53 protein-coding genes and 2 tRNA genes (1 of these 55 running past the window's edge) are annotated in these 57,671 nt (G+C 63.9%); 22 read left to right on the top strand and 33 right to left on the bottom strand.

Annotated features, from left to right (window positions below; translation table 11 throughout):
- The 8 genes from KVY23_RS05190 to KVY23_RS05155 all read right to left on the bottom strand — a co-directional run.
- On the bottom strand, nucleotides 1–384 hold the 5' end (the start) of the coding sequence (locus KVY23_RS05190; RefSeq protein ID WP_230555581.1) for a translation initiation factor IF-2 N-terminal domain-containing protein. Its footprint begins 3,222 nt before the window's first position; the window shows 384 of its 3,606 coding nt (coding positions 1–384); the start codon lies at nucleotides 382–384; its stop codon lies beyond the left edge, outside the window.
- 515 nt (nucleotides 385–899) lie between these two features.
- Complete coding sequence (gene ndk, locus KVY23_RS05185; protein ID WP_230555580.1) at nucleotides 900–1,313, bottom strand: nucleoside-diphosphate kinase; 414 nt, start codon at nucleotides 1,311–1,313, stop codon at nucleotides 900–902.
- A gap of 55 nt (nucleotides 1,314–1,368) precedes the next feature.
- Nucleotides 1,369–1,788, bottom strand: coding sequence for a DUF4233 domain-containing protein (locus KVY23_RS05180; RefSeq protein ID WP_230555579.1), 420 nt, complete (start codon nucleotides 1,786–1,788; stop codon nucleotides 1,369–1,371).
- The gene (locus tag KVY23_RS05175; protein WP_230555578.1) at nucleotides 1,785–3,182 is read right to left on the bottom strand and encodes a folylpolyglutamate synthase/dihydrofolate synthase family protein; all 1,398 of its coding nucleotides are present in this window, start codon (nucleotides 3,180–3,182) and stop codon (nucleotides 1,785–1,787) included. The genes KVY23_RS05180 and KVY23_RS05175 overlap by 4 nt, the downstream gene beginning before the upstream one ends.
- Nucleotides 3,179–5,851, bottom strand: a complete 2,673-nt coding sequence (locus KVY23_RS05170) for a valine--tRNA ligase (protein ID WP_230555577.1) — start codon at nucleotides 5,849–5,851, stop codon at nucleotides 3,179–3,181. The genes KVY23_RS05175 and KVY23_RS05170 overlap by 4 nt, the downstream gene beginning before the upstream one ends.
- 56 nt (nucleotides 5,852–5,907) lie before the next feature.
- Nucleotides 5,908–7,917, bottom strand: coding sequence for a prolyl oligopeptidase family serine peptidase (locus KVY23_RS05165; RefSeq protein ID WP_230555710.1), 2,010 nt, complete (start codon nucleotides 7,915–7,917; stop codon nucleotides 5,908–5,910).
- Between the two features lie 79 nt (nucleotides 7,918–7,996).
- On the bottom strand, nucleotides 7,997–8,707 hold the full coding sequence (locus KVY23_RS05160) for a SigB/SigF/SigG family RNA polymerase sigma factor (protein ID WP_230555576.1): 711 nt from the start codon (nucleotides 8,705–8,707) through the stop codon (nucleotides 7,997–7,999).
- Between the two features lie 74 nt (nucleotides 8,708–8,781).
- Nucleotides 8,782–9,204, bottom strand: coding sequence for an anti-sigma factor (locus KVY23_RS05155; protein ID WP_075839364.1), 423 nt, complete (start codon nucleotides 9,202–9,204; stop codon nucleotides 8,782–8,784).
- Nucleotides 9,205–9,466: 262 nt separating this feature from the next.
- On the opposite strand from KVY23_RS05155, the gene malQ reads away from it, so the two are divergent.
- Both malQ and fdhD read left to right on the top strand, forming a co-directional pair.
- Entirely contained in the window at nucleotides 9,467–11,596 is a 2,130-nt protein-coding gene (gene malQ, locus KVY23_RS05150; protein WP_230555575.1) for a 4-alpha-glucanotransferase, read from the top strand.
- A gap of 23 nt (nucleotides 11,597–11,619) precedes the next feature.
- Nucleotides 11,620–12,447 carry a formate dehydrogenase accessory sulfurtransferase FdhD gene (gene fdhD / locus KVY23_RS05145; protein ID WP_230555574.1) on the top strand — a complete coding sequence of 276 codons (828 nt, stop codon included), beginning with the start codon at nucleotides 11,620–11,622 and terminating at the stop codon, nucleotides 12,445–12,447.
- Here fdhD and KVY23_RS05140 read toward each other — a convergent pair.
- Nucleotides 12,441–13,121, bottom strand: a complete 681-nt coding sequence (locus tag KVY23_RS05140) for a CoA transferase subunit B (RefSeq protein ID WP_230555573.1) — start codon at nucleotides 13,119–13,121, stop codon at nucleotides 12,441–12,443. The genes fdhD and KVY23_RS05140 overlap by 7 nt on opposite strands.
- Nucleotides 13,118–13,864, bottom strand: a complete 747-nt coding sequence (locus KVY23_RS05135) for a CoA transferase subunit A (protein WP_230555709.1) — start codon at nucleotides 13,862–13,864, stop codon at nucleotides 13,118–13,120. The genes KVY23_RS05140 and KVY23_RS05135 overlap by 4 nt, the downstream gene beginning before the upstream one ends.
- Nucleotides 13,865–13,957: 93 nt before the next feature.
- Between KVY23_RS05135 and pcaH the strand changes: the two genes are divergently transcribed.
- From pcaH to KVY23_RS05105, 6 genes are read left to right on the top strand one after another with little or no spacing between them, the layout of a single operon-like run.
- Entirely contained in the window at nucleotides 13,958–14,707 is a 750-nt protein-coding gene (pcaH, locus tag KVY23_RS05130; RefSeq protein WP_230555572.1) for a protocatechuate 3,4-dioxygenase subunit beta, read from the top strand.
- A complete protein-coding gene (gene pcaG, locus KVY23_RS05125; RefSeq protein ID WP_075839406.1) occupies nucleotides 14,700–15,338 on the top strand; it encodes a protocatechuate 3,4-dioxygenase subunit alpha in 639 nt (212 codons plus the stop codon). The genes pcaH and pcaG overlap by 8 nt, the downstream gene beginning before the upstream one ends.
- A 16-nt stretch (nucleotides 15,339–15,354) precedes the next feature.
- Nucleotides 15,355–16,701 carry a lyase family protein gene (locus KVY23_RS05120; RefSeq protein ID WP_230555571.1) on the top strand — a complete coding sequence of 449 codons (1,347 nt, stop codon included), beginning with the start codon at nucleotides 15,355–15,357 and terminating at the stop codon, nucleotides 16,699–16,701.
- A complete protein-coding gene (gene pcaD, locus KVY23_RS05115; RefSeq protein ID WP_230555570.1) occupies nucleotides 16,701–17,885 on the top strand; it encodes a 3-oxoadipate enol-lactonase in 1,185 nt (394 codons plus the stop codon). Before KVY23_RS05120 ends, pcaD begins: the two co-directional genes overlap by 1 nt.
- Nucleotides 17,882–18,727 carry an IclR family transcriptional regulator gene (locus tag KVY23_RS05110; RefSeq protein WP_230555569.1) on the top strand — a complete coding sequence of 282 codons (846 nt, stop codon included), beginning with the start codon at nucleotides 17,882–17,884 and terminating at the stop codon, nucleotides 18,725–18,727. The genes pcaD and KVY23_RS05110 overlap by 4 nt, the downstream gene beginning before the upstream one ends.
- Nucleotides 18,720–19,937, top strand: a complete 1,218-nt coding sequence (locus KVY23_RS05105; protein ID WP_230555568.1) for an acetyl-CoA C-acetyltransferase — start codon at nucleotides 18,720–18,722, stop codon at nucleotides 19,935–19,937. Before KVY23_RS05110 ends, KVY23_RS05105 begins: the two co-directional genes overlap by 8 nt.
- Here KVY23_RS05105 and KVY23_RS05100 read toward each other — a convergent pair.
- The 6 genes from KVY23_RS05100 to KVY23_RS05075 all read right to left on the bottom strand — a co-directional run bounded on the left by KVY23_RS05100 (nucleotide 19,934) and on the right by KVY23_RS05075 (nucleotide 24,961).
- Entirely contained in the window at nucleotides 19,934–20,215 is a 282-nt protein-coding gene (locus KVY23_RS05100; RefSeq protein WP_075839407.1) for a SelT/SelW/SelH family protein, read from the bottom strand. The two genes, KVY23_RS05105 and KVY23_RS05100, sit on opposite strands and share 4 nt — an antisense overlap.
- A 109-nt stretch (nucleotides 20,216–20,324) precedes the next feature.
- Nucleotides 20,325–21,605, bottom strand: coding sequence for an ATP-dependent Clp protease ATP-binding subunit ClpX (clpX, locus tag KVY23_RS05095; RefSeq protein WP_075839371.1), 1,281 nt, complete (start codon nucleotides 21,603–21,605; stop codon nucleotides 20,325–20,327).
- A gap of 334 nt (nucleotides 21,606–21,939) precedes the next feature.
- Nucleotides 21,940–22,581, bottom strand: a complete 642-nt coding sequence (locus KVY23_RS05090) for an ATP-dependent Clp protease proteolytic subunit (protein WP_075839372.1) — start codon at nucleotides 22,579–22,581, stop codon at nucleotides 21,940–21,942.
- Nucleotides 22,582–22,627: 46 nt separating this feature from the next.
- A complete protein-coding gene (locus KVY23_RS05085) occupies nucleotides 22,628–23,278 on the bottom strand; it encodes an ATP-dependent Clp protease proteolytic subunit (RefSeq protein WP_075839373.1) in 651 nt (216 codons plus the stop codon).
- A gap of 81 nt (nucleotides 23,279–23,359) precedes the next feature.
- Nucleotides 23,360–24,736, bottom strand: a complete 1,377-nt coding sequence (gene tig / locus KVY23_RS05080) for a trigger factor (RefSeq protein WP_075839374.1) — start codon at nucleotides 24,734–24,736, stop codon at nucleotides 23,360–23,362.
- A 151-nt stretch (nucleotides 24,737–24,887) separates the two neighbouring features.
- Nucleotides 24,888–24,961 (bottom strand) — tRNA-Pro (locus KVY23_RS05075).
- Between the two features lie 231 nt (nucleotides 24,962–25,192).
- On the opposite strand from KVY23_RS05075, the gene KVY23_RS05070 reads away from it, so the two are divergent.
- Together KVY23_RS05070 and KVY23_RS05065 are read left to right on the top strand one after the other, a co-directional pair.
- A tRNA-Gly gene (locus tag KVY23_RS05070) sits at nucleotides 25,193–25,266 on the top strand.
- A 210-nt stretch (nucleotides 25,267–25,476) separates the two neighbouring features.
- Entirely contained in the window at nucleotides 25,477–26,214 is a 738-nt protein-coding gene (locus KVY23_RS05065; protein ID WP_230555708.1) for a DUF1542 domain-containing protein, read from the top strand.
- A gap of 13 nt (nucleotides 26,215–26,227) precedes the next feature.
- Here KVY23_RS05065 and KVY23_RS05060 read toward each other — a convergent pair whose 3' ends face one another.
- Entirely contained in the window at nucleotides 26,228–27,025 is a 798-nt protein-coding gene (locus KVY23_RS05060) for an Fpg/Nei family DNA glycosylase (protein ID WP_230555566.1), read from the bottom strand.
- Between the two features lie 2 nt (nucleotides 27,026–27,027).
- Nucleotides 27,028–27,522 (bottom strand): ribose-5-phosphate isomerase, encoded by a 495-nt coding sequence (locus tag KVY23_RS05055; RefSeq protein ID WP_075839409.1) that lies wholly within the window; start codon nucleotides 27,520–27,522, stop codon nucleotides 27,028–27,030.
- 16 nt (nucleotides 27,523–27,538) lie between these two features.
- Here KVY23_RS05055 and KVY23_RS05050 point away from each other — a divergent pair, with 16 nt between their 5' ends.
- Nucleotides 27,539–28,216, top strand: coding sequence for a DUF429 domain-containing protein (locus KVY23_RS05050; RefSeq protein ID WP_230555565.1), 678 nt, complete (start codon nucleotides 27,539–27,541; stop codon nucleotides 28,214–28,216).
- 58 nt (nucleotides 28,217–28,274) lie between these two features.
- Here the strand turns inward: KVY23_RS05050 and KVY23_RS05045 are convergent, their stop codons facing one another.
- The gene (locus tag KVY23_RS05045; RefSeq protein ID WP_230555564.1) at nucleotides 28,275–28,892 is read right to left on the bottom strand and encodes a DsbA family protein; all 618 of its coding nucleotides are present in this window, start codon (nucleotides 28,890–28,892) and stop codon (nucleotides 28,275–28,277) included.
- Nucleotides 28,893–29,050: 158 nt separating this feature from the next.
- Here KVY23_RS05045 and pepN point away from each other — a divergent pair, with 158 nt between their 5' ends.
- Nucleotides 29,051–31,624 (top strand): aminopeptidase N, encoded by a 2,574-nt coding sequence (gene pepN, locus KVY23_RS05040; protein ID WP_230555563.1) that lies wholly within the window; start codon nucleotides 29,051–29,053, stop codon nucleotides 31,622–31,624.
- 84 nt (nucleotides 31,625–31,708) lie between these two features.
- Here pepN and KVY23_RS05035 read toward each other — a convergent pair whose 3' ends face one another.
- From KVY23_RS05035 to KVY23_RS05025, 3 genes are read right to left on the bottom strand one after another with little or no spacing between them, the layout of a single operon-like run.
- Nucleotides 31,709–32,185 carry a DUF5130 family protein gene (locus KVY23_RS05035; protein WP_206508546.1) on the bottom strand — a complete coding sequence of 159 codons (477 nt, stop codon included), beginning with the start codon at nucleotides 32,183–32,185 and terminating at the stop codon, nucleotides 31,709–31,711.
- A complete protein-coding gene (locus KVY23_RS05030) occupies nucleotides 32,172–32,423 on the bottom strand; it encodes a hypothetical protein (protein WP_075839376.1) in 252 nt (83 codons plus the stop codon). The genes KVY23_RS05035 and KVY23_RS05030 overlap by 14 nt, the downstream gene beginning before the upstream one ends.
- Before the next feature lie 44 nt (nucleotides 32,424–32,467).
- A complete protein-coding gene (locus KVY23_RS05025; protein WP_187346754.1) occupies nucleotides 32,468–33,115 on the bottom strand; it encodes an HNH endonuclease in 648 nt (215 codons plus the stop codon).
- Nucleotides 33,116–33,307: 192 nt separating this feature from the next.
- On the opposite strand from KVY23_RS05025, the gene KVY23_RS05020 reads away from it, so the two are divergent.
- Both KVY23_RS05020 and KVY23_RS05015 read left to right on the top strand, forming a co-directional pair.
- Nucleotides 33,308–34,282 carry a mechanosensitive ion channel family protein gene (locus KVY23_RS05020; RefSeq protein ID WP_139318135.1) on the top strand — a complete coding sequence of 325 codons (975 nt, stop codon included), beginning with the start codon at nucleotides 33,308–33,310 and terminating at the stop codon, nucleotides 34,280–34,282.
- Between the two features lie 113 nt (nucleotides 34,283–34,395).
- The gene (locus KVY23_RS05015) at nucleotides 34,396–34,791 is read left to right on the top strand and encodes a globin (RefSeq protein WP_206508656.1); all 396 of its coding nucleotides are present in this window, start codon (nucleotides 34,396–34,398) and stop codon (nucleotides 34,789–34,791) included.
- Here KVY23_RS05015 and KVY23_RS05010 read toward each other — a convergent pair.
- Nucleotides 34,780–35,268: a cupin domain-containing protein gene (locus KVY23_RS05010; RefSeq protein ID WP_075839411.1), complete on the bottom strand. Its 489-nt coding sequence runs from the start codon at nucleotides 35,266–35,268 to the stop codon at nucleotides 34,780–34,782. The two genes, KVY23_RS05015 and KVY23_RS05010, sit on opposite strands and share 12 nt — an antisense overlap.
- 176 nt (nucleotides 35,269–35,444) lie before the next feature.
- Between KVY23_RS05010 and KVY23_RS05005 the strand changes: the two genes are divergently transcribed.
- A complete protein-coding gene (locus KVY23_RS05005) occupies nucleotides 35,445–37,016 on the top strand; it encodes a glycoside hydrolase family 13 protein (RefSeq protein WP_206508655.1) in 1,572 nt (523 codons plus the stop codon).
- A 10-nt stretch (nucleotides 37,017–37,026) separates the two neighbouring features.
- Here KVY23_RS05005 and KVY23_RS05000 read toward each other — a convergent pair whose 3' ends face one another.
- From KVY23_RS05000 to KVY23_RS04965, 8 genes are all read right to left on the bottom strand, one after another.
- Complete coding sequence (locus KVY23_RS05000) at nucleotides 37,027–37,713, bottom strand: hypothetical protein (RefSeq protein WP_075839380.1); 687 nt, start codon at nucleotides 37,711–37,713, stop codon at nucleotides 37,027–37,029.
- Entirely contained in the window at nucleotides 37,706–38,170 is a 465-nt protein-coding gene (locus tag KVY23_RS04995) for a thioesterase family protein (protein WP_269417562.1), read from the bottom strand. The genes KVY23_RS05000 and KVY23_RS04995 overlap by 8 nt, the downstream gene beginning before the upstream one ends.
- Nucleotides 38,171–38,200: 30 nt before the next feature.
- Entirely contained in the window at nucleotides 38,201–43,108 is a 4,908-nt protein-coding gene (locus tag KVY23_RS04990; RefSeq protein ID WP_230555562.1) for an NAD-glutamate dehydrogenase, read from the bottom strand.
- A gap of 113 nt (nucleotides 43,109–43,221) precedes the next feature.
- Entirely contained in the window at nucleotides 43,222–43,635 is a 414-nt protein-coding gene (locus KVY23_RS04985) for a thioesterase family protein (protein ID WP_075839381.1), read from the bottom strand.
- 5 nt (nucleotides 43,636–43,640) lie between these two features.
- Nucleotides 43,641–45,320, bottom strand: a complete 1,680-nt coding sequence (gene ettA, locus KVY23_RS04980; RefSeq protein WP_075839412.1) for an energy-dependent translational throttle protein EttA — start codon at nucleotides 45,318–45,320, stop codon at nucleotides 43,641–43,643.
- A gap of 128 nt (nucleotides 45,321–45,448) precedes the next feature.
- The gene (ssb, locus tag KVY23_RS04975) at nucleotides 45,449–45,973 is read right to left on the bottom strand and encodes a single-stranded DNA-binding protein (RefSeq protein ID WP_230555560.1); all 525 of its coding nucleotides are present in this window, start codon (nucleotides 45,971–45,973) and stop codon (nucleotides 45,449–45,451) included.
- Between the two features lie 183 nt (nucleotides 45,974–46,156).
- Complete coding sequence (locus KVY23_RS04970; RefSeq protein ID WP_230555559.1) at nucleotides 46,157–46,780, bottom strand: YigZ family protein; 624 nt, start codon at nucleotides 46,778–46,780, stop codon at nucleotides 46,157–46,159.
- A 35-nt stretch (nucleotides 46,781–46,815) separates the two neighbouring features.
- Nucleotides 46,816–48,630, bottom strand: coding sequence for an ABC transporter ATP-binding protein (locus tag KVY23_RS04965; protein WP_230555558.1), 1,815 nt, complete (start codon nucleotides 48,628–48,630; stop codon nucleotides 46,816–46,818).
- Between the two features lie 82 nt (nucleotides 48,631–48,712).
- On the opposite strand from KVY23_RS04965, the gene KVY23_RS04960 reads away from it, so the two are divergent.
- The gene (locus KVY23_RS04960; protein WP_075839413.1) at nucleotides 48,713–49,138 is read left to right on the top strand and encodes a MarR family winged helix-turn-helix transcriptional regulator; all 426 of its coding nucleotides are present in this window, start codon (nucleotides 48,713–48,715) and stop codon (nucleotides 49,136–49,138) included.
- Between the two features lie 15 nt (nucleotides 49,139–49,153).
- Here KVY23_RS04960 and KVY23_RS04955 read toward each other — a convergent pair whose 3' ends face one another.
- A complete protein-coding gene (locus KVY23_RS04955) occupies nucleotides 49,154–51,187 on the bottom strand; it encodes a cytochrome c oxidase assembly protein (protein WP_206508538.1) in 2,034 nt (677 codons plus the stop codon).
- A 64-nt stretch (nucleotides 51,188–51,251) separates the two neighbouring features.
- A complete protein-coding gene (locus tag KVY23_RS04950) occupies nucleotides 51,252–52,382 on the bottom strand; it encodes an XdhC/CoxI family protein (protein WP_075839383.1) in 1,131 nt (376 codons plus the stop codon).
- A gap of 197 nt (nucleotides 52,383–52,579) precedes the next feature.
- Here KVY23_RS04950 and KVY23_RS04945 point away from each other — a divergent pair, with 197 nt between their 5' ends.
- The 6 genes from KVY23_RS04945 (at nucleotide 52,580) to KVY23_RS04920 (ending at nucleotide 57,401) form a co-directional block, all read left to right on the top strand.
- Complete coding sequence (locus KVY23_RS04945; RefSeq protein ID WP_230555557.1) at nucleotides 52,580–53,674, top strand: site-specific integrase; 1,095 nt, start codon at nucleotides 52,580–52,582, stop codon at nucleotides 53,672–53,674.
- 185 nt (nucleotides 53,675–53,859) lie between these two features.
- Complete coding sequence (locus tag KVY23_RS04940; RefSeq protein ID WP_230555556.1) at nucleotides 53,860–54,027, top strand: helix-turn-helix domain-containing protein; 168 nt, start codon at nucleotides 53,860–53,862, stop codon at nucleotides 54,025–54,027.
- Between the two features lie 264 nt (nucleotides 54,028–54,291).
- Nucleotides 54,292–54,471: a helix-turn-helix domain-containing protein gene (locus KVY23_RS04935; RefSeq protein ID WP_230555555.1), complete on the top strand. Its 180-nt coding sequence runs from the start codon at nucleotides 54,292–54,294 to the stop codon at nucleotides 54,469–54,471.
- 70 nt (nucleotides 54,472–54,541) lie between these two features.
- A complete protein-coding gene (locus KVY23_RS04930) occupies nucleotides 54,542–56,524 on the top strand; it encodes an AAA family ATPase (protein WP_230555554.1) in 1,983 nt (660 codons plus the stop codon).
- A 199-nt stretch (nucleotides 56,525–56,723) separates the two neighbouring features.
- The gene (locus KVY23_RS04925) at nucleotides 56,724–56,987 is read left to right on the top strand and encodes a hypothetical protein (RefSeq protein WP_230555553.1); all 264 of its coding nucleotides are present in this window, start codon (nucleotides 56,724–56,726) and stop codon (nucleotides 56,985–56,987) included.
- Nucleotides 56,988–57,110: 123 nt separating this feature from the next.
- Nucleotides 57,111–57,401, top strand: coding sequence for a hypothetical protein (locus KVY23_RS04920; protein ID WP_230555552.1), 291 nt, complete (start codon nucleotides 57,111–57,113; stop codon nucleotides 57,399–57,401).
- The last annotated feature ends 270 nt before the right edge of the window (nucleotides 57,402–57,671 follow it).

The following is a 57,671-nucleotide window of genomic DNA, read 5'->3' as shown; positions in this document are numbered from 1 at the left end:
CCTGGAGAACAGTGTCTCCGCACGCTGGTCGGCAGTCTGATCGGGAACGGGAGCCTGCTCGGGAACGGGAGCCTGCTCGCCCGCCACGTCCGGGGTGACCGCAACAGGGACGTCGGGAACGGATGTGCCCGGTGCGGTGAAGGACGAGTGCACTGTCTCCGCGTCGTCACGGCCGAGGCTGGACTGCGCGCTGCGCGCCTCGATGCCGAGCTCGCTCAGCTTCGCGAGAACCTGCTTGCTGGTGACACCGATGATCTTTGCCAGCGCGTGCACACGCAGACGGTTGGGGAACGTGGGTGTTTCACCGGCAGACGCGGTGTCGCCGCCTGCTGGACTTCCCGTGTTCGAATTCTGTACATCTTCTGGCGGGGCTTGATCGGCCACGTATGTCTCCTCGGGCCCCCGGGCGCGTCCACCCGTCGAACTGGTGTGACGCGGCCACGCGAGGGCAATCCTTGTGTGCTGACGCCGGTGTGACGTCAGTTGATCGGGTCTTGCTCTGCATTCGGTGCACTGCCCACTATGTGGTCGGCGCTCCGAGCGCAAAGCCTGGCTGGATGGCTTTGGTGTTGCCGAGTCCGAGCGCCTGATCATCAAGCAAGCCGTCGGTGTGAAAGTGGATCCCACACCGTCGGGAGCGATGACGGGCATCGAACCGCGGTTGTCATCCGGTCGCCTTCACGAAAGACACTTCACGAAGAACATCACGGTGACGTTCTTCGCGTGCTGCGGGTCGTGAGGTACTGCAAACTTGTCGTCGGTGGAACTCGAACTGTGAAAGCAACCGTTCCGAGTATCCCATACCGGGGGAAGCGAACCCGCCACACCGCACAAGAACGCATCATCGGCGGCGTGGCGGGCGGGAGGAAAGCGTCGTCCGTACGGACTATGCAGCTAGGTCAGGAAAGAGCCGGGAACCACAGTGCGATCTCGCGATCGGCCGATTCGACCGAATCGGATCCATGCACGAGATTCTGTTGCCCGTCGAGGGCCAGATCAGCTCGAATAGTGCCGGGAACAGCCTTCGCGACGGGGTCGGTGCCGCCTGCGATCTGACGGAACGCAGCGATGGCACGCGGGCCTTCGAGGACGGCCGCGACAACAGGCCCCGAGGTGATGAATTCGAGCAGGTCGGGAAAGAACGGCTTTCCCTCGTGCTCGGCATAGTGGGCGCTGGCCAAGTTGAGGGGAACGGACTTCAGCTCGAGTGCAACGATGCTGAGTCCCTTCTTCTCGACGCGGCCGAGAATCTCCCCCACGAATCGGCGGGCTACTCCGTCTGGCTTTATAAGTACAAGGGTGCGCTCAGTCACGACCACTGACAGTAGTGGACGGCCAAGGTGATGCGACGGTCAGGGATAGAGCCGGTCAGTCCCGTTGGCCGTACAGCATCCCCTTCTCGATGCGCCTGGTGATGTCTCTACGCAGGTAGAGGAGGTAGGCCCAGACGCAGCCGAAGATCAGCCCCACGATGCCGATCGAGATGTGCAGGAATACGCCCAGCAGCACGAACACCTGGAGGGCGATGTTGATCTGCATTGCCGACGGCCGGCCCTGCATTCCCGCAGCGACGATGAGAGCGACGCCGACACCGACGATATAGAGGGTGGAGAACCAGCCGAGTCCGCCACCTACCTTCGCTACCACCGGCAGTGCCAGCAACACCACGATCGCCTCGAGGACCAGTGTGCCCGCGACCACGCCGCGGAACCCTTTCCACGGGTCTGTCGTCGGCGGTCTGAAGCGCTGCCGATCGGGGCGCGCGCGATCCTGGTCTTCCTCGCTCATGCGGGTTCCTTTCCGAACATCGTTCTGGCGGCGCCTGCAGTCACGACCGAGCCGGTGACGATGACGCCGGCACCGGAGACGGCCTCACCTGGGTCGGCGACCTCCTCGGCCAGACCGATGGCGGTTTCGAGGGCGTCCGGCAGGGTAGGTGCGACGACGACACGTTCGTCGCCGAACTTCGCGACGGCCAGATTGGCCAACTCCTCGACGTCCATTGCGCGCGGTGACCCGTTGTGGGTGACCACGATCTCGTCGAACACCGGCTCGAGGGCCGTGAGCATGGCATCGACGTCCTTGTCACCCATGACGCTGACGACACCCACCAGTTTTCGGAAATCGAACTCGTCGGCCAGCGTCGCTGCCAGTGCTTTCACGCCATGGGGGTTGTGTGCCGCATCAAGGAACACGGTGGGGGCACTCCGGACCCGTTCGAGGCGTCCGGGGTTGACGATGGAAGCGAATGCGGCGCGAACGATGTCGACATCGAGCCGGCGGTCGGCTCCCGCCCCGAAGAACGCTTCCACCGCCGCGAGCGCGAGCGATGCGTTGTGCGCTTGATGCTCGCCGTGCAGCGGGAGAAAGATGTCGGTGTAGACCCCGCCGAGGCCTTGCAGCTCGATCTGTTGGCCACCCACGGCGATCCGGCGCGCGAGAACGCGGAATTCCGAACCCTGGCGTGCAACAGCGGCATCGGCTTCCACCGCTGCGCGCAACAGAACGTCCGCCACCTCCGGCTTCTGTTCGGCGATGATCGCAACCGTGTCACGCGGCACCAGCATCTCCGGAGCCTTCTTGATGATCCCGGACTTCTCTGCGGCGATACCCGCCAGATCCGTACCGAGGAACTCCACGTGATCGACGTCGATCGGTGTCACCACCGCGACCTCGCCGTAGATGACGTTGGTCGCGTCCCAGCGCCCACCCAACCCGACCTCGACGACGGCAACTTCGACGGGGGCCTCGGCGAACGCCGCGAATGCCATCGCGGTCGTGACCTCGAACTTGCTCATCCTCGGCCCGCCGGAAGCCTCGGACTGTGCGTCGACCATCTCGATGAACGGGGCAATCTCGTTGTACGTGTCGACGTAGAGCCGCGGTGTGATCGGCGCACCGTCGATGGCGATGCGCTCGGTGGCCATCTGCAGGTGCGGACTGGTGGTGCGACCTGTCCGGCGATGGAAGTGCGTCAGCAGTGCATCGATCATGCGGGTCACCGACGTCTTGCCGTTGGTGCCGGCCACGTGAATCGACGGATACGCCTTTTCCGGGGACCCGAGCAGATCCATCAGAGCGGCGATGCGGGCGGTGCTCGGTTCGAGCTTCGTTTCCGGCCACCGTTTGTCGAGCTCGGCTTCCACGAGCGCGAGTTCGGCCAGATCGACCGGGTCGCTCACTGCTCACCCATCGTTTCGAGCCGAGCCTTGATGCGAGCAATCTCCTCGATCGCGATCTGCTGACGCGTCCGAATCTTGTCGACGACAGCGTCCGGGGCCTTCGCAAGGAAAGCCTCGTTGCTCAACTTCCCGGTGGTCTGGGACAGCTCCTTCTCCGCGGCCGCCAGATCCTTCACCAACCGAGCGCGTTCGGCGACGAGATCGACCGTGCCGGACGTATCGAGTTCGACGGTCACCGTCGCTCCCGACAGCCGCACCTCGACCGAGGCCGTCGCGTCGAACTCGCCCTCCGGGTCGGTCAGACGCGCGAGCGATCGGATCACCGGCACCTGCGTGAGCAGGTCCGCTTCATCGATGCCGACGATCTTGGCTGCGACCTTCTGCGACGGCTTGAGCCCCTGGTCGCTACGGAAGCGCCGGACCTCGGTGACGAGCTTCTGCATGTCGACGATTCGTTGCGTGGCAATGGGATCCGGCTCCTCACCCGAGGCCTGTGGCCACGCCGCGACGACCACGGACTCGTTGCCGGTGAGCACCTTCCACAGCGTCTCGGTGACGAACGGGACGACCGGGTGCAGCAGCCGAAGAAGAGCATCGAGCACGTTGCCCAGCACACCGCGTGTGGACGCCGCCTGCGCCTCGTCCGAGAACTGCACCTTGGCGATTTCGAGATACCAGTCGCACACCTCGTCCCACGCGAAGTGATACAGCGTCTCGCAGGCCTTGCTGAACTCGTAACGCTCGAACGCCGAGTCCACCTCTCCCCGAACACGATCGAGGCGATCGAGGATCCACCGGTCGGCGTCGGTGAGTTCTGCGCGCGCCGGAAGTTCAGCGGGCGCAGCACCATTCATCAGAGCGAACTTGGTGGCGTTGAACAGCTTGTTCGCGAAGTTGCGGGACGACTGCGCATGGTCCTCGCCCACCGACAGGTCGGCGCCCGGATTCGCGCCGCGCGCCAAGGTGAACCGCAGCGCATCCGCACCGAAACGGTCGACCCAGTCCAGCGGGTCGATCCCGTTTCCACGTGACTTCGACATCTTCTTGCCGAACTGGTCGCGGACGAGGCCGTGCAGGAAGATGTCCTGAAAGGGCACCTTCCCACCGTTCTCACCAGCTGCCACCGAGGCGTCCGACGAGACGTAGGTGCCGAACATCATCATCCGAGCGACCCAGAAGAACAGGATGTCGTACCCGGTGACGAGCACGCTCGTCGGATAGAACTTGGCCAGGTCTTCGGTCGCGTCCGGCCAACCCATCGTCGAGAACGGCCAGAGACCCGAGGAGAACCAGGTGTCGAGAACATCCGGATCCTGCTCCCAACCCTCGGGGGCGCTCTCGTCGGGGCCGAGACACATCGTCTCGCCGTCGGGGCCGTACCAGATCGGTATCCGATGGCCCCACCACAGCTGACGGGAAATGCACCAGTCGTGCATGTTGTCGATCCAGGCGAACCATCGTGGTTCCTGGGACGTGGGATGAATGACCGTGTCGCCACCCCGCACCGCGTCGCCTGCCGCCTTCGACAAACCGTCGACCTTGACCCACCATTGCAGCGACAACCGCGGTTCGATGGACTCGCCGCTGCGCTCGGAATGCCCGACGCTGTGTAGATACGGACGCTTCTCCGCGACGACGCGGCCCTGAGCAGCCAAGGCTTCACGGACCTTCACGCGGGCTTCGAAACGGTCGAGACCATCGAATTCGGTTCCCGTGCCGGTGATTCGGCCCGCCTTGTCCATGATGGTGGGCATCGGAAGGTTGTGCCGAAGCCCCATCTCGAAGTCGTTGGGGTCGTGCGCGGGCGTGATCTTGACTGCGCCCGTACCGAACTCGGGATCGACGTACTCGTCGGCGATGATCGGGATTGTTCTGCCGGTCAACGGCAGTTCGAGTGTGGTTCCGACGAGATGGCGGTAGCGCTCGTCCTCGGGGTGGACCGCTACAGCGGTGTCACCGAGCATCGTCTCCACCCGGGTGGTGGCCACGACAAGATGCGGCTCGTCGTCGTTCAGAGATCCGTACCGCAACGAAACGAGCTCGCCCTCGACGTCCTCGAACTTGACTTCGATGTCCGAGATCGCAGTCTGCAGAACCGGAGACCAGTTCACCAGACGCTCGGCCCGGTAGATCAGGCCGTCGTCGTACATCCGCTTGAAGATGGTCTGCACGGCACGCGAGAGTCCGTCGTCCATGGTGAAGCGCTCGCGACTCCAGTCCACACCGTCGCCGATCCGACGCATCTGATCACCGATGGTGCCACCGGATTCACGTTTCCAGTCCCAGACTTTCTCGATGAACTTCTCGCGACCGAAGTCCTCCTTCGTCTTGCCCTCGCCGGCGAGCTTCTTCTCGACCAGGGTTTGCGTCGCGATCCCGGCGTGATCCATTCCCGGAAGCCACAGCACCTCGAATCCGAGCATCCGCTTGCGGCGACTCAACGCGTCCATCAGGGTGTGGTCGAGCGCATGCCCCATATGCAGGCTGCCGGTCACGTTAGGTGGGGGCAGCACGATCGAGTACGCGGGCTTGTCGGATTTCGGGTCGGCCTCGAAGTAACCAGCGTCCACCCAGCCCTGATACAGATCTGCCTCTACCGCGCTGGGATCCCAGCTTTTCGGCAATGCATCGGCGGGGTTGTCTGGAGTCTTCGGCGCTGAACTGGTCACCGGTCGATTCTAGTGGTCCGGTACGAGCGCTCCGACACGCCCTTTTCGGTGCCTCGTCAGCCGAGCGTCTCCGGTAGGGCGACCGTCTCACCGAGAACGTGTTCGGAGAGGAACGCGAAGACGACCTGATACCAGATTTTCGCGTGCTCGGGCGCCAGCACCCAGTGGTTCTCCGAGGGGTAAAGAAGGAACCGATGATCGGTCTTGCCCTCGTCGTCGGCGGGCAGTCCCGACTCGCTGAGCAGCTCGAACCACAGTCGCACACCCTCGCCGACGGGGACTCGATAGTCCTTGTCACCGTGAATGACGAGCATGGGAGTGGAGATATCGGCCACGAAGAGATGCGGCGAGTTCTCCACGGCCATCTCCGGCGACATCTCCCGCTGCCAGTAGTAGGCGACGTCGGTGGTCGGGCCGAACTGATCGAGCGCCCACAAACCGGCGTGGCTGACGATGGCGTCGAATCGGTCGGTGTGCCCGGCGATCCAGTTGGCCATGTATCCGCCGAACGAGCCGCCCATTGCGGCGGTCCGCGACTCGTCGATCTGGGGCAGCGCGCACGCGGCGTCGGTGATGGCCATCAGATCGGTGAACGGTTCCTTGCCCCACCTCCCCCACCCTCGCTGCACGAAGTCCTGGCCGTAGCCGGTGGACAGTGCCGGATCCGGCAGCAGAACCGCGTACCCTTTGGCCACCAGTAGCCACGGGTTCCAGCGCCAAGACCAGGTATTCCACGAGGCCAGCGGGCCACCGTGCACCCAGAGCACCAGCGGTACCCGCGCCGATTCCGAGGCCTCGGACGGCTGGGCCAACCAGGCGCGCACACCTCGACCGTCCGCGGCGGTCGTGTCGATCTCGGTGAGGACGCCCGGAAGTTGGGGCGCATCCTCGCCGAGAGGCAGCGAGGTCACCGCTCCGGTAGCGGCGTCGATACGCACGGGGTGCGGAGGCTGCAAATACGACGCCTCGAGCGCGAAGATGGAGCCGTCGCTGGTCGCGTGGACGTGGCTGTAGGCCGAGTCGGTGTGTGTGATTCGTCTTGCCGTGCCGTCGCGAACCTCGAAGATCGGCGCCCGCCCGTTCTCGTCTGCCACGACGAGGACACCGCATCCGTCGGCGGAGAACGTGGGAGCGGCCGGCCACAGGTCCCATCCGGGAGCCGCATCCGTGACGGTGCCGTCGCCGAAGGAGTACAGCTGCAACGTCGTTCGAGGTGCGTCCTCGGGAGTGGACAGTGATTCGCGGAGGAACGCGACGTGGGTGCCGTCGGGCGAGATGGCCGGCGAGCCGAGATCTGCCGCATCGTCGTCGACCAGGATCGTGGAAGTCGAGGAGGCGATATCGATGCGCACCAGCACCGTTCTCGAGGCCGCGAGTACGCCGGGCACGGTCCAAGTCGTCACGACGAACGACCCGTCCGGGGAGAGGGCGTACGACGCCTCGTGCAGGGCTGATTCAGCTCTGGCGGTGATCCGCCGCAACTGCGGGTCGGCTGCCTCGTGGGAGGTCCGGCCTGTGAACAGGTGCGGGGTCGCCGGTCCGAGATCGTGATCCCAGTGCCGAATCGGATAGCCGGTATGCAGGATCGCGCCGACCTTACGTTCGTTGCGCAACAGTCGAATTCGGTCGTCCTCGGCCTCGGTGTCTGCCGACGGATGGACATCGGAGGCGAGAACGAACGAGTCCGCGGACAGGGCGGCTCGAATCCCGGTGCAGGACGCGCCGCGAGTGGCGAGCACGTGCGCCTCGCCGCCGCTGCCGGGCAGAGTCCAGACCGACAACGCCTCGTCGTCCGAGGACTTCCGCCGCAGGAAGAGCAGATCACCTGTGGCGGTGACAGCCGGCCCCGTTGCCGCGTCATCGCTCCAGGTCAAACGCTGAGCCGGACGCGTTCCCGCAACGTCGATATCCCACAGTGCACTGACGTAGCTGGTCTTGTCCGAGGCCAGCTGCGAGAGCGCAACGATCGCACGGGACCCGTTCGGAGCGACAGCGAGATCGGTCACCCGCGGCGCGGCCACGTAGTCGTCGAGGTCGTCGAAGATCGTGGTCGGCACTGGCGGCATAGTCGGCACTGGCGGCGCTCCTGGGAGATCTCGTTCATCGGGGTCAGCCGATGCTACTTGCGACACGGGCCGGCGCCGCTCAGCCCTGTCCGAGTTCTTCCCGCAATTGAATGAGCGTGCGGGAGAGAATTCTGGACACGTGCATCTGCGAGATGCCCATCCTGTCTGCGATCTGGGTCTGCGTCATCGATCCGAAGAAGCGCAGGATCACAATTTGACGCTCACGCTCGGGCAACTTCTCCAGAGCGGGTCGGACCGTGAGATAACTCTCCATCTTTTCGAGTTCAGGATCGTTCGCGCCCAACGTGTCCATCAGCGGCAGCCGGTCGTCGCTGACGACAGAATCCACCGACACCGTCTGATAGGCACTGCGCGCGAGCAGGGCCTGCGAGGCCTCTTTGACATCGATGCCCAGTTCGGCAGCGATTTCACTCGCGGTTGGTGCCCGCCCCAACTTCTGCGACAGCGTCCCCACCGCCCCCGAGATCAAGGAGTTGAGCTCCTTCATCCTTCGCGGCACCCGTACCGACCAGCCCGCGTCACGGAAGTAACGACGTGCCTCGCCCATGATGGTGGGAACGGCGAACGAGACGAAGTCGGAGCCGCGCTCGATGTCGAAACGGTCGACGGCGTTGACCAGACCGAGCCGTGCCACCTGGAGGAGATCCTCGTGTGCTTCGCCGCGTCCGCCGAAGCGACGCGCGATGTGTTCGGCGAGAGGCAGACAGCGCGTGATGATGCGATCGCGTAGGACCTGGCGCTCCGGTGAGTCCGCGTCCAGTGTCTGCATTTGCTGAATGAGGGGTACGACTTCGCTGTAATCGTCCGACTGACGCCGCGTCGATTTTTCGTACGGCACGGGCACTAGTTGTTGCTCCTCCGCTTGACCACGTCCACCGCCACGGACGACCCGTTCGGGACCGAGGACGCGCTCAGCGAGATGGAATCGGTGAGCGTCTGCAGAACATGCCATCCGAAGCTGTCGGACTTGGGTACGCGCCCCTCGTGCACAACCGAGGTCGTCGTGATCTGCATGCCGCTTTCGCCGACAACGAAGGAGCACGTCAGCTCGGCACTCGGAACCGCACCCGCGATGAGCTGGGAGCACACCTCGTCCACGGCCAGCTTGATATCCGCGATGTCGTCGAGGGTGAAATCGCCCAGCACGGCCAGAGTCTCCGCAACTGCGCGAACCACCGGTAACTGATCGGCGTCCGCGATCACGCGCAGCTCGACCGGTGCGCCGGAATTTCGTTCCAGCTCTTCGATCTTGCCAACGCCAGTCATTCGCGCTCCCTATCCGTCGTCTCGAGATCTTCGGTCATGTCACTATTGTCCGAACTACTACGTTTGTTGCTGATACCGATCCATTTTCCGCTGATAGCGCTTATGTCTTACTACGACGAGCCCGTCTCGACCGCGAACAGGGTACCCAGGGCACCGAAATTCAATCCCGCGCGTGCTCGCGGTTCGGTTCGGCGCACATGCGCCCCCATCCACGCCGGCCGCACCGGGTGACGAGAGCGATCAGTGCTGGCACGATCGCAGTGTGGACTACACGACGCAGTTGCGCGAGCTCGCCAGGAAATGCGGTATCTCGACGGAGTACCGGGGATGGGACCAGTCGGAGAACGAAGTGTCCGACACGACTCTGCAACGCATCCTTCGGGCACGCGGGATAGCTGCGGACACGGAGGCCGAGGTGGCCTCGTCGACTGCCGATCTCGAAAATGCCCCGTGGCGGCGGATGCTACCGCCGGTCGTCGTCACAGTGGCGGGCGATGGCGCTCAGGTCTCCGTTCACGTCGCGCACGGAGATCCGGTGGCCGTCCACCTGACTCACGAATCGGGCGAGAGCCTGCCTTTGGCGCAGCTGCAGATCTGGATCGATCCCCGAGAGGTCGACGGCATTCTCGTAGGGCGCGCCACGTTCGACATTCCCGGTGACATCCCCGTCGGCTGGCACACCATCACCGCCACCAGCGCGCCCGACTCGGTGCACCGCAGCCAATCGACATGCCAGCTGGTGGTCACTCCGCGTCGACTCTCGGCGAACGATGCCCTGCTGGACCGTCAACGAATAGGCCTGGCAGCTCAGCTCTACTCGATCCGATCCGATCGATCCTGGGGGGTGGGCGACTACGGCGACCTCGCCGACCTCGCGGACGTCACCGGGGCCGCGCACGGTTTCGACTACCTCCTCGTCAACCCGCTCCATGCTCAACGCCCCCGGCCACCGGTCGAGGCGTCGCCGTATCTGCCGACGACGAGACGATTCTTCGATCCGATGTACATCAGGGTCGAGGACATCCCCGAGATCGGCTACCTCCCCCGTGATCAGTACGCGAAGATCCGGGGACTGGCACGGAGCTTCGACAAGGCGAACAAGCGCACCAAACGCATCGATCGTGATCCCTCGTTCCGCGCCAAACTTCGCGCACTACGACGCATTCACCGAGTCGCCCTCTCCCCGGCTCGTCAGGCCCGGTTCGACGCCTTCTGCGATCGTGAAGGACGCGGCCTCGAGGACTTCGCGCTGTGGTGTGCCCTCGCCGAGAAATTCGACCCGGAACACGAGGTGTGGCGCGAGCGGGCGGCACACCCCGACACCGATTTCGTCACCGAGTTTCGCGAGTCCGAGGCCGCCAGGGTGCGGTTTCACAAGTGGTTGCAATGGATCTGCGACGAGCAGCTCGATCGCGCTCAGCACGCGGCGACGGCAGCCGGAATGGATATCGGGATCATGCACGACCTGGCCGTCGGGGTGCACCGCCGCGGCGCCGACGCGTGGTCCCTGGGCGACGCCCTGACCCAGGGTGTGACCGTCGGAGCACCGCCCGACAACTTCAACCAGCAGGGCCAGAATTGGAACCAGCCGCCCTGGAATCCGGATCGCCTGCGTGAGTTGGGCTACGGGCCGTACCGGGACATGCTGCGGACCATCCTGCGGCACGCCGGGGGTGTGCGGGTGGACCACATCCTGGGCTTGTTCCGGCTGTGGTGGATACCTGAGGAGTCCGAGACGCCAGGTGAGGGCGCCTACGTGACGTACGACCATGAAGCCCTCATCGGCATCCTCGTCCTGGAGGCCGAGCGCGCCGGCGCTGTCGTCGTCGGAGAAGACCTTGGGGTGTTCGAGCCCCAGGTGCAGGAGTACCTCGGCCAGCGGGGCGTGTTCGGAACCTCGATTCTGTGGTTCGAGACCGACGGTGATGCACCGCGCGCGCCCGAGTCGTACCGGCAGCAGTGTCTGACATCGGTCACCACCCACGACCTTCCGCCGACGGTCGGCTACCTCCGCGGCGAACACATCGCACTGCGTTCTCGCCTCGGACTGTTGGAACGCGATCTGGAGGCGGAGACCGAACACGATGCTCAGGGCCGAGAGTCGGTGCTCGATCTCGCGCGCCAACGTGATCTGTTGCCCGATCGGGCTTCGGAGCAGGACACCGTCGAGGCCTTGCACCGCCTGATTCGGCGCAGCCCGTCGGTGTTGATCGGTGTCGCCCTTGTCGATGCGGTCGGGGAAAATCGCATCCAGAATCAACCGGGTACCGACGAGACCCAGTACTCGAACTGGCAGGTGCCGTTGGCCGATGACCATGGCAAGGCGGTGTGGGTCGACGATCTCGTCGGTCATCCGCGGATGCTGTCTCTGGTGGCGGCGCTGCGCCGGTAGCGCGCAGCGGCATAATCGAATTCATGGGACGAATAACCGCTCGGCGACCGGTCGTCAGGATCCGTGGTCCGCACGTGACGACTCGGCCGGACACGCTCGTCGTCGAGGAACCACTCGAGATCAGGGTGAACGGCGCAGCTCTGGCGGTCACGATGCGCACACCCGGACACGACGTTGAGCTTGCGCACGGCTTCCTGCTCACCGAAGGAATGATCACCAGCCGCGAGGACATCGCTCTCGCGCGGTTCTGCGACGGCGTGGACGAGAACGGCCAGAACACGTACAACGTCCTCGACATCACCTTGGCGCCGGGCGTCGCCGCACCGGAGGCCGGTATCGCACGCAATTTCTACACCACGTCCTCGTGCGGTGTCTGCGGCAAGGGCTCGCTCGACGCAATCCGTTCGAAGACGTCACATTCGCCGGCCGCGGACGATGTGGTGGTCACGACGTCGGTGCTGGCAACACTGCCGGACACTCTGCGCCGGTCTCAGAAGGTGTTCGACTCCACCGGCGGTCTGCACGCCGCGGCACTGTTCACCGCGGACGGCCGCATGCTGGTGCTGAGAGAGGACATCGGCCGCCACAACGCGGTCGACAAAGTGATCGGATGGGCGGCCGGCGAGAGCCTGATTCCGCTACGCGGGGCGGTGTTGATGGTCAGCGGACGTGCTTCGTTCGAACTGGCGCAGAAGGCGGTGATGTCCGGCATTCCAGTTCTCGCGGCTGTGTCGGCGCCGTCCTCGCTCGCCGTCGACTTGGCAGAGGAGGCGGGTTTGACGGTCGTCGGCTTCCTCCGCGGCGCGAACATGAACCTCTATTCACACACGCAGCGCGTCAAGCATCAGTAGTTTCGAACACCAGGAGCGTCAAGGAGTGTTGCGCCCGTCGCGGCGCGTACCTCGTCCGCTCCGATGCCCGGCGCCGTCTCTACGAGTACGAGACCGTCGGCCGTGACGTCGAGTACTGCCATGTCGGTGATGATGCGCTGTACACAGCCCACGCCGGTGAGCGGCAAGGTGCAGCGCTCGAGGATCTTCGGCTCGCCCTTCTTGGACACGTGCTCCATCATCACGATGACGCGCCGAGCGCCGTGGACGAGATCCATCGCTCCGCCCATCCCCTTGACCATGTGGCCGGGGATCATCCAGTTGGCGAGATCGCCGGTGGCGCTGACCTGCATGGCGCCGAGGACTGCGACGTCGACCTGCCCACCGCGGATCATTCCGAAGGACTGCGAGGAATCGAAGTACGACGCCCCTGGCAGCACGGTGATGGTCTCTTTTCCGGCGTTGATCACCTCGGGGTCGAGTTCGTCCTCGGTCGGGTACGGACCCACGCCGAGGACGCCGTTCTCCGAGTGCAGCACCACGGTGATGTCGGTCGGAATGAAGTTGGGGACGAGTGTCGGCATGCCGATCCCGAGGTTGACGTATTCACCGTCGCTCAGTTCGGCGGCAACCCGGGCGGCCATCTGTTCGCGGGTCAGCTTCGGTCCCGCCGCGATCGTATTGGACTCACTCATGTTCGCACCCTTCGCTGTTCGATTCCTGCGGTGACCTTGCCGACGTGGACCACACGCTGGACGTGAATGCCGGGGGTGTGTACGTCGTCGGGCCCGATGTCGCCGGGTTCGACGAGGTGCTCGACCTGGGCGATGGTGATTCGCCCGGATGCCGCCGCTGGCGGGTTGAAGTTGCGTGCGCTGGCGCGGAAGACGAGGTTGCCATGGCGGTCGCCTTTCCAGGCGTGCACGAGGGCGTAATCGGCGACGATGCCGCGTTCCATCACGTAGGTGGTGCCGTCGAATTCGCGTGTTTCCTTGGGTGGACTCGCCACGGCAATACCCCCCGATCCGTCGTACCGAAGCGGGAGACCGCCGTCGGCAACTTGCGTGCCGACCCCGGCGGGCGTGAAGAAGGCGGGGATACCCGCACCACCGGCGCGGAGGCGCTCGGCAAGAGTTCCCTGCGGGGTGAGTTCCACTTCCAGCTCACCGGACAGGTACTGCCGGGCGAATTCCTTGTTCGATCCGACATAGGAGCTGATGGTGCGCCGAATTCGACGCTTCTCCAGCAGCACGCCGAGCCCGACACCATCGGTGCCGCAGTTGTTGCTGATGATCTCGAGATCGGTGGCGCCCTGATCGAGCACCGCCGCGATCAGGATCTCCGGCACGCCGACCAGCCCGAAGCCTCCGACGGCGACGGAGACGCCGTCCGGCATGTCGGCTACTGCTTCGGCGGCACTCGCCACGACTTTGTTCATCATGTCGACCACACTACCGAAGAATGTGCGTATTGTGAACATACCGCCGTCATACGAACAGACTGCGTACCGTCACCCCGGGAGGAACACCCGATGCTTCGTCCACCACCGATCCCTGCGGCGGCGCGAACCGCCACCGCCGGCCCCTACCGAGACCAGACCGGCATCCACGCGCCACGCGACTTCGCCGACTACCGCACCACCTCGCTGCGACACCCGAAACAACCGCTACTGCTCCTCCCCCAGCGCCTGACCGAGATCACCGGTCCGGTTCTGGGCGAGGGCCGCGTCACCGAGGCCGACGCCGACCTCACGCTCGCACGCGGAGGCGAAGCCGAAGGCCAACGCATCATCGTGCACGGCCGGGTGCTCGACAGCGACGGTCGAGCAGTGCCGAACACCCTCGTCGAGGTCTGGCAGGCGAACGCAGGTGGCCGCTACCGGCACGCCGGCGACAACTGGCCCGCACCACTCGATCCCCATTTCGACGGAGTCGGTCGCGTCATGACCGACGCGCAGGGCAACTACCGCTTCACCACCATCAAGCCCGGCGCGTATCCGTGGGGAAACCACCACAACGCCTGGCGGCCGGCGCACATCCACTTCTCACTGTTCGGACACGCGTTCACACAGCGCCTCGTCACGCAGATGTACTTCCCGGACGATCCGATGTTCTTCCAGGACCCGATCTTCAATTCCGCACCCGAGGAGAGCCGCGCACGCATGATCAGCGTGTTCGACTACGAGGCGACGCTGGACAACTGGGCGCTCGGCTTCCGCTTCGACATCGTCCTACGCGGACGCAACGCAACTCCGTTCGAAGGTGACGACCACGATGACTGAGCACGAGTTCGCACCCCGGTACGCAGTGGTGCCGGGCAGCAACTTCACCACGGTGCCGTTCGGTCAGACGCCGTCCCAGACCGTCGGTCCGTATCTCCACATCGGGCTGCCCTGGGCCGACGGCCCGGACGTTGTACCCGAGAACGCTGACGGAGCGATCGAGGTCTCGGTCACCATCGTCGACGGGCAGCGCACCCCCATGGCCGATGCGATGATCGAGACGTGGCAGGCCGACGCGGCCGGGCGATTCGACCATCCCGACGATCCGAGGGGTCCGGTCCCGCTCGTTCCCACCGGCTTTCGCGGCCTCGGTCGCGCTGTCGCCGACGCCACCGGCACCGCGTGTGTGCGGACCGTCAAGCCCGGCCCCCTACCTGCCGAGAACGATTCGACCGAAGCCCCGCACATCGATCTCGCCATCTTCGCCCGCGGGATGCTGGACCGGCTCGTCACACGCATCTACTTCCCCGACGAAACCGAGGCCAACGCGAGCGACCCGGTCCTGGCTTCGCTCGGTACCGGAGCACGCGAAAAGCTGATTGCGCGAGCTACTGCCACCGGCTACCACCTCGATGTGGTAGTCCAGGACAGTGACCCGGACGGCGCCGAAACCCCGTTCTTCGAACTGTGACGAGCGGAGCCAGCCGATGACGAACGCCCCCGAGCCGAACACCCGTGGACCGCTCTTCGACCCGATTTTCGGCGGCGACAACGCCGCCGATCTATCCGATCACGCATGGGTCGCAGCGATGCTCGAGGTCGAGGCAGCCTTGACGTGCGTCGCCGCAAAATACGGACAGGTCGACCCCCGGCACGCGGAGATCGTCAGTGCCGTTGCCGGCGACCTCGCCGAACCCGGCGCCGTGGACATCACCGCGCTGGGCGCCGCTGCGGCCGCGGGCGGCAATCCCGTTATTCCGCTGGTAACGATCCTTCGAACCGCGGTTGCGCGACTGGGAGTTCCGGCAAGCGCGGTCCATCCGGGAGCAACCAGTCAGGACATCCTGGACTCGGCACTGATGCTGCTGACCGGGCGGGCATTGGTCGATGTCCGCGCCTCCATCGGCGACGCGATCGATTCGAGTACTCGGCTCGCTCGACAACATCGCGGCACCCTCACCGCAGCTCGCACCCTCGGCCAGCAGGCCCTGCCGACGACATTCGGCGTCGTCGCCGCGGGATGGACCGAGGGCCTCATGCGCGCCGACGACGTACTCGCTCGGGCCCAGAGCGCGGTCGCGGTCCAGTTCGGCGGTGCCGCCGGCACACTGGCCGCATTGCATCCGCACGGACTCGACATCGCCGACGCACTCGCCGACGAATTGGGGCTGGCGCGGCAGGGTATTCCCTGGCACACGGATCGAACCCGAATCGCCGAGATCGTCGGCGCGCTGGGAATCGCTGCCGGAGCCATCGGCAAACCGGCGCTCGACATCACCCTGCTCGCCTCGACCGAGGTCGGCGAGGTCGGCGAGGACAGTCCGGGCGGTTCCTCGGCGATGCCCCACAAGCGAAATCCGGTCGCGGCCATCACCGCTCGCGCTGCCGTCCGACGGGTGCCGGGCCTGGTCGCGACTGCGCTGGCATCGATGGAGCACGAACATCAACGCGCCGCAGGCGCCTGGCATGCCGAGTGGGAGACACTGACCGAGATCCTCCGACTAGTCGGTGGCGGCACCCACCGACTGGCAGCAAGCCTCGCCGGCCTGCAGGTCCAACCCGAGGCCATGGCCCACAATCTGTCCATCACCAGGGGTCTTCTGCTTGCCGAGCGGGTCACCTCTGCTCTGTCCACGCACACCGACCGGGCGCGCGAGATCGTCACCGCAGCTTGCGCCTCGGGCACCGCACTGGACTCCCATCCCGACGTCATCCGATACCTCGAGCCCGCCGCCGTGCGGGAACTGCTCGAGCCCGGCCGTTATCTGGGGCACGCCGACGACATCGTCGACCGTGTCCTCGCCGCCGCCGACACCCGGCCCGAAAGGCACTGATGAGTATCGAACTGTCCTACGATTTCACTGCCGCCCCGACGCCCTCGGCGCCGACAGTGGTGCTGATCGGTTCGCTCGGTTCCGACCGGTCGATGTGGGATCCACAGATCGGCGCGCTGGCTGCCGTCGCCGACGTCATCGCTGTCGATCTCCGCGGGCACGGTGACTCACCGGTGCCGCCCGGCCCCTACTCGGTCGGTGATCTCGCCGCGGACGTTCTCGCAGTCCTCGACGTCCGTTCGATCGACTCCGCCCACGTGGTCGGTCTTTCGATCGGCGGCGCGATCGCTCAGTGGCTCGCTGTGCATCGACCGTTGCGCGTGCGCAGCCTCACGCTGCTGTGTACCTCGGCACGCTTCGGCGAACCGCAGGCGTGGCGAGACCGTGCCGAAGCTGCCCGCGCGGATGGTACCGAATCTCTGGCCGACGCCGTGACGAGCCGGTGGTTCACCTCTGCTCTCGCAGTGCGCGATCCCGATCTCCTCGCTCGCCACCGACGGATGATCGCCGACACCCCGGACGAGGGATACGCATCCTGCTGCGAGGCACTCGCCGGTTGGGACAACCGCGCCGACCTCGGGCGCATCACTGCCCGCACGCTCATCGTCGCGGGAGAACAGGATCCGGCGACACCACCTGCGGAGGCGAGAATCCTGGCCGACGGCGTCGCTCGCTCGACAATGCATGTGCTCTCCCCTGCCGCGCACCTAGCGAACGTCGAGCAGGCAGGCGAAGTGAGCCGCCTGATCCTCGATCACATTTCTCCCCGCATCGACGACGATGCCTACGAAAGCGGTAGGAGGGCGGCGCACGAGGCGGGGATGCGCGTGCGGCGTTCCGTGCTCGGCGACGCTCATGTCGATCGCAGCATCGAACGCACCACCGAGTTCACCGCGCCGTTTCAGGACTTCATCACCCGAACGGCTTGGGGTGATGTCTGGGCGCGTGCGGGACTCGATCATCGAACCCGCCGTTTGTTGACGCTGGCGATCCTCACCGCAGTCGGCAATCGACACGAATTGGACATGCACATCAGGGCAGCTCTACGAGCAGGTCTGAGCGCAGACGAACTCTCCGAGGTGTTCCTGCATACAGCCGTCTACGCGGGAGTTCCCAACAGCAACGCAGCATTCGCCATGGCCGACGCGGCGCTGGCCGAGTCGAAGGAAGCGGAGAGCACATGACCGACCCCCACACCACCGAGCTACCTGCGGCCGGGTCGAAGGTGCCATCCCCCGATCACGTGCAGTCCCTGGCGCGCGGACTCGCGGTGATCCGGGCCTTCGACGCCGAACACCCACGCAGAACGCTCTCCGACGTCGCCAAGGCCACCGACCTCACCCGCGCGACCGCCCGGCGGTTCCTGCTCACACTCGTCGACCTCGGTTACGTTCGCGGTGACGGGTCGTTGTTCTGGCTCACGCCGCGGGTGTTGGAACTGGGCTACAGCTACCTGTCGAGCCTGTCGCTACCCGATGTCGCAGGTCCTCACCTCGAATCGCTGGCCGAGCGGGTCCGAGAATCCTCGTCGGTCTCGATCCTCGACGGTGACGACGTCGTCTATGTCGCTCGCGTTCCCGTCAGCAGAATCATGACGGTCTCGATCACCATCGGAACCCGCTTCCCGGCATTCGCCACGTCGATGGGCCGCGTTCTGCTTGCTGGGCTCCCACCCGATCGTCTCGACGAGTACCTGCAGCGTGTCGAACTCACCGCACTGACCGGCAAGACCATCACCGACACCGCCGCCTTGCGGGATGAGCTCGATCTCGTTCGCGCACAGGGCTATTGCCTGGTGGACCAGGAGCTCGAGGAAGGCCTGAGATCGATCGCGGCGCCGATTCACGATGAGTCCGGGGCCGTCGTCGCGGCCGCGAACGTGTCCACTCAGGCCGCACGTCACAGCGCCGACGCTGCCCGCGAACACCTCCTGCCGGCCCTCCTGCACGCAACCTCGGCGATCGAAAAAGACCTGTACCGCGTGCACTCGCATTCCACCGATCACAAAGGACACCTCCATGCCTGACGCAGTCATCTGCGAACCGCTGCGCACTCCCATCGGACGGTTCGGTGGCGTGTTCCGCGACATCTCTCCTCAAGCGCTGGCCGCGACGGTCATCACCGAATTGCTCGCTCGCACCGGCATCTCCGGATCCGATATCGGCGACGTCATTCTCGGCCAGGCCTCCCCCAACGGCGACGCACCTGCGATCGGCCGCGTCGCCGCTCTCGATGCCGGTCTCGGTGTCGATGTGCCCGGCCAGCAGGTCGATCGGCGGTGCGGATCCGGACTCCAAGCGGTGCTGCAGGCCTGCATGCAGGTGCAGACCGGGGTCAACGACCTCGTCCTGGCGGGCGGCGTGGAAAGCATGAGTCAAACCGAGTTCTACGCGACGGGCATGCGGTGGGGCGTCAAGGCCGAGGCCGTCGCCTTGTCCGACCGACTGGCGCGAGCGCGCGTCACCGCGGGCGGCGCGAACTTCCCAGTGCCCGGTGGCATGATCGAAACCGCGGAGAACTTGCGGGCAGAATTCTCCATCAGCCGGGCGGATCAGGATGCGCTCGCAGTGCAGTCGCACCAGCGAGCCGTCGCCGCACAGAAGAACGGCATCTTCGCCGAGGAGATCGTGGGAGTCTCTGTCCCACAACGCAAATCCGATCCACTGCTCGTCGACACCGACGAGCAGCCCAGGGCCGATACGAGCATCGAGTCGCTGGCGAAGCTTCGTGCCATTCGCGCTGGCGTGGACCCCGAGTCGACCGTCACGGCCGGCAATGCGAGCGGACAGAACGACGGCGCCGCACTGGCGATCGTCACGACCCCGGAGCGGGCGGCAGCCCTCGGGCTTCGGCCGATCGCCACCTTGGTCAGCTGGGCTGTCGCAGGTGTACCGCCCCGCACCATGGGCATCGGGCCTGTACCCGCGAGCGATGCGGCGCTGTCCAGGGCTGGATTGACTCTGGCAGATATGGACGTCATCGAGTTGAACGAAGCCTTCGCGGCACAAACTCTTGCCGTACTTCGCACATGGAAAGTCGAACCGGAGGATCCGAGGTTGAACCCGAACGGTTCGGGGATTTCACTGGGCCATCCCGTCGGTGCCACCGGCGGCCGCATACTCGCGACGCTGCTGCGTGAGATGCAGCGGCGTGAGGCTCGCTACGGACTTGAAACCATGTGCATCGGCGGCGGCCAAGGCCTGGCCGCGATCTTCGAGCGATTCGGGAGCAGCTAGGACGTGCGGTCGACGTGGCCGAGATCGCGCTCCGGTGCGACTCGGTCACGCACGAGCTGCTTGAGCACGGTGATCTCAGGAAAACCGTTGCGCTCCTTTCGATCCCAGATCAGCTCGCCGTCGACCTCGACGCGGAAGACGCCTCCGGTACCCGGAACGAGTGCAACCTCACCCAACTCCTGACCGAATGTGTTCAGCAGTTCCTGCGCCATCCAGCCTGCCCGCAGCAACCACTGGCATTGCGTGCAGTACTCGATGGTGACGCGATTGAAATCCATGACGCAGATTGTGCCCGCTCCGTCGAGCCCGCGCGCCCCGGACCGAAACCACGAGACCCGGTCAGCATTCTCGCTGACCGGGTCTCATGGGTTGTCTTCAGAGGCGTTGCTACGCGGACTTGTCGCGGCGCTCCGGCCGTTCGGGCTTGCGCGGAACGATAGTCGGTAGCACGTTGTCGTTGACCGTCTCGGAGGTCACGACCACCTTCGCGACATCGTCGCGACTCGGGATGTCGAACATCACCGGGTTCAGGACCTCTTCCAAGATCGCGCGCAGGCCACGTGCACCGGTTCCACGCAGAATGGCCTGGTCGGCGATGGCCTCGAGTGCATCCTTGGAGAACTCGAGCTCGACATTGTCCATCTCGAACAACCGGCTGTACTGCTTGACCAGTGCGTTCTTCGGCTCGGACAGGATCGTCACGAGCGATTCCTTGTCCAGGTTGGTCACCGAGGCCAGCACCGGCAGACGACCGATGAACTCGGGGATCAAACCGAACTTGATGAGGTCCTCGGGCATGACCTCGGCGAAGTGGTCCTGAGTATCGATCTCTGCCTTGGACCGCACCTCGGCACCGAATCCGAGTCCTCGCTTACCGACGCGATCGGAGACGATCTTCTCGAGCCCGGCGAATGCGCCCGCGACGATGAACAACACATTGGTCGTGTCGATCTGGATGAACTCCTGATGCGGGTGCTTGCGTCCGCCCTGCGGCGGAACACTGGCCTGCGTCCCTTCGAGGATCTTCAGCAGTGCCTGCTGGACGCCCTCACCGGATACATCACGCGTGATGGAGGGGTTCTCGCTCTTGCGAGCGATCTTGTCGACCTCGTCGATGTAGATGATGCCCGTTTCGGCGCGCTTGACGTCGTAATCCGCTGCCTGAATGAGCTTGAGCAGGATGTTCTCGACATCCTCGCCGACATAGCCCGCTTCGGTGAGAGCCGTCGCATCAGCAATCGCGAACGGAACGTTGAGCATCTTCGCCAGCGTCTGCGCGAGGTAGGTCTTCCCGCACCCCGTGGGACCGAGCATGAGGATGTTGGACTTGGCCAGCTCGACGCTCTCGCCCCGTGCGTCACGGGTCTTGTCGCCGGCCTGGATGCGCTTGTAGTGGTTGTAGACCGCCACGGCAAGAGTTCGTTTGGCAGTGTCCTGCCCGATCACGTAGTTCTCGAGAAAGTCCTTGATCTCGGAGGGCTTCGGCAGATCATCGAGCTTGACCTCGCTCGACTCCGCGAGCTCCTCCTCGATGATCTCGTTGCACAGGTCGATGCACTCGTCGCAGATGTACACCCCTGGTCCCGCGATGAGCTTCTTGACCTGCTTCTGGCTCTTACCGCAAAAAGAGCACTTCAGCAGATCGCCACCGTCACCGATTCGTGCCATCTTCGAGGTTCCTACTTCCTTGTCCGCGTCCGGCAGCCATGCAACCTGCCCGTGTCGATCCCTGCCCGTGTCGATCCACCGTGTGCACCTTGCCGCCCCACGGCCATGGGGCCCTGAGCCGACCGTACCCGTGTTCCGGAGAACCGGGCGACTTGTTTTGCGGTGATTCGCCGTCCGATTTGTCGACAGCCTCTCGAATCACTGTGTTTCGTGCTGGCCCACTCCGTGCCGACCGCACCCCACCGCGTGTCTCGTTGCGCTGACCGACGTGGCGCCCGGTGGACGAGCTTCACCTGACGCCACGTCAGCGGTCCTGCGACGATACCTGGTGACGCTACTTCTGCGCAGACAACTTGCGGTACTCGAACACGGTGTCGATGATTCCGTAGTCTTTTGCCTGCTCGGCGGTCAGGATCTTGTCACGGTCGGTGTCCTTGCGAATGACATCGGGATCCTTGCCGGTATGCCGCCCGAGCGTGGTCTCCATCAACCGTCGCATGCGCTCGATTTCGGCCGCCTGGATCTCCAGGTCGGAAACCTGGCCCTGGATGCCGCCGCTCGAGGGCTGGTGAATGAGCACGCGAGCGTTGGGCAGCGCCGCTCGCTTGCCCGGGGTTCCTGCTGCGAGCAGTACCGCCGCGGCGGACGCGGCCTGACCGAGGCACACCGTGGCGACGTCGGCTCGCACGTACTGCATCGTGTCGTAGATCGCCATCAGCGAGGTGAACGAGCCGCCGGGCGAGTTGATGTACATGGTGATGTCGCGGTCCGGATCGAGCCCCTCGAGCACCAGCAGCTGCGCCATGACGTCGTTGGCGGAGGCGTCGTCAACCTGCACGCCGAGGAAGATGATGCGCTCCTCGAAGAGCTTGTTGTACGGGTTGGACTCCTTGACGCCGTAGCTCGAGTGCTCCACGAAGGACGGCAGAATGTACCGGGAGGACGGCATCTGATTGGGATCGAACAGGTTGGTCATCGTTTCTCCAAGATGTGAATGATCGTGGGTGTCGGCTACAGGCGGTCTATACGCCTGTGCCACCTGCCTGCCGCGCGCGTGAGACGACGTGGTCCACGAAGCCGTACTCCTTGGCCGCGGTCGCGGTGAACCAGCGGTCACGATCAGAATCCTCGGTGATCTGCTCGACGGTTTGACCGGTGTGCAGCGCGATCAGTTCGGCCATTTCACGCTTGGTGTGCGCGAACTGCTCGGCCATGATGGCGATATCGCTGGCACTACCGCCGATACCGGCGGACGGCTGGTGCATCATGATGCGTGCGTGCGGGAGGGCATAGCGCTTTCCCTTGGCACCTGCCGAGAGCAGGAACTGGCCCATCGAGGCCGCCAGGCCCATGCCGTACGTCGCGACATCGCACTCGGCGAATTCCATCGTGTCGAAGATGGCCATGCCCGCAGTGACCGAGCCACCGGGTGAGTTGATGTACAGGTGAATGTCTCGGGTGGCGTCCTCAGCAGAGAGCAAGATGATCTGCGCGCACAGCTTGTTGGCGATGTCATCGTCGACCTGTGTACCGAGGAAGATGATGCGCTCGCGAAGCAGACGCTCGTACACGGAGTCGCTGAGATTCAAGCCGGAAGCGGCCGAAGTCATGACGGGACTCTGCTGGTGCGAAGCCGCCGGATTCTGAACAGTCACGGTACCTGCCTTTTCCATACGATCGTTGATTCCTGATACAGACACTAACGAAGAACGGCGGCCCCGGAGTCCCGGAACCGCCGTCGTTCGCTGTCAGCGTTACTTCTCTTGTTCACCCTCGGCAGAATCGCCTGCTGCAGGCTCTTCTTCGATCGCCGGGCTGCCGAAGAGCTCGGCCGTATCCACATCTGCGCCGCTCGTGTCGGTGACGTTCACACGGTCGACGACGGAGGCGAGGGCCTTACCGCGGCGCACGTCGGCGAAGACTGCACCGAGCTGGTTCGCCTGCTGAACCTGCGCGATGAAGTCCTCCGGGGACATGCCGTAGCGCTGCGCCTGGAAGATGATCCGCTCGGTGAGCTCGTCTTGACCGACCTGAGTCTGCTCGGCTTCTGCGATCGCGTCGAGGAGCAACTGAGTACGCACCGACTTCTCGGCGGTCTCCTTGACGTCCTTGTCGAACTCTTCGCGGCTCGAACCCTGCTCTTCGAGCAGCGCGGCGAACTTTTCCTCATCGTGGTCGAGGCCATGGATGGCTTCGTGGAGCTGCGAGTCGACCTCGGCCTTGACGATCGCTTCGGGGGCCGGGATCTCGAGGGTCTCGAGGAGTGTCTCGAGCACCTTGTCGCGGATCTGGCCTGCCTGCTCGACCTTCGCGACTCGTTCGGCACGCGTCTTCAGATCTGCGAGGAGTTCGTCCATCGTGTCGAACTCGCTGGCGAGCTGCGCGAACTCGTCGTCGGCCTCGGGAAGCTCGCGCTCCTTGACCGAGACGACCTTGACGGTCACGACCGCTTCCTTGCCTGCGTGCTCGCCGGCAACCAGCGTGGAGGTGAACTCCTTGGACTCCTCGACAGCGACACCGACGATGGCGTCGTCGAGTCCCTCGATCAGCTGACCGGAGCCGACCTCGTGCGAGAGTCCGTTTGCAGATGCTTCCTCGACCGTCTCACCGTCGACAGTTGCCGAGAGATCGATGGAGACGAAGTCGCCGTCCTGCACAGCGCGATCGACACCGGTCAACGTGCCGAACCGCTGACGCAGCGACTGCAGCTGCTCGTCGACGGCCGCGTCATCGACCTTCAGGGGATCGACCGTGACATTGATGGTCGAGTAATCCGGAAGTGCAATTTCGGGGCGAATGTCGACCTCGGCGGTGAATGTGAGCTCGTCACCGTCCTCGATCTTGGTGATCTCGATCTCCGGCTGGCCGATAGGCTTGATGTTCTCCGAGGTCACAGCCTCCGAGTAGCGTGCCGGGAGTGCGTCGTTGACGACCTGCTCGAGCACGGCGCCGCGGCCGACCCGCGCCTCGAGCAACTTGGCCGGAGCCTTGCCCGGACGGAAGCCAGGCAGACGAATCTGCTTCGCGAGTGCCTTGTAGGCGCGGTCGAAATCAGGCTTGAGCTCCTCGAAGGGCACCTCAACGTTGATACGGACTCGCGTCGGGCTGAGCTGCTCGACGGTGCTCTTCACGGGACATGCTCCTTCTGGTGGTCGTACCTTGCTGTCGATTCGAATCGCCGTCACTCTCGGCGAACCGTGCGTGATCGTCGGCGCAATCGCTGGCGATGCGGTCGAATCGTGTCCGAGTTCGGACCCGTAATCCGGGTCCGAACTCATCTTGTCGGGGTGACAGGAATTGAACCTGCGACCCTCCGCTCCCAAAGCGGATGCGCTACCAAGCTGCGCCACACCCCGTCATTCGCCTTCCGAACGCGTACACGTCGAAAAAACCCGCGTTCGTGCCGTACCGACGCTGTTCAACCTACAGGCAACATTGAACAGCAGACGACTCCGGTCCCCGCGAGCGGGCCACCGCGTCCGTCTCCGCAGACTCTACATGCAGGCGGTTTGTAATCCGCGCGGAAGGTTATGTAGAGTTTCGACACGCAAGCGACGCACTTGGCGATCCCAACTCGTCGCTCGCATGCCGATGTAGCTCAATGGTAGAGCCCCTGTCTTCCAAACAGGCTACGCGAGTTCGATTCTCGTCATCGGCTCCATCGAAAGGCCCGTTCCTGCACTTGCAGGAACGGGCCTTTTTCGTTTCGCGCCAGACCCACCCCGCCGGCTGGACACGTACCCTCGATAGTGCCCGGTTTGTCCGCCTGACGGCGGATACCTGACGTACATATTCGAAGCCCCGGGAGGGATAGGCAGTGGAAGCTTTCCTACTTGTCATCGTCGTGATCGCCGCTGTGGTGTTCTTGGTGATGCGGAGTCAGAAGAACGCTGCGGCGCGGTCGGCGAGCACTGTCGACGACGCAAAAGCGGACGCTCGCCAAGCCATCGAGCGGCTCGGCGGCCAGATCTACAACCTGCTCGGCACCGACACCGCATCTCGGCAGGCGCTGGCAGACGCGTCGGAGCGCAATATCGCCGCCGGCTCACAAATCGACCAGGCCACCACGGTGGAGCAGGCACGTCTTGCGAAGCAGACAGCGCTCGAAGGCCTCTACTACATCCGTGCTGCCCGCATCGCGATGGGCATGGACCCCGGTCCACCCATCGCCGGACTCGACGGGCAGAAGTCCGCGGGCGAGGTCACCGAGCACCGTTCGGTCGACTTCGAAGGCCGCCAGGTCGAGGCGTCGCCCACTCCGTCGGACCGCACCCCCAACTACTACCCGGGTGGCAAGGTGGCCGGGCGGCCCGTTCCCGCCGGTTGGTATTCCGAGCCGTGGTGGCGGCCCGCACTCGTCGCAGGCGCCTGGGGCATCGGATCTATGTTCCTGTTCTCGGCGATGTTCTCCGGAATGGCAGGCGTGCCCTATGGCGAGCAGGGCTTCGAGAGCGGTGCAGGTGACGGCTCCGAGGGCAGCGGCGACGGTGGCGATGTAGGCGGCGGTGACGCCGGTGGCGACATGGGCGGCGGCGACACCGGTGGCGACATGGGCGGCGGATTCGACGGCGGATTCGACGGCGGATTCGACGGCGGATTCGGCATCTGAACTGGCGCGGTACTCAGGCTGGCTGGCAGACCGGGCACCAGAAGAGGTTGCGCGCCTGCATCACCGAGTGTTGGATCTCGGTTCCGCAGATTCGGCAGGGTCGCCCGGCCCTGCGATAGACGTAGGTGCGGGGCCGATTACGCCCGTAGCTCTCTTCCCCGTGATCGTCCTCGGGTCTGATGGTGATGATCTTGCCTCGGCGCACACCGATCTTCATCAGTTCCACCAGGTCCAGCCACAGCGCATCCCACTCGGCGTGATCGAGGTCCTTGCCCGGCCGCATGGGACTGATCTCGTGCCGAAAGAGAATCTCCGCCCGGTAGACGTTTCCGACCCCGGCCAGCACCTTCTGGTCCATCAGTAGGGTCCCGATAGCAGTGCGGGACTTCGTGATTCGTCCCCACGCGCGTTCGGGGTCGGCATCTGTCCGGATCGGATCCGGACCCAGCCGGGCTTTCAGCGCATCGACCTGCTGCTCGGTGTAGATCTCGCATGCTGTCGGCCCGCGAAGGTCGGTGCCGTAGTCGCTACCGACCATCCGCAGCCGCACCGCCCCGACCGGATCGGCCATCGGCACCTGCTGCTCGGTGAACTTGCCATAGAGCCCGAGGTGGATGTGCACGATCAGATCGCTCTCGTAGCGGTGCAGCAGATGCTTCCCCCACGCCTCTGCCGTCTCCAGTACGAGGCCGTCTATCAGCGCGGCACCCGAGGTGAAACGCCCCTGCGGGCTGCTCACTTCGACAGCGGATCCGCCGTACCGGCGCTGATGCAACCGCGCGAGCCGGTGCAGAGTGTGGCCCTCGGGCACCGTCAGGCAGGGTTGTCTGCAGCCGGCGCACCGGGCACCGCCGGCGCGTCGCCGGTGCGCTCGTACTCGGACAGGATGTCGATGCGCCGCTGATGGCGCTCCTCGCCCGAGAAGGGTGTGCCGAGGAAAGCGTCGACGATTGCCAGCGCCTCCGGCAGGGTGTGCATGCGGCCGCCGATGCCGATGAGCTGGGCGTCGTTGTGCTCCCGGGCCAGCGTGGCGGTCTCGACGCTCCACGCCAACGCGCACCGGGCACCGGGCACCTTGTTCGCGGCGATCTGCTCGCCGTTGCCGGAGCCACCGAGGACGAGCCCGCGGCTACCCGGATCGGCTACGACGCGGCGAGCGGCGTCGATGCAGAATGCGGGGTAATCGTCGACCGGGTCGTAGTCGAACGCGCCGCAGTCGACCGGTTCGTGCCCGGTTGCCGTGAGGTGGTCGATGATCTGATTCTTGAATTCGAGACCGGCATGGTCTGCACCCAGGTATACGCGCATGCATAGAGTCTGACAGGTGAACTTCCACTCGCAGAACGTGGTCGCCGGAATCGACGGCGCGAGAGGCGAATGGGTCATCGCGCTCTTCGACGGAACATCGATGGCGTGGGAGGTGGCCACAGATGTCGAGTCGATTCTCGACAGGACCGGACACTGCGCTTCGGTCGGTGTCGATATGCCACTGTCGATGCCGTCGCACGGCTACCGGGTCAGCGAGCTCGAAGCCAAGCGCTTCCTCGGACCGGCTCGATCCTCGATCTTTCACACCCCCACTGCTGCCGTACTGCACGCGCAGTCCTACGAGGACGCCTGCGCCATCTCCCGTGCGTCGACGGGCAAGGCGATCAGCAAGCAGACGTGGTTTCTCTTGCCCGGAATTCGGGCCTGGCGCGAGGCCCGCTTCGACCGTGAACGCATCGTCGAGGTTCATCCGGAATGTTCGTTTCGCGTCATGCAGCCCGGAACCGCGTTCGCATCGAAGAAGTCCGGACGCGGGGCGGGCCAGCGGATGAAGGGCCTAGCCTCCTGGATCGATCCGGGCAACCTCGCCGACGGCCTCGCCGAACTCCCCGCAGGGCCCGCGCTCGACGACGCCTTGGACGCCGCCGCCGCGGCTTGGTCGGCATGGCGCTTCGGCCGCAGCGAGCACCGCGTCTTCGGGACGGCGGACGCCACCGACCGCATCGTGGCCTGAGGCATGTGCGCGGAAATACATAGCAGGCTATGTATTTCCGCGCACATGCGCGAAGCGCCTAATCGAAGGCGGGATCCTCGTTCCGGGTGCGCTTGAGCTCGAAGAAGTGCGGGAATTCCGCGAAGATGACCGATGCGTCCCACAGCTTCCCGGCTTCCTCGCCGCGTGGAATGCGCGAGAGAACGGGTCCGAAGAACGCGACACCGTTGACGTGGATGGTCGGGGTACCCACATCGGGGCCCAACTTGTCCATGCCCGCGTGGTGACTCGTACGGAGCGCGTCGTCGTAGTCGGAGCTGTCGGCGGCATCCGCGAGGGTCGCGGGCAATCCGAGCTCGGCCAGGGACTGTTCGATGACGACTGCGAAGTCCTTGTTGCCCTCGTTGTGGATGCGCGTTCCCATGGCCGTGTAGAGAGCGGGCAGGACCTTCTCGCCCTCGGACTCTGCGGCAGCAATGGCGACGCGGACGGGTCCCCACGCCTTTTCCATCATCTCCGCGTACTCCTGCGGAAGATCGCGGCCCTGGTTGAGAACGGCCAGAGACATCACGTGGAAGTTGACGTCGATATCGCGAACCTTCTCGACCTCGAGGATCCAGCGGGATGTTATCCAGCACCAAGGACACAGCGGGTCGAACCAGAAATCCGCGGTGTCCTTCTGTCCTTTTTCGGTCACGTGAAAACTCCTTCGTTCGGCGAGGATGGTTCCGAAAGTGCCAACCGTGGTAACCCCCCACACATTCCACCGTATCCCTTGACCACCATGCTTTCCGGCGGACGTGGTGGGATGTGTGGAATACAACGTTTCCTACTTCGAGAAGGTGCATACGCAAAGTGGTTGCTCCCAACCTGACCCGCGACCAGGCTGCCGAACGGTCGAACGTGCTCGGCCGATCCGGCTACGCAATCGAACTCGACCTCACCGATGGGGCCGGCAATCCCGGTGAGAAGACCTTCATGTCCACCACGACCATCACGTTCACGGCGACGCCAGGCGCCTCGACGTTCGTCGACATCGTCGCCGCGGGTATCAGGTCCGCCACGCTGAACGGCGTCGACCTCGATGTGGCGGAGTACGACGAGCAGACGGGCATCACGCTGCCCGATCTTGCCGAGAACAACGAACTGACTGTCGTGGCCGACTGCGTCTATTCGCACACCGGTGAAGGCTTGCATCGTTTCGTGGACCCCTCGGATGGCTCGGTATACCTGTACTCCCAATTCGAAACTGCGGACGCCAAGCGGATGTTCGCCTGCTTCGACCAGCCCGACCTCAAGGCGACGTTCGAGTTGAAGGTGCGCGCGCCTTCGAGCTGGAAAGTGATCTCCAACGCCGCGCACGCCGTCGATCCCGCTGAGGTTGAGCACGTGTTCGAGACGACACCGCTGATGAGCACCTACCTGGTCGCGTTGATCGCCGGCCCGTACGCCGAGTGGACCGACTCGTACTCCGACGACCACGGGACGATACCGCTGGGCCTCTACTGCCGAGCCTCGCTCGCCGACTATATGGATGCCGAGCGACTCTTCACCGAAACCAAGCAGGGCTTCGGCTTCTACCACGCCAACTTCGGCACCCCGTATGCATTCGGCAAGTACGACCAGCTCTTCGTGCCCGAGTTCAATGCCGGTGCCATGGAAAATGCCGGTGCCGTGACCTACCTGGAGGACTACGTCTTCCGCTCCAAGGTGACACGCGCGTCGTACGAGCGTCGCGCCGAAACAGTTCTCCACGAGATGGCTCACATGTGGTTCGGCGATCTCGTCACGATGACGTGGTGGGACGATCTGTGGCTCAACGAATCGTTCGCAACGTTCGCCTCGGTGCTGTGCCAGGCCGAGGCAACCGAATACAGCAACGCTTGGACGACGTTCGCCAACGTCGAGAAGGCATGGGCGTACCGCCAGGATCAGCTGCCCTCCACGCATCCGATCGCCGCCGACATTCCCGATCTCGCGGCCGTGGAGGTCAACTTCGACGGCATCACCTATGCAAAGGGCGCGAGCGTTCTCAAGCAGTTGGTGGCGTACGTCGGCAAGGAGGAGTTCCTCTCCGGTCTGCGTAGCTACTTCGTCGACCATGCCTACGGCAACGCGACCTTCTCGGACCTGCTCGCGGCGCTCGAAAAGTCCTCGGGAAGAGACTTGTCCGACTGGGGCAGCCAGTGGCTGCGAACCACGGGCCTGAACACCCTTCGCCCCGACTTCGAGGTCGACGAGAACGGAAAATTCACTCGCTTCGCCGTGGAACAGGGCGGTGCGGAACCCGGCGCCGGTGAACATCGGGTGCACCGCATCGCCGTCGGCATCTACGACGACGCCGACGGCAAACTGGTTCGCACCGAGCGGGTCGAAATCGATCTCGAGGCCTCTGCAAGTACGGAGGTGCCAGCGCTGGTAGGTGTTTCGCGCGGGAAGCTCGTGTTGGTCAACGACGACGACCTCACCTACTGCTCGGTGCGTCTCGACCCGGAGTCTTTGTCGACGCTTCTCGCTCGCATCGGTGACATCGCAGAGCCACTCCCCCGCACGTTGGCGTGGTCGGCTGCCTGGGAAATGACTCGGCAGGCAGAGATGAAGGCTCGCGACTTCGCCGGTTTGGTGCTCAGCGGAATCGGTACCGAGACCGAGGTCGGGGTCATGCAGCGGCTTCTGCTGCAGGCTCAGACCGCCATCACCGCATACGCGGAGCCGAGTTGGGCCAAGGAGCACGGCGAGCCGGAGTTCGCCGATGCGGTCCTCGCTTTCGCCCGTTCGGCGGAGGCTGGTTCGGATCATCAGTTGGCCTTCATCAACACTCTGACCGGTACGGCTCTCGCGGATCGCCACGTCGAGGTGTTGCAGGCACTGCTCGACGGTGATGTCGCCGGCCAGAACCTCGACGGACTCGAGGTCGACACCGATCTGCGGTGGCGTCTGGTCTCAGCGCTCGCGGCGGCCGGAGCAATCGACGCCGACGGCGTGGATTCACCGGTCATCGACGCCGAGGCGAAGCGGGACAACACCGCCGCGGGCGCACGCTCCGCCGCAGCGGCACGCGCGATCCGCCCCGACAGCGAGGTCAAAGAACAAGCGTGGACAACGGTCGTCGAGGACGATTCGGTGCCCAACACCACCGCCCGAGCGATCATCGGCGGCTTCGCCGGTCCGGGGCAGTCCGAGCTGCTCTCGTCGTACGTGGATCGCTACTTCGGCGCCATCGAGAACGTCTGGGCACGTCGCTCCAGCGAGGTGGCGCAGACGGTCGTCATCGGCCTCTACCCATCCTGGTCGATCAGCGACGAGTCGGTTGCCACGGCGGATCGATTCCTCGACAAGGACTTGACGCCGGCTCTTCGTCGTCTTGTCATCGAGGGGCGCGCCGGGGTTGTGCGCTCGTTGGCGGCTCGGAAATTCGACGCAAGCTGACGCCCGAGCGGTAGAGACCAACGCACTGCGCCGTTCGACCGAGTCGGTCGAACGGCGCAGTGCGTTGAGCTGAAGTTGTCTGCGTCAGGGACTGACGATAGCTGCGGCCATGACGCGGACCGAGCTGACGAGCCCGTCGATCAGTTCTCCGTCGCGGAAGGGGCCGACTGCAGCGGTGATACCGAGTTGGGCGACGCGATCGTTGGCTCGGTCGCTGACGCGGCTGCCGCTCCGGATCTCGATGGCCTTGCTGTTGGGATCCACAGCGATCAGGATCGAACGGATCGCATCGGGGGTATGCGGAAAGACCTCGTCCGCTCCGGATGCGGCGTCGGCACCGAGGTCGCCGACGTAGATGTTGAAACGGATCTGAGTTGCACGCGTGGCTTCGATGAGTGCATCGTCCAACGCCACCAGGTCCGGTGTCTCGAAGGGCAGCAGTTCCGGATTCAACGTGCCGAACGGGAAGACCGCCGAAATTCGTCCGCTACCGGTCAGCGCCGCACCGTAGGGCAGGACGTCCGCGTCGATGTTGCTCTTGACCAGATCACCACTTGCCACTTGCCGAGCCTCCGATCAAGTCAGTCGTCGATGCGTGAGAGTCTCCGTGTCCACCGTGTGGTGTCACTTCGTCGGTCGCGCTCCACAGAATCGGGTCGCGCGTCCACTTGTCCGACAGCTTGTACGGCGTGATGTTCATGCCGGGCTGCTTGGCGGAGAGGTAGGACAGAGCGCCGATGATTCCGATGATCGCGAGCGGAATCACGCCGAATATCAGCAATGTCTCGAGGATGCTCACAGAATGTGAGGTTAGTCGACTTTGCGCTCGAGAGCGACGCCGGGTCAGGCAGCACCTTCACCGAGATACGCAAGCCAGGAAGGATCGAGTTCCTTGTTGCTCGCGAGCAACCTCCAGTGCGGCCCCTTGGGAGGCACGAGCTGCGCCCTCAGCGTCCAACCGAGCTCGCTGAGCATCTTGTCTGCTTTGCGGTGGTTGCAGGGCGCGCAGCACGCGACGCAATTCTCCCAGGAATGTTCCCCACCGCGGCTTCGTGGGATCACATGATCGACGGTCTCGGCCTTGGCGCCGCAATAGGCGCAGCGGAATCGGTCACGGTGCATCAGGGCAGCGCGTGTCATCGGGACACGGGCGCGGTAAGGAACTCGAACGAACGTTCTGAGTCGGATGACGGACGGTACCTGGACCGAGAAGTCCGCCGAGCGGATGAACGGTCCCGAGGGGTCGTCGTGGATGACGTCCGCCTTCTCGCAGACGAGAAGAACAACTGCGCGACGCATCGGAAGAGCGGTCAGCGGCTCGAAGGTGGCGTTGAGAAGCAGGACGCGGCGTTTTACCCAAGCCGGGACACTGTCCTCGCCAGGAGAGACAACATGTAGCGGAGAGCCCCCCGATATCCGTTGCCGCTGGTCTGCGGTGTCGTGGACATCGTTGGGCAGGAGTTGTCGGTGACGGTGTTGCTTGTTCTTCATGGGTGTTCTCCTGAAGAGTCGGCGCCCGCGCATGGCTTGCGCGGAACACGTGTGACAGTGGAACACGAAACAGGCGGGTGTGCACACCCCTTTTCTCGATAAATACCGTGGCCGGACGGTTAACGCGCGGCCAACTCACGGCGGTCGAAGAAGGCGGGTGGCAAGTTTGCGCGTCGTCCGTAGACTTTGAAAGTGTTTCTATCCGCTCCGAACTCTGTCCTGAACACAACTGCACTCGCGATCGACTCGAGGTCGTTCGAACTGACGGAGACGAGTCGGGATTGGCTGGTCAACCGGCCCCTGCAGGTTCTCGGCTATCTCCTCCTCGCGATCGCGCTCCGCTGGGTACTGCACAGACTGATCGACCGTTTCACCAAGCGAAGCGCCAGCACGTCCGAACGGTCACCGATGTTGCTGCGCCCGCTTCGCGAGCGCGCGACAAGTTCTCTGCAGGGCTCGATACTGAGCGAACGTCGCAGACAGCGCGCGACCACGATCGGCTCCGTACTCAAGTCCGGCGTCTCCGTCGTCGTTCTCACGTGGTTCGTACTCTCCGCCTTCGACGTCGTCGGCGTGAACGTGACGCCCTTCATCGCGTCTGCCGGAATCGTCGGCGTTGCGCTCGGCTTCGGCGCCCAGAACCTGGTGCGCGACTTCCTCTCGGGCATCTTCATGCTGCTCGAGGACCAATACGGCGTCGGCGACATCGTCGATCTCGGTGAAGCTGTCGGCACCGTCGAAAGCGTCGGCCTGAGGGTAACGACGATCCGCGATATCAACGGGACGGTGTGGTACTGCCGGAACGGTGAAGTGCTTCGTGTCGGCAACATGAGTCAGGGATTCGCGGTCGCGGTACTCGACCTACCCGTCGCTCACACGGCGAACGTGGCCGAGGCGTGCGCAGTCGCCGAGAAAGCCGCACACGATGTGGTGACCTCCGGCGTGTTCGAGGAAGACCTGCTCGGCGATCCGGAGATGCTCGGCGTCAACGCGGTCAGTGCGGACACGGTCACCATCCGCATCACGGTCAAGGTACGACCGGGTCGCCAGTGGGCGGTTCAGCGCCGGTTGCACCGCGAGATTCTGCAAGCGTTCGTCGACGCGGGTGTGCAGGCCCCGTACCCGCAGGGACGCATGGGTGGCCCTATCCCCGACCTGACGAAGTGACAGACTCGTACCCGACGGCAACAACACGATCAGACACAGTTGCCAGACAGACAGCGTTATGAGACAGACAGCGTTATGAGACAGACAGCGACACCGAGCGGAAAGAACCGACGATGACCGAACCGCAGCAGACCTTCTACGACGCGGTCGGCGGCGCGGACACCTTTCGCAAACTGACCGCAACGTTCTACCAGCAGGTGGAGCACGACGAAATCCTCCGGCCGTTGTACCCGGAGGAGGACCTCGCTCCCGCAGAGCGGCGCATGCGGATGTTTCTCGAGCAGTACTGGGGTGGGCCGCGCACGTACTCGGACGAACGCGGTCATCCCCGCCTGCGGATGCGACACGCTCCGTTCACGATCGGCCCACTCGAACGTGACGCGTGGCTGCGCTGCATGCACATCGCGATAGCGTCGATCGACGAATCGGTGCTCGACGCAAGCCACCGGGCCCAGTTGGTGGATTACATGGAGATGGCTGCCAACTCGATGGTCAATTCAGCTCTGTGAACCGGACCGCATACCAGCGGTAGTGGACGCGGCAGCGTCGGTGCGTCCGAGTTGTTTGGCTCGCCTGAGCGCGCCGCGAACGTTGCCGGCGAACTGAAGCGCGAAGGACATCGATGCCGGCAGATGCCGCCGCAGGATCGCGTGTTTGCGCACGTAGTTCTCGACGTGCCACTCCGACCAGGTTCCGGCGCGGAAGAGCGCGGCGTCGCCGGCGACCAATGTGCGGGCTGGGTGATCCTCGGACGAGACCGTGACCGATCCGTCCATGATGTGCACGATCTCGTCGACGGCGAAGAACCAGCGAAAGCGCCCCGCAGTGCAGTCCCAGACGTTGGTCGTCGTGGTTCCGTCGACACTGCGTGACCATTCGGCCGATCGCGCCTCGGGTTGCCCGTCGAGAATCCAGTCCGAGTCGATGGGGTCGGCATGCAACAACACTTCACTCAGGCGTACGGCTTCGATCGATCGTTCGGACATCGGCATGTCGCACCTCTCGCGTCGGTTCGAACCGGAACGGTACCTCATCAAACGGACTAATCGACTGTTTCGGTCCGATAAACCGAAACATCGGTATGTGATGAGCCACTACATCGGCGTCCCTGTTTACGCTCCCGCTCCTACGTTTGGCAGACTTGCCAGTTGTGACCGATCCGATGGGCAAGGCAACCGCACCCTGGTGGAAGGACGCAATCTTCTACCAGATCTATCCCCGGTCGTTCGCGGACTCGAACGGCGACGGAGTCGGCGACCTCGGCGGAGTTCGGGACAAATTGGGCTACCTCGAGCTACTCGGCATCGACGCGATCTGGTTGAGCCCCGTCATGCGCTCCCCCATGGCCGATCACGGCTACGACGTCTCGGACCCGCGGGCCATCGACCCGCTGTTCGGGGACCTCGACATCATGGACGCATTGATCAGCGAGGCGCATGCACGCGACATCAAGGTCACCATGGACTTGGTGCCCAACCACACCAGCGACCAACACCCGTGGTTCGTGGCAGCATTGGAGTCTGCGCCCGGCAGTCCGGAGCGGGCGCGGTACATCTTTCGCGACGGCAAGGGTGAGGACGGCTCGCAGCCACCCAACAACTGGCCCAGCATCTTCGGCGGTCCCGCATGGACTCGAGTGCGCGAAGCGGACGGCTCCTACGGCCAGTGGTATCTCCATATCTTCACCACCGAGCAGCCGGACCTGAACTGGGACAACCCCGAAGTGTTCGAGGATCTGGCGAGGACCCTGCGCTTCTGGCTCGACCGCGGCGTGGACGGTTTTCGCATCGATGTCGCGCACGGCATGGCCAAGCCCGACGAGCTGATCGATATGAATCTCGACCTCAACGAGCTGATGAAGAACGACGACGACGACCCGCGGTTCAACAACGACGCCGTTCATGACATTCACCGCCAGATTCGCAAGGTCATGGACGAATTCCCTGATGCCGTCACCGTCGGCGAGATCTGGGTCCAGGACAACGCTCGGTTCAGCGAATACATCCGCCACGACGAACTGCACCTCGGGTTCAACTTCCGTCTGGCCGAGGCCGCGTTCGATGCGAACGAGATTCGACATGCGGTGTCGAACTCCCTCGATGCGGTCGCCCGCGTCGACGGCACACCGACGTGGACACTGTCCAACCACGACGTCGTGCGCGAGGTCACCCGATATGGCGGCGGCAGCAGAGGACATGCTCGTGCCCGCGCGATGCTCCTTCTGGAACTTGCCTTGCCCGGTGCGGTGTTCGTCTACAACGGGGCCGAGCTGGGACTACCCAATGCAGATCTGCCCGACGACGCACTGCAGGACCCCGTTTGGGAGCGTTCCGGCCACACCGAGCGCGGCCGCGACGGGTGCCGTGTGCCCCTGCCCTGGGAAAACTCGAAGCCGCCCTTCGGTTTCAGTTCCTCGCCGAACACGTGGCTGCCCATGCCCGTCGAATGGGCGTCACTGACGGTCGAGCAACAACTCGAGGATGTGGACTCGATGTTGAGCCTGTATCGGTCCGCTTTCGAGCTGCGCGCACTTCGTCCGGAGTTCACCGGGGTCGGAATCGACTGGTACGGGAGCCCTCCCGGCTGCCTCGCCTTTCGCAGGAGCGGTGGGCTGATCTGCGCGCTCAACGCGACGGACGTACCCATTCCGCTTCCCCCCGGCGAGGTACTGATGTCCAGCGCGCCGCTGGTCGACGGCCACCTTCCGCCCGATACCGCTGCCTGGCTCGTTTGAGCCTGTCTTGTCAGCGCTCCACGGTCAGCGACAACGGGTTGGAGCGTCGGCTGAATACCGAGCCGTAGCGCGCGTCGAGACGGAGCCACACCGCAGTGGCGCGTACGCGAACCTTCTCGCTTTCGTCGATACGAGCGAGATCGGCCTCCGACGAAAGAGCGTCGTGTCCGGTGAATGGAACGAATCCCATTGCAGTGAGCGCGAATACCGTCCGCATGGTGATGGGAACGGTTTCGTTGGCCCCCTCGACGTGCAGGACTTTCTGGTCCAGCAGCGAGACCGGCGGACCGTGACTACTGCCGTGCTCCTTCGCCAGGCGGGCACCACGTTGGGCGAGGTCTATCAGTACCCGCGCGGGCACGTCGTCGACGTGCTCGAAACCATGGTCCGGTGGTAGCGCGCCACGCCAGGCGGAATCCATCGAGAAACCGGGGTCCACCACGCCTTCGGAGACGGTTGCCAGTGCCGCGAGGAGTTGATCCGCCCCGGCCGAGGTGTCGTCGGGCACGACAGTCCCCGAGATCACGCGCACTGCAAGCGAATCGAATCCTGTCGGGGCCCATACCGAGAGGCGGCCGTCCGATCTGGCACGGAGTCGGACCACCGCCGCCTCGTCGAGCCGAACGACCTTCGTCAGGAAGGCAGTGAGGTTCTCGCGCTCGACTGCGTCCGGGACAGTAAGCGTTCGCTCAAACACGTTGCCAACTCTGGAGGTACGCGCGTTCCTCGTTGGTCAGCCGGCGCAGCCGCTGAGCGTCGATGTCGAATGCCGCGATCTGAGTCGAGGCGACGATCGCCGCAGGAGTATCGAGAGACTTGCCCTGCGCGCGCACCTCGTAGCCGCAGACGAAGTCGACTGCGCGCACCTTGTCGACCCACATAAACACGTCCAGCGGACCGTCCTCGTGCCGCAGCTGTCCCCGATACTTGACGTGCAGATCCGCAATCACCGCTCCGTTGCGGAGATCGGCGGTCGGCCTACCATCGACCAGCAGCCACGGAATGCGTGCTTCCTCGAGAAGCGTCACCATCCTGGCGTGGTTGATGTGCTGGTACACGTCCATATCCGACCAGCGGACATCGACGCTGGTGTGAAATCCTATGCGCTCGTTCGGCGCACGCTTGTCCGACAGATGGCCCTCGGGCACACTCACAACGTTGCTTCCTTCTCTCGTGGTCCGCAGTCAGGGAACCATACTGCGGACTTGGCGGGCCGCAACCGACAGCGTGGCCAGCTCCAGCGGCCCGGATTCAGCGATCTCGCCGAGAGCCGCGCGTGCGCGAGCGAGTCTCGACGAGTTGGTCGATTCCCACTCCGCTATCTTCTCCGCGGCACTCTCGTGCGGTTCACCACCGAGCAGTACTTCCTTGGTGATGGCGCGGAGCGAGGAATAGAGGTCATCGCGCAGTGCCAACCGCGCCAACGAATGCCAGCGGTCCCCCCGTGCCAGGCCTGATACCGACGTCAACAACCAGTCGATGCCGATGTGCGCGTCGAGCGCGAAGTACAGCTCGGCCACTTCGGCGGGGTCGTGATCGGTGATGTCCGCGACGTCGATGATGTCGAGAAGGCAGAAGATATCCAGCAACTGGTACACCTTGGCGGCGAGGGCATGCGGCGCACCCCGCTCGACCGCAGAAAAGACCCTGTCGTCGAGATCTCGGGCCTGATGGCCGTCGATCCATCCACTCACCCGACCCCTGAGCAAGGCGACCTTTCTTGCGTAACGGCTGATCTCGGCTCCGACGGCGAGTGGCTGCGGCCGGTTGGCCAACAGCCACCGCGCAACGCGGTCGAGTACACGCCGCGATTCGAGCAACAGTGCATCCGAGGACTCCGCGGTGAGATCGGCCGACCTGATCTCGTCCCACAACGCGTCGAGATCGAAAATCGCTGTCGCCGCGGCAAAAGCGCGCACCGCGTCGGTGCCCGTGGCCCCGGCATCCTCGGCAAGTCGGTAGACGAACGTGATGCCGCCGCAATCGACCGTCTCGTTCGCCAAGGCGGTAGCGACGAGTTGCCGACGGAGCGGATGCGAGGTGATGGCGTGCGCGTACGGCTCCCGCAGAGGTGCAGGGAAGTACTTGGGCAGCCGCGGCGCGAACACGTCACTGTCGGGCAGTTCGCTGGCCAGCAGGTCGCTCTTCAACCCCAGCTTGACGTGGGCCATCACCGTCGCCAGCTCCGGTGAGGTCAGTCCGCGATTGTTGTGCTTGCGCTTACGAAGGTCCGAGTCGCTCGGAAGTGCTTCGAGTTCACGATCCACCCCCCGCCGAACTTCGAGATCCTTGATGACGCGTCGATGCACGGTGACCAGGGCAGGCGCGTCGCGCCGCGAGGTTCCGAGCACTTCGTTCTGCATGATGTTGTCCCACAACACGAGTCGTCCAACCTCGTCCGTCATCGACGCCAGCAGTTCGTCACGATCATCACGGTCGAGCGTGCCGTCGGCGATGGCCGATTCGAGGAGAATCTTGATGTTGACCTCGTGGTCGGAACAGTCGACACCGGCCGAGTTGTCGACGGCGTCGGTATTGATGCGACCGCCCGACTTGTCGTATTCGATTCGCCCCAGCGCTGTGGCTCCGAGGTTGCCGCCCTCACCGACGACAGTTGCGCGAACTTCGTTGCCGTCGACTCGAATTGCGTCGTTCGACTTGTCACCGACCTCGGCGTTCGTTTCGGTCGAGGCCTTGATGTAGGTGCCGATCCCGCCGTTCCACAGCAGATCGACCGGCGCCTGAAGGATCGCGCGCATCAGTTCCGGTGGCGACATCGAGGTGACCCTGTCGTCGAGGCCGAGCGTCACCCTGGCTTCGGGGCTGATCGGAATGGACTTCACCGTCCGCTCCCACACCCCTCCACCAGTGGAGATAGCCGAGGAAGCGTAGTCCGCCCAGGAGGACCGCGGGAGCGAGAACAGCCGCTCACGTTCTGCGTAACTCGTGGCCCGATCCGGATGGGGATCGAGGAAGATGTGGCGGTGGTCGAAGGCGGCGACGAGACCGATGTGCCTGCTCAGCAGCATCCCGTTTCCGAAGACGTCGCCGCTCATATCGCCGACACCGACAACCGTGAAGTCTTGAGTCTGAGTGTCGGTTCCGATCTCACGGAAGTGCCGCTTGACGCTCTCCCATGCACCCCTGGCCGTGATACCCATGGCCTTGTGGTCGTAGCCTGCCGACCCACCGGAGGCGAAGGCGTCGCCCAGCCAGAAGTCGTATTCCGCCGCAACAGCATTGGCCATATCGGAAAAGGTCGCCGTGCCCTTGTCCGCGGCGACCACGAGGTAGGTGTCGTCGCCGTCGCGTCGCACCACACGCTTCGGAGGAATCACCGTCCCCGTTGCACGTTCGAAGTTGTCGGTGACATCGAGCAGACCGGCGATGAACAACCGGTAGCACGCCTGGCCTTCCGCTGCTGTAGCCGAACGATCGGTAGCCGCATCACCGGTCACCGCAGGCGGCCGCTTGACGACGAATCCGCCTTTGGCTCCCACCGGAACGATGACTGCGTTCTTGACCATCTGGGCCTTCGCGAGGCCGAGGACCTCGGTCCTGAAGTCCTCGCGCCGATCGGACCATCGCAACCCACCGCGGGCGACCTCACCGAAACGAAGATGTACACCCTCGACCCGGGGCGAGAACACGAAGATCTCGAAGGTGGGTTTGGGCTTGGGCAATTCGGCGATCCGCTGCGAATCCAGTTTGAGGGAAAGGAATTCGCGAGGCGCGCCCTCGGAGTCGAGGACATAGAAGTTGGTTCGAAGCGTCGCGCGAATCAGCTCGAAGATCGCCCTGAGGATGCGATCTGCATCGAGACTGATCACGTCGTCGATGAGAGAACCGAGTTCGGTGCGCAGTTCCTTCGAACGCTCCTTGGACTCGCGATCGGGATCGAACTGAGCCTCGAAGAGCCCGACGAGCAACCGGGCGGTATGAGGATGCGCGAGTAGCACGCCCTCTATGTTGAACTGACTGTACGGAAAGTTCGCCTGGCGCAGATACTTCGCGTAGGCGCGGAGCACCTGCGCCTGCCGCCAATCCAGTCCGGCACGCATCACCAGCTCGTTGAAACGGTCGGCATCCGCGCGGCCATGCCACACCGCGGTGAAGGCATCGGTGAATCGCAGCTGCACGCGCGATTCCCGGTCGGGAGCGCCGGCACCCTGCAGCTCCGCGTGCAGATCGTCGTCGATTGCGGTGATCAGCATCTCGCGAGATGCGGACACACCGAAATCGTAGATCCAGCATTGCATTCCGTCCGGTCGAACCACCGGGTACGGGCGCTCGTCGTCCACCTCGACGCCGAGGCTCTGCAGCACCGGGAGGACTTGGCTCAGCGACACACCACGTCCACCGATGTAGAGACTGAATCTCCAGCTACCCACGTCGGAGTCGTCGTTGCGGTAGAGCTGCATGTCGATCGCACCGTCGGTCAACGACTCGAACCGTGCGATGTCGAACACGGCACGTTCGGGGGTGAAATCCTGCTTGTAGGCCTCGGGCAAGGCCTCGGCGTAGCGAGAGGCAACCACCCGATCGGTGTCCTCGCTCAGCGAGACCGCCTCGCTCAGTCCGTCTTCCCACGTTCTGATCGTCTCGCTCAGAAGCCCCTCGATACGGGCGATGTTCGCCGAGGACAGATCGACGGGCACGTCTTCGTCGGCGCTGCGCCGCACCGTCACATGCAACAGGGCCAGATCGGATTCGGTGACGCGCGCGGTGTAGTCGAGCCCCGTGCCGCGCAATTCTTCGAGCAAAGCGTTCTGTACCGCCAGTCGTACCCGTGTGGTGTAGCGATCACGTGGCAGATACACCAGAGCGGAAACGAAGGCGCCGCCCGAATCCGCTCGCAGGAACACCTTGACCTTGCGTCTGCGTCCCATGGCCATCACCGCAGTTGCCCGCTCGTACAGTGCATCGACACGAGTTGCGAACAGCTCCGACCGAGGCATCGACTGCAGCACCTCGAGCATTGCCTGCCCCGAGAACGAAGCCAAATCGAACCCGGCCCGTTCGATGACCGTGCGCACACGATTCTCGATCACCGGGATGTCCAAGACGTTCTCGTGCAGCGCCGTCACAGTGAAGACGCCGACGAACCGATGCTCACCCCACTCCGGTGCCTCGGAGTCGAACAGCGTAACGAAGTACGGGTACACCGCGCGGTGGACTCTCGCCGGGCTCGAGCCCTGGGTCAGGTCGACGATCGCGGACCGGTCGCTCAGCGCCCACGAGTCGGCGACGAGTCGGTCGTCGTCTCGAAGCATTCCGAGGCCGCTCGTCTCATCCGGCTCCGAACGCAGATCACCTTCGGCATCCCGGGTGACGTTGCATCGGCGGTAGCCGAGCAGCGTGTAGTGGCCGTCGGCGAGCCACCTCAGCAGCCTCGCCGCATCGGTCAATTCGGCAGCAGAGCTTTCGCCACGCTGTTGCGCCGTACTGTCCATTGCGGCCGCCACGTCACTCTGGACCGCGCGCATGGCATCGGTGTCGGTGACGACTGTGCGAACGTCGCTGAGCACCTCGACGATTGCATCGCCGAGGCGGTCGATGATCTCCTCCGAGACCGAGGATTCGAGCTGAACGTGCATCCACGACTCTCGAACAGCCCGCGACTCACCGAGAGAGCTGGAGGCACCGTTGCTCGGCGCGACCGCAACGAGGACCCCTTCAGCGGTGCGAGCCACCGACAGAATCGGATGAACTACATCGGTGATCTCGACGCCGAGTCGGGAGAGCTGCGAGACCACCGACTCGACCAGTAGAGGCATGTCATCGGTGACGATCTGCAGCGCAACGCCGGTTGCCGCGCCGCTCGCCGCGTCGTCGGGAACGTGGACGCGGACCTTCGCCTCGCCCTCGCCTCTGTGCGCCGCGAGCTGAAGATGCAGTCGAAACATGCCCAGCTCGGGCTCGGGGATGGAGCTGTCGAGATCATCGAGGTCGACATGTGCGAAGTAGGCGGCCTTGACCTCGGGGAGCGAGGCCACCAGCTCCTCCGAAAGTCCCCTCGTCCAATCCCCATCCGTCGCACCGCTGTCCACCGTGCGCGTATCCGCCGTGTGCCTGTCCGACGAGTTCGGCATGTTCTCGAATCACTCCCTGTGAGGGTTGTCGCGGCGAAAGTCCGTGCGGCAACGTGTCCCGATTCGCCGCCACCCGGACGAGCCTATCTCCGGAACCGCCCTATTCGAGGGGCCTAGCCGGCGATTTCGTATTCGGCCAGGACCGACTTCTCTCGATCTGTCAGCGCACGCGGCGTTTGAGACTCCAGATCGAAAGCCACCATGACTGCCTCCGCCTCGGAACACAGTGCGCCGCTCACATCCAGAACACGCTGCTTCACCTGGAACGACGTCCGGCCTATGCGCAAGATGGACACCTCGATGACGAGCGGACCCGATTCGTCGAAAATCGGCCGCAAGAAGTCGACGGTCAGCCTGCGCACGACCGTCGCTCCCCTGCTGCCCACTGCTTCCATCAGAACTTGCGTGATGAAATGCGCCCGCGCTTCCTGCAGGTATTCGACAAAACGGGTGTTGTTCACATGCCCGAGTCGATCCGAGTCACTCCACCGAACCTGCAGCGAGTACTCGAATACCTTGCCCGACAAAGACTTCAGTCCCTGGTCAGTTTGCGGTGCGTGACGCGGTGCGGGCGAGCCGCATCGGGTCCGAGTCGCTCGACCTTGTTTTCCTCGTAGCCTTCGAAGTTGCCCTCGTACCAGTACCAGGCTGCTTCGTTGTCGCCGAAGCCTCCCTCCCACGCCAGGATGTGCGTGCAGGTGCGGTCGAGGAACCAGCGATCATGCGAGATGACCACTGCGCAACCGGGGAACTCTTCCAGTGCGTTCTCGAGCGAACCGAGTGTTTCGACGTCGAGGTCGTTGGTCGGTTCGTCGAGCAGGATCAGGTTTCCGCCCTGCTTGAGCGTCATCGCCAGGTTGAGACGGTTGCGCTCACCACCGGAAAGCACTCCCGCCGGCTTCTGCTGGTCATGTCCCTTGAACCCGAACGAGCTGATGTAGGCGCGAGATGGGAACTCTGAAGTCCCGACGGTGATGAAGTCGAGTCCGTCGGAGACGGTCTCCCAGACTGTCTTCTTCGGGTCGATTCCGGAGCGGTTCTGGTCGACGTAGCTGAGCTTGACCGTCTGCCCGATCTTGACCTCTCCGCTGTCCGGTTCTTCGAGTCCGACGATGGTCTTGAACAGCGTCGTCTTGCCGACACCGTTGGGGCCGATGACACCGACGATGCCGTTGCGCGGAAGGGTGAACGAGAGGTCCTTGATGAGGACCCGACCGTCGTAGCCCTTGTCGAGATGTTTGACCTCGACGACAATGTCGCCGAGCCGCGGCGGGTTGGGAATCTGGATCTCGTCGAAATCGAGCTTCCTGGTCTTCTCTGCCTCGGCGACCATTTCGTCGTAGCGAGCCAGACGCGATTTGCTCTTGGCCTGCCGGGCTTTTGCGCCGGAGCGAACCCATGCGAGTTCGTCCTTGAGCCGCTTCTGCAGCTTCTGATCCTTCTTGCCCGAGACCTCGAGGCGCTCTGCCTTCTTCTCCAGATAGGTCGAGTAGTTGCCCTCGTACGGGTAGAGGTGACCGCGATCCACCTCGGCGATCCACTGTGCGACGTGATCGAGGAAGTACCGGTCGTGTGTCACGGCAAGAATTGCGCCGGGATACGCAGCGAGGTGCTGCTCGAGCCACAGCACGGACTCGGCGTCGAGGTGGTTTGTCGGTTCGTCGAGGAGCAGAAGATCCGGCTTGCTCAGCAAGAGCTTGCAGAGTGCGACGCGGCGCTTCTCACCACCGGAGAGGTTGGTCACGGGCGACTCGGGCGGCGGGCAACGCAGAGCATCCATCGCCTGCTCGAGCTGAGAATCGATCTCCCACGCGTCGGCGTGATCGAGCTTTTCCTGCAGATCGCCCATTTCCTCCATGAGCTCGTCCGAGTAATCGGTGGCCATCAGCTCGGCGATTTCGTTGTAGCGCTTGAGCTGCACCATCGTCTCGCCGAGCCCGTCTTCGACGTTCTCCCGGACATTCTTGGAGTCGTCGAGGATCGGCTCCTGCATGAGGATGCCCACCGACGCGCCGGGCGCGAGGAAAGCCTCTCCGTTACCGGGCTGATCGATCCCCGCCATGATCTTGAGGATGCTCGACTTGCCGGCGCCGTTGGGGCCGACGACACCGATTTTCGCTCCCGGATAGAAGCTCATCGTTACGTCGTCGAGGATGACCTTGTCGCCGTGCGCCTTGCGCACCTTCTTCATGGTGTAGATGAATTCCGCCATGCCGGCCAGCTTATCGGTCCGGAGCCTCACCGACACCATCGCCCGATTCGCTGCGAACACAGCGCGCTCACCAGCCGCGCGTCCGGACCCGACTCTTCGCCGACGGGTCCGGACGCGGCAGCACGGTGCTACCCGACGCCCACCTCGACGTCCTCGGCCACCTCCGAGTCGGACAACCCGAACTCGTCGTTGTCGCCGTCTCCATTCGCCTCGAAGGACCCCGCTGCCCCGTCGTTCTCCTGATCACTGTTCTCCCGGTCGACATCCTCGCCGGCGGTCGAGGCTTGCACCGGCCTCGCGCGTGCGACCGTGACGATGCAGCGGGCCAGGTCCGGGCCGATCGCGCTGGCGGTCATCTCGACACCGGAGCGTTCGACGCCTTCCCTCGTCGTGTATTCGTTGGTCTTGAGCTGCCCGTACGCGATCACGGGGTCACCCTTCATCAGCGAGCCTCCGACGCCCTTGACGAGCCTCCGCCAGCAGGTCACGGTCAGGAAGAGTGTGCCGCCGTCCGTCCACTCACCTGTCGCACGGTCCTGGCGTCTGGCGTTGCTCGCCATCCGGAAGCTCAGCACCTCGTCGCCTGATGCGGTCGACCGTTTGACCGGATTGGTGATGACGGTCCCCACCACTGCACATTGCGCCTCGTACATGTTGTTCCCCCTCGCCTGTTTCGGTCGAACGGTGCTCGACCCGTGTGCCAACTCTGCCTCGAAAACGAGACGCGAAACGGCCGCGAGCGGAATCTGTGGATAGAGGCGAAGGCTGTGGACAAAGTGCCGAAACTGGCCGATTTCGCGGCCCTGTCGTCGGGCGTCCGTGCTACGGGCTGCTGACTACAAGGCGACGTCGACGTACTGCGAGCCGAGACGCTCGGGCCGAGCCTCCCCCGCCGTCGAGCTCGCGAGTAGTCCCTCCAGCAGGTCGGGGTTCACCGTCGAGAAGGTGACCGCAGCGCGCGCGAGATACTCGATCGACACCACCTCTACTCCGCGCGTGCGGAGTTCGGATTCGATTCGACCGACGTCGGCGTGACTCAACTCCACGCGTACGAGTTCTCGCCTCTCCCGCCGGACCAGCCGGGCATCGGTCAGCGCCTGCGCTACTGCTCCCGAGTACGCGCGCGCCAGTCCACCGGTACCGAGTTTGGTACCGCCGAAGTATCTGCTTACGACGGCGACGACGTTGGTCAGATCACGCCCGGCAAGCACTTCGAGCATCGGGTGTCCGGCCGTCCCGGTCGGTTCTCCGTCGTCACTGCTGCGCTCGATCCGCGCGCCTGCGATATCGCCGATGAGGAAAGCGGAGCAGTGATGACCTGCTCCGGGGTGTGCCGACCGCGCGGACGCGACCACTCGGCGAGCCGCGTCCTCGGACTCCGCACGCTCGATGAGAGCGAGGAATCTCGACTTCTTCACGATGGCCTCGGCGGCTACGGAACCGGCGATAGTGACGAACACCCGTCCCCCTGTGGTTTCGGTCTTCGGTGCCGACGCTACGCGGCGACTCGAGATGGGTCCGGTTCGGCGGGATCGTCCTGCGAGGATCGGAGAAGTTCGGCGTACCGGCCTGCCGAAGTCAGCAACTGCTCGTGCGTGCCGGATTCGACGACACGTCCGTGGTCGAGTACGGCAATGCGATCGGCTGCCCGGACGGTCGAGAGTCGGTGGGCGATGAGGATGGTGGTGCGATCTTTCATCAGTTCGTCGAGGGCTACCTGCAGTGCCCTTTCGGTTGCATTGTCCAATGCGCTGGTCGCCTCGTCGAGCACCAGGATGGGCGGGTTGCGCAGTACTGTCCGCGCGATGGCGAGACGCTGCTTCTCACCGCCGGAGAACCGGTATCCGCGTTCGCCGACGAGGGTGTCGTAGCCGTCGTCGAGTGCGGAGACGAAATCGTGGATCTGCGCGATCTTTGCGGCGTGCTCGATTTCGGCGTCGGTGGCCTCGGGTTTGGCGAAGCGCAGGTTCTCGCGAATCGTCGCATGAAACAGGTAGGTCTCCTGCGAGACGACGCCGACGAGGTCTGCGACCGTGGTGGTCGCGAGATCCCTCAGGTCGATGCCGTCGATGCTCACTCGGCCCTGCGTCGGATCGTGCAACCGTGCTGCGAGGTATCCCAGTGTCGTCTTTCCCGATCCGGTCGACCCGACGAGAGCGAGGGTGCTTCCGGCCGGAACATCGAGCGTGATGTTGTGCAGCGTCGACTGGTTCGCGCCGGCATAGGCGAAGTCCACGTGGTCGAAACGAACATCTCCGCGAACGTCGTTGCGGTCGAGCGCTTTCGGATGGACCGGTTCGGCTATGTCGATCGGCAGGTCGAGATACTCGAAGACGCGCCCGAACAGGGCGAGCGAACTCTGCACTTCCACGCCGGTGTTCAACAACTGCATGGTGGGACGGAAGAGTTGGGTCTGCAGAGTCGTGAACGCGACCAGGGTTCCGACGGTCAGCGCGCTCCCGTTGCCGATGGTGATGCCGGCGAACCAGTAGACGAGCGCGGGCATGACGGCGAAGCTGATCTGCATAGTCGCCATCCGCCACTTGCCGGCCATCATCGCCTCGAGTTCGACGTCGGCGACCTCGTCGGACCGCCGCGCGAACTGCTCGGTGAGCACGCTCGACGATCCGGTGGTCTTGCCCAGCAGAATTCCGCTGACCGAGAGCGACTCTTCGATTTGCACCGACAGCTCACCTAGCAACCGCTGCCGCGTGCCCGAGATCCTCCGGCGTTCGTTTCCGATGCGGCGGGCGATACGAACGAATACCGGCAGGATGACGAGCGAGAAGAGCGCAAGCTTCCAATCCAGCAGAAACAGTGCCACGACGGTGGCCACGACGGTGGTGGCGTTCTGCGCGATGGACGTGGCTGTGTTGGTGACGACCGATTGCATGCCACCGATGTCGTTGGCGATGCGGGACTGAACTTCTCCGGTACGGGTGCGGGCGAAGAATCCGAGCGACTGCTTTTGCAGGTGGGCGTACACCGACACACGGAGGTCGTGCATGAGTGTTTGGCCCACGATGTTGGAGAGCCAGGTCTGTAGGACACCGAGGGTGTTGGTGATGACTGCGACTGCGATCATGCCCAGGGCGATCAGCGTGACGAGGGTGACGTCGCGATCGGGTATGGCGTGGTCGAGCAGTTCGCGCAGCAGAAACGGGGACGCGAGTGCGATGACGGCACTGAAGACGATGATCGCCGTGACGACGGCGATGCGCGCGCGATACGGGCGAAAGAGACTCAGGACCCGTCGGACGGGCGCGGGGTCAGCTGTAGTCGATGGCGAGTTCGTGGGTGGTCTTGCCAAGTAGGCCTCCTGAATCGATGAGCAACATAAGCAGAGGTTACCTCATTATGAGGTTGTCGACAACGGCGTTATGCTGACGGGTATGCACGCCGCAGACAATCCGAACCTCGCCGACTCGTTCATGGCGGTGGCGCGAAGGATCCGTCACACACACATGGCTGCGCTGGAGCCGTTCGGCCTGAACCCCTCGCAGAGCCGGGCACTGCACGTTCTCGCTCGCGCAGGTCAACCCATGCGGCTTCGCGCCCTCGCCGACCATCTTCGAATCGTGGCACGATCGGCCACGGACGTGGTCGATTCGCTCGAGGCTGCCGATCTCGTCACGCGCGAGGACGACCCCGCAGACCGCAGGGCGGTGCTGGTGTCGTTGACCGAGGCCGGTCGAGCCCGCCTGCGCGCCATCGATTCGGCACGGAGCAAGGTCGGCGTCGAACTGTTCGACGCACTCGACACCGCAGAGCGAGCCGAACTGCAAAGACTGTTGGCGAAGATCACCGCCGAGCAGTGACGCACACGACGAGGCTCAGTCCCCGTCGCCTCGATCACGACGCGCAAGCTCGGCGAACATTGCGTTGTGCGCGGCGAGATCTGCGTCGTGGTCCCGGTCCGCGGCGCGGTCCGAACGTTTGGCAGTCCGATCGTCACTACGCGACCACTGAATCAGCAACGCCAGCATCACCAGCACGAGTGGAATTTCACCTGTCGCCCAGGCGATGCCACCACCCAGCTTCTGATCCGCCATGAGGTCGGCGTTCCAGTCCAGACCGAGCGAGCGGTAGTACCAGCCACCCATCACAGTGTTCATGCTCATCAGCGCTACACCGAAGAACGCGTGGAACGGCAGCGATCCGAACACCATCGCCAGCTTGGTGATCGGCTCGATGTGTCGCGGCGACGGATCTACGCCTATGACCACCCAGTAGAAGAGGTAGCCACTGAGGATGAAGTGCGCATTCATCAGCAAGTGCGCGGTGTGACTGTCGAGGACCGACCCGAACACCCCGCCGAGATACAGCGCGTAGAAGCCGCCGACGAAGAGCGCCGCCGCCACGATGGGATGCGTCAGGAATCTCGAGACCGGGCTGTGCAGAGCTTGGAGCAGCCATTCACGGGGACCGGGAACACCGTCCTTGCCTGCGACCGGCAATGCCCGTAGAGCGAGCGTCAACGCACCGCCGAGAGCGAGCAGGACGGGCACCAGCATGGACAGCGCCATGTGGGCACTCATGTGCACACTGAACATGGCGGGCGAGTACTTGCCGACACCGGAGGACGTCGAGACCAGCATCACCAGGCAGCCCAGCACGAAGGCCACCGTGCGCCCCATCGGCCATGCGTCACCGCGCTTACGAAGCCTGCGAACGCCCAGTAGATACAGCACGGCGAGCACGATCGAGGCGGTCCCGAAGATGAGGTCGAAGCGCCAATCGAACATCAGTCGCGCCACGGTGGGAGGCCCGTCGAGGTCGTAGCCCAAAGACGCTTCGGTCAGCGAAAGATCGAGATCGATGTTCGACGGCGGAGGCGTCCGTCCGAGCCCAACGGCCAAACCGATGGTCGCGGCCATCACCAACACCTCGCCACCGGCGAAGCGGACAAGCGCCCCCCGCGATTCGGGATTCGCTGCCAGCGCAGGGAGCGAGCGTCGGCGCTGTACCCATCCGAAGAAACCGAGAACGACGAGAGCAACTATCTTGGCGAGTACCAGCCGCCCGTACACGGTGGTGAACAGGTCGGACACCGACACCCGTACCAGCATGTTGATGACTCCGGACGCCGCCATGACGACGAAGCAGACGGTGGCGATGGCCGAGAACCGCCGAGTCGCGACATCGGTGTAAGCCCCGCGGCGCCGTGCGTGCGCCAGTACGGCGAACAACCCACCCGCCCACAGTGTGGCCGCGATGAGATGCAAGATCAGACTGTTGGTGGCCACATCGTGTGACCCACCCGAGGACGAATGACCGGTGACGGCGATCGGCATCATCGTGCCGAGCGCGAGGACGAGAAGCAGTGGCGTCCAGGACCATCTCAGTACGGCCCGGGATCCGATCGCGAGAACCACGGCCAGAATGGCGGTCCAGCGCCAGGCGCTGGCGATCTCGACCTGGTCGAGGGCCACCCACAGGTTGCTCGGCTGGATTGCCACGGTGAAGGGCTGCCCGGATGTGTCCGACAGCGTCAGTGGCACGAGGACGAGGGCGCATGCGGCCCAGATGATGGCCGCGACGGATCCGGTGCGAACCGCTCGGTATCCGCCGACGTCGAGCACACCGCTCTTCTGCGGCGGCACCAGGAAGGCAGCGAGCAGGAACGAGCCGATTGCAATCGCTGCGGCGATCTCACCGGCAGCACGAACGGCGGGAAGTCCGTAGGTGGTCGCGGGACCGGGGTCGGGAATTCCGAGCAGCACGAGTGCGTCCGAGGCAGACAAGCTGATGACCAGTGCAGCAACGACGGCCGCGATCAGTCCTGCGGTGGCGAAAACGGAGCCCGACGCCTGCCCCGGCGGCGTCGTCGAAGCCGGTTCGGTGGTCTCCACGTGCGGTGCTGCCATGCCGTCCAGAGTAGGAGGTCCTCGCACCGGACCGATAATCGATCCCGCTATGTCCTACGACACGTCACTCTGAACCTAGTTCGTCTCGATGAATTCGGCCGCGACGTGCCGCGAGTGGTTCACCGGTTCCGCCCCAGCGCCTGGCGACGATCTCCGCAGCGATGGAGACCGCTGTTTCCTGCGGGGTGCGCGCCCCGAGGTCCAGACCGATCGGACTGGACAACCCGGCGAGCTGCGCCGCGGTGAGACCGGCGCTGGACAACCGTGCGAGCCGGTCCTCGTGCGTGGCCCGCGATCCCATTGCCCCGACGAAGGCGAACCCCTGACGCAACGCGATATCGAGCACCGGCACGTCGAACTTGGGGTCGTGCGTCAACACGCACACGACCGTATGTCGATCGACCGCGCCCGCGGCGAGTTCACCAGCGAGGTAGCGGTGAGGCCAGTCGACGATCACCTCGGCCGCTGACGGGAATCGCTGCCGAGTTGCGAAAAGGGGGCGTGCATCACACACGGTGACCCGGTAGCCGAGGAAAGCGCCCTGTTCGGCCACCGCTGCCGCGAAGTCGATCGCGCCGAACACCAGCATCCGAGGGCGCGGTGCGTAGCTTGCGACGAAGATCTCCATCCCATCGCCGAGCCGTTCACCGTCCGGCCCGTAGGTGAGTACAGCGGTCCCGCCCGCAGCGAGCAGTCCTCGTGCGTCGTCGGTCACCGCCGCATCGCTGCGCGCAGAGCCGATCGAGCCGGTCGACCCGCTCCCGTCGAGAATCAGGTGTCGACCGATCCGCGCCGGATTCGGATGAGCGATCACAGTTGCCACTGCCACGGGCTGGTCCGCCGAAATCGCCTCGGCAACAAAGCCCAATTCCGGAAACGTCGACGATGACACCGCTTCGACGAAAACCTCGAGTGTCCCACCGCAGGTCAGCCCGACGGCAAATGCACTTTCGTCGGACACTCCGAATTGTTCGAGTACCGGAATACCGTTGGCGGCAACCGTTGTCGCGATGTCGAACACCGCGCCCTCGACGCAGCCACCGGAAACCGAACCGCTCACCGAACCGTCGGGTGCGACCAGCATCGAGGCACCGGCCGGTCGCGGTGCCGAACGAAACGTGCGAACCACCGTTGCCAGACCTGCTGTGCCACCGCCGCGCCAGATTGCGACGAGATCAGCGAGGACATCGCGCACAGTGCCTCCCGGTCGTGAGTGCCCCCGGCAGGATTCGAATAAGCCGTGAACGGATGTCGTTGTTGCAGGTCAACGGGCAATTACTGCCCTCTAGCTGGGGTTGCATGGCGGTATCGGTGTCTCACAGACATGCATAGGCAAGCACGAATATCCTCAAGGGAGGGAACGCAGAGGGCACCGAATCCAGTGAGGACACCATGAGTAAGCGTCGAGGGTGGGGCACGGTCAAACGTAGAACGCCGAAGTCGGGTCGGTACCGAGCGAGCTACATCGGCCCCGATGGCAAGCGGTACGCCGCAGACCATACTTACGCCGCCAAAGTCGACGCTGATGCCTGGCTGTCGTCGGAGCGGGCGTTGATCACCGCGGGCGTGTGGACACCACCGACTGACCGTGTGACGACCGCAGGTAAGACGCTGCTCGCCTACGCCGAGGCTCGGATCGCCCAACGCACCCTCACTCCCCGCACCCGGCGAGGATACGAGGAGACGTTGAAGAACCACATCGCCCCCGCTCTCGGAGATGTACCGCTGACCGAGCTGACGGTGACTCGCATACGCGATTGGTATGCCGCTCTGCTTCCCGATAAGCCGACTGCCCGCGCTCACGCGTACGGACTGTTGCATTCGGTCTGCCATGACGCTGTCAAAGAGCAGTTGATCTCCACCAACCCGTGTGTCGAACGCAAGGCGATGAGCGCGAAACGGACCCGCAAGATTCGTGCGCTGACCGCGGCTCAATTGACCGAGGTGGCCGAACACTCCCCCGACAACCTGAAAGCCGCGGTGCTGATCGGTGGTTGGTGTGGTTTGCGTGCCGGCGAACTCAAGGGTCTGCGCAGGATGGACATAGCCGAGGACGGGTCGGTTGTATCGGTGAGACAAGCCGTGACGTACCGCGGTGGTGACTACTACCCCGGAACCCCGAAGACCGAAGCGGGCGTCCGTGACGTAGCGGTACCGACTCGAATCCGAGCCGTGGTCTTGCATCATCTCAGCGAATATACGGGTACGAACCCGGCATCACTGGTCTTCCCTGGACCCGACGATGGCTATATGACTGACTGGCAGCTGCGTCGTGCTGTGGCAGCCGCGGGGAACGCTGTCGGCATCGAGAACCTTCGTCCGCACGAGCTACGCCACACCGCGGCGACGTTGGCAGCGCAGACCGGGGCGACCACCAAAGAACTCATGTCCAGGATCGGCCACGCTACCGCCGACGCCGCACTGCTCTACCAACATGCGTCTGCCGAACGTGATGCCGAGATCGCCCGCAAGCTGGACGAGATGTAGGCGACAGGCACAAGCGTGCAGAACTATGTACTCTGTTATACAGCCGCCCTTAGGTATTGGTCGAGTACCGCAGACGGGGGAAACGACGGTACGACCCTTTTGAAGGCATCGAACGCATCACGAGTCACCCCGCTCGACCGGGCAAGATTCGGAGCCGCGCCACTCACGGCGTGGAAGGCTTCACGATGCAGGACTATCTCTCGATTCAGGACGTCGCAGAACTCACCGGAGCGGACGACACCACAGTTCGCCGCTGGATCGCCACGGGCGTATTGAAAGCAAGCCGAATCGGGCCGAGGCTGGTACGGATTCGCCGCGACGATCTCGATGCCGCTTTCAAGGCGGTGAACTGATATTGCGTTCGCCAACGCTCCGACCTCGTCGGACTTCTATCTGTCGGCGCGCGAGCACCACCGGCAGCGGGTCCAGCGGTGTGGACAATGCCGGCGACGACTCCGCAACGATCCCCGCGGCTGGCTGGTCGACAACGACGACAACCTGACCTGTCCGCGGTGCACCCGGTGACAGTTACCCAGAAATGCCAGCCGCAGGCAATGAAAGCCCCAAAGTGCTAGAGTGACTGTGCCACAACATAATTCAACAGAAGAAGGTGCACGATGACCGTCGATCCCAAGGAACTGCTCACGATCGAAGAATTCGCCGCAGCGGTCGGGATGAGCCCCAGAACCGTCCGAGGATGGATCACGCAAGGCAAAATCGAGGTCTACAAGATCGGCGGGTGGCTGACGAAGATTCACCCCGACCAGATCGACCGCATCGTCCAGAAACAAGCGTAAAGCCCCGAACCCATCTTTCACACAGACGGATTCGGGGCTTTTTGCTGCGCTTGAAAGGACGCTGCCTACCATGCCGAACACTACTCTGATCGAATCGTTCCTGCGCCAGATGTACGGCGACAGTCAGGGTTTCGCGATTCTGACCACCATCACGCCCCCCATCGAGCCAGACGACGATCCTGTCGTCATCGACACCCCGTTCGAGTACCCCACTCAGACCGCTGAGATGGCCGCAGCCGCGTCAGAATCAGCTCCCGGTGCCGATGTCTACTACTGCACAAGTCTGCGCTCAAAATCCCGTAGAAGGCGCGAATTCTCAAGCCCCGTGGGTGCGGTGTGGATTCACGCCGATGTGGACGACGGTATCGACCGGCTGTCCAGCACCTTCGAAGAACTCGACGCGTACGTCGTCGGCAGCGGATCGCCGGGGCACGGGCACGTTTATGTTCGGGTAGACGAGCCGCTGTCCGAGCATCACTTCACACAACTGTGTGCCGGCCTCCGTGACCACCTTCGTGACGCGGACGTGGACGTAGACAACAAGATCGCGTCGAACGATATACTCCGTGTCCCCGGCACCCCCAACCACAAGACGGACCCGCCGACCGATGTCGTGGTGATCCGCGAATGGGAAGGCCACGAGTACGACGCCGACGATCTTGCCGACAAGTTCGGTGTGGTGCTGACCGACGAGAGCCAAGTTCTCCAGACATCGGATATCGCGCCCGAGCCGGTCGAGATGACCGAATACGTCCGTGCCGCGGTGAACACACCCGATCCCGATGGGGATAGATCCCGGCACGCGAGCAAGGTCATCAATGCGGCGATCACCGCGGGCTACACGAAGGAGCAGACACTGTGGTGCACCCTGCAATCGACAGAACTCCACGAGCGGTACCGCCAGAAGCGCACAACGTGCGTCGATGAGATTCACCGGCTGTTCGGGAACTCGACCGTCGTCCAAGGCCGCAACGATTGGGACTTGCTGACCAACGACATCGCACCGGTCTCGACTGTAGTCACGTCTGCCGAGCAGAAGCATGTTCGATGGGCGTCCGAGATGGCACCCGCCAGACGACAGGAATGGCTAGCCGAAAAGCGCATCCCGAAGGGAAAGGTAACTCTGCTCGTCGGCGTCGAAGGTATCGGCAAGTCCGCGTGGTGGGTGTGGTGTGTCGCCAAACTGACCACCGGGACGCCGGCACCAGAGTTCGGGATCACGTCGACCACACCGCTGCAGATCGCCCTCGTGATCACCGAGGACTCGTGGAGCATGGATGTTTTGCCCCGACTCACGGCGGCAGGTGCGGACTTGTCTCGTATCCGCGTGGTGTCCGATACCGACGACGGTGAAGGGTCACCGATGTTCCCGACCAACCTCGACTGGCTACCCGAAGATGTCGACCTCGTGATCGTGGATGCGTGGCTCGATACGGTACCGGCGAACCTGTCCGTCAAGGACTCGCAGCAAGCCCGACGAGTCCTTCATCCGATGAAGGAATGGTGCGGACGGACCGGTGTCTCGATACTGCTCGTTACCCACCTGAATCGGCTACAGACAGGCAACGTCCGGGACGCCTATGGATCGACCGGAGAGCTTCGCAAGGCAGCACGGTCGACGTTGCTGGCGCAACGGGAGCAAGGAACCGACGACGTGTTGCTCGTCGGCACCGACAAATCGAACGGTGCAAGAGTCGGTGTCGCGTCGAAGTTCCAGACGTTCGGCGTTGCTCTCGAGATCGACGGTGAAGACGCTGACATTGTTTCAGTCCGATACATCGGGCAGGCGAATGCGAGTGCCGCGCAGATATTCCAGGACACCCACGATGCGGGCGACGACAAGGGCGAGTCCAAAGATTGCGTCACATGGCTGCGTGAGTTTTTGACGGTCGGAAACGGCAGCGCCGAAGCCAATGTCGTCAAGGCAGCGGCCAGGGCCGAGCTGTACAGCGATCGAGCACTCGGAAACGCCAAGCGGACGTTGCGCGTCAAGTCGATGAATGCCCCACTTGTCGACAACGGTCCCTGGTTGTGGGTACTCCCGGACTCGTAGGCCACAGGCTCAATACCCAATTCCTATAAACGTTCTTCTTCTCTTCTTCGCAGGTCAGAGCGTATTTCTTCTCCTCGACTGCGAAGGTTCGCGTCATTCTTCTGTGCACCTTCGAAGAATGACGCTCTGACCTGCGAAGACTTTCAAGAATGACGCTTCACAGACATAGGCCCGCTGTCATCCTTCGAAGGGAGACAACATGCACCCACCCGACTACCCCGCGGGGTGTGGCGTCCACGGGACGATCCTCCGCACTGTCGACGCCTGCCACTACGCCCCAGACCTGACCGACATCGTCGCCGCCGTGAAGCGCCAGCACCCCGAGGTTCCGTTGATCGCGGTGATGCGGACTATCGGTGAGCTTGTCGCCAGCGGCGTGTTGTGGCCTATCGGCGGTTTCGAGCGAACGAATCGAGAAATGAAAATTGACCCGACGACGAATCAAGGCGGCAGGAAACGGTAAGGATTCGACCCAGAAATGGCTACGCGAACGCAGATACAAGCGCCAGCTATTTGAGACCGTGAACGAATGGAACGTTTTGCTCGGACGCCCCGAGGTGAAATGGGAAGAATGGGAGAAGTCACGATGACCGAAACACGCAAAGAACGTCGAGATCGTAAACGCGCAGAAGGTGTGCAGCGCAGACTGGCCGCGGCTCTCGAAGATGCTTGGCAGCGAATCTCAGAAGAGAAGCGAGCCGAATTCATCGGCAACGGAACCGATATCCGAGTAGACGGACGCTATCTCTTGGCATCGACCAACGGTGAGGTGTGGTGCATGATCGACCGGTTGTGGCTTCATTCCCGCGGTGACGAACTACCTGTTGTCGAAACGATCGGTGCAGTTCCCGATTACGTACCGGAGGGATTCACGTAAACCAAGGCCGTGGGGAAATAACTCACCTGAAACCGCCAAGGATTTTGGCCGGACGTAGATGTAAGTCGGTCGTTCTGTCAGATGCGGGCGTAGTGGACGTATTCGAAATTCCCGAAAGACGCAATGCAGTCGATGTGGAATTCCGCTACAGTCGTAGAAGCACAGCAAGCAGATTCCAGGTATGCCACAACCAGTGCGGTTCATGGACCCGAATACTGCTCTCGCTCATGCAGTCTAACGAGGTGACGACACCCTCAATTCCTCCATCAT

The sequence above is a fragment of the Rhodococcus sp. I2R genome (genome assembly GCF_020889545.1).
Lineage (GTDB): Bacteria > Actinomycetota > Actinomycetes > Mycobacteriales > Mycobacteriaceae > Rhodococcoides.
Note: the sequence above shows the minus strand (reverse complement) of the source record. Positions and strands in the feature narration are given on the sequence as shown.

Excerpts from the sequence above, each read along its gene's own strand:
- KVY23_RS05180 (WP_230555579.1), bottom strand. The coding sequence starts at position 1,788 with ATGAGCGAGGAAGACCAGGATCGCGCGCGCCCCGATCGGCAGCGCTTC.
- KVY23_RS05165 (WP_230555710.1), bottom strand. The coding sequence starts at position 7,917 with ATGCCGCCAGTGCCGACCACGATCTTCGACGACCTCGACGACTACGTG.
- KVY23_RS05160 (WP_230555576.1), bottom strand. The coding sequence starts at position 8,707 with ATGCAGACACTGGACGCGGACTCACCGGAGCGCCAGGTCCTACGCGAT.
- KVY23_RS05155 (WP_075839364.1), bottom strand. The coding sequence starts at position 9,204 with ATGACTGGCGTTGGCAAGATCGAAGAGCTGGAACGAAATTCCGGCGCA.
- fdhD (WP_230555574.1), top strand. The coding sequence starts at position 11,620 with ATGGGACGAATAACCGCTCGGCGACCGGTCGTCAGGATCCGTGGTCCG.
- KVY23_RS05140 (WP_230555573.1), bottom strand. The coding sequence starts at position 13,121 with ATGAGTGAGTCCAATACGATCGCGGCGGGACCGAAGCTGACCCGCGAA.
- KVY23_RS05135 (WP_230555709.1), bottom strand. The coding sequence starts at position 13,864 with ATGAACAAAGTCGTGGCGAGTGCCGCCGAAGCAGTAGCCGACATGCCG.
- pcaH (WP_230555572.1), top strand. The coding sequence starts at position 13,958 with ATGCTTCGTCCACCACCGATCCCTGCGGCGGCGCGAACCGCCACCGCC.
- pcaG (WP_075839406.1), top strand. The coding sequence starts at position 14,700 with ATGACTGAGCACGAGTTCGCACCCCGGTACGCAGTGGTGCCGGGCAGC.
- KVY23_RS05120 (WP_230555571.1), top strand. The coding sequence starts at position 15,355 with ATGACGAACGCCCCCGAGCCGAACACCCGTGGACCGCTCTTCGACCCG.
- pcaD (WP_230555570.1), top strand. The coding sequence starts at position 16,701 with ATGAGTATCGAACTGTCCTACGATTTCACTGCCGCCCCGACGCCCTCG.
- KVY23_RS05110 (WP_230555569.1), top strand. The coding sequence starts at position 17,882 with ATGACCGACCCCCACACCACCGAGCTACCTGCGGCCGGGTCGAAGGTG.
- KVY23_RS05105 (WP_230555568.1), top strand. The coding sequence starts at position 18,720 with ATGCCTGACGCAGTCATCTGCGAACCGCTGCGCACTCCCATCGGACGG.
- KVY23_RS05100 (WP_075839407.1), bottom strand. The coding sequence starts at position 20,215 with ATGGATTTCAATCGCGTCACCATCGAGTACTGCACGCAATGCCAGTGG.
- clpX (WP_075839371.1), bottom strand. The coding sequence starts at position 21,605 with ATGGCACGAATCGGTGACGGTGGCGATCTGCTGAAGTGCTCTTTTTGC.
- KVY23_RS05090 (WP_075839372.1), bottom strand. The coding sequence starts at position 22,581 with ATGACCAACCTGTTCGATCCCAATCAGATGCCGTCCTCCCGGTACATT.
- KVY23_RS05085 (WP_075839373.1), bottom strand. The coding sequence starts at position 23,278 with ATGGAAAAGGCAGGTACCGTGACTGTTCAGAATCCGGCGGCTTCGCAC.
- KVY23_RS05065 (WP_230555708.1), top strand. The coding sequence starts at position 25,477 with ATGCGGAGTCAGAAGAACGCTGCGGCGCGGTCGGCGAGCACTGTCGAC.
- KVY23_RS05055 (WP_075839409.1), bottom strand. The coding sequence starts at position 27,522 with ATGCGCGTATACCTGGGTGCAGACCATGCCGGTCTCGAATTCAAGAAT.
- KVY23_RS05025 (WP_187346754.1), bottom strand. The coding sequence starts at position 33,115 with ATGAAGAACAAGCAACACCGTCACCGACAACTCCTGCCCAACGATGTC.
- KVY23_RS05015 (WP_206508656.1), top strand. The coding sequence starts at position 34,396 with ATGACCGAACCGCAGCAGACCTTCTACGACGCGGTCGGCGGCGCGGAC.
- KVY23_RS05010 (WP_075839411.1), bottom strand. The coding sequence starts at position 35,268 with ATGTCCGAACGATCGATCGAAGCCGTACGCCTGAGTGAAGTGTTGTTG.
- KVY23_RS05005 (WP_206508655.1), top strand. The coding sequence starts at position 35,445 with ATGGGCAAGGCAACCGCACCCTGGTGGAAGGACGCAATCTTCTACCAG.
- KVY23_RS04990 (WP_230555562.1), bottom strand. The coding sequence starts at position 43,108 with ATGCCGAACTCGTCGGACAGGCACACGGCGGATACGCGCACGGTGGAC.
- ettA (WP_075839412.1), bottom strand. The coding sequence starts at position 45,320 with ATGGCGGAATTCATCTACACCATGAAGAAGGTGCGCAAGGCGCACGGC.
- ssb (WP_230555560.1), bottom strand. The coding sequence starts at position 45,973 with ATGTACGAGGCGCAATGTGCAGTGGTGGGGACCGTCATCACCAATCCG.
- KVY23_RS04960 (WP_075839413.1), top strand. The coding sequence starts at position 48,713 with ATGCACGCCGCAGACAATCCGAACCTCGCCGACTCGTTCATGGCGGTG.
- KVY23_RS04955 (WP_206508538.1), bottom strand. The coding sequence starts at position 51,187 with ATGGCAGCACCGCACGTGGAGACCACCGAACCGGCTTCGACGACGCCG.
- KVY23_RS04945 (WP_230555557.1), top strand. The coding sequence starts at position 52,580 with ATGAGTAAGCGTCGAGGGTGGGGCACGGTCAAACGTAGAACGCCGAAG.
- KVY23_RS04940 (WP_230555556.1), top strand. The coding sequence starts at position 53,860 with ATGCAGGACTATCTCTCGATTCAGGACGTCGCAGAACTCACCGGAGCG.
- KVY23_RS04935 (WP_230555555.1), top strand. The coding sequence starts at position 54,292 with ATGACCGTCGATCCCAAGGAACTGCTCACGATCGAAGAATTCGCCGCA.
- KVY23_RS04930 (WP_230555554.1), top strand. The coding sequence starts at position 54,542 with ATGCCGAACACTACTCTGATCGAATCGTTCCTGCGCCAGATGTACGGC.
- KVY23_RS04925 (WP_230555553.1), top strand. The coding sequence starts at position 56,724 with ATGCACCCACCCGACTACCCCGCGGGGTGTGGCGTCCACGGGACGATC.
- KVY23_RS04920 (WP_230555552.1), top strand. The coding sequence starts at position 57,111 with ATGACCGAAACACGCAAAGAACGTCGAGATCGTAAACGCGCAGAAGGT.